General features: G+C 69.5%; 56 protein-coding genes (1 of these 56 only partly in view). 39 read left to right on the plus strand and 17 right to left on the minus strand.

Features of this window, described 5'->3' with window-relative positions; all coding sequences use genetic code 11:
* Positions 1–654: 654 nt before the first annotated feature.
* The 14 genes from secY (at position 655) to ACZ7OI_RS30930 (ending at position 9,129) form a co-directional block, all read left to right on the plus strand.
* Positions 655–1,962, plus strand: a complete 1,308-nt coding sequence (secY, locus tag ACZ7OI_RS30865) for a preprotein translocase subunit SecY (protein WP_470267641.1) — start codon at positions 655–657, stop codon at positions 1,960–1,962.
* The gene (locus tag ACZ7OI_RS30870) at positions 1,959–2,513 is read left to right on the plus strand and encodes an adenylate kinase (RefSeq protein WP_182894650.1); all 555 of its coding nucleotides are present in this window, start codon (positions 1,959–1,961) and stop codon (positions 2,511–2,513) included. The genes secY and ACZ7OI_RS30870 overlap by 4 nt, the downstream gene beginning before the upstream one ends.
* A 44-nt stretch (positions 2,514–2,557) precedes the next feature.
* Positions 2,558–3,334, plus strand: a complete 777-nt coding sequence (gene map, locus ACZ7OI_RS30875; RefSeq protein ID WP_470268038.1) for a type I methionyl aminopeptidase — start codon at positions 2,558–2,560, stop codon at positions 3,332–3,334.
* 254 nt (positions 3,335–3,588) lie between these two features.
* Positions 3,589–3,810, plus strand: coding sequence for a translation initiation factor IF-1 (gene infA, locus ACZ7OI_RS30880; protein ID WP_004558881.1), 222 nt, complete (start codon positions 3,589–3,591; stop codon positions 3,808–3,810).
* Positions 3,811–3,847: 37 nt separating this feature from the next.
* Entirely contained in the window at positions 3,848–3,961 is a 114-nt protein-coding gene (gene rpmJ / locus ACZ7OI_RS30885) for a 50S ribosomal protein L36 (protein ID WP_004558882.1), read from the plus strand.
* A 197-nt stretch (positions 3,962–4,158) separates the two neighbouring features.
* The gene (gene rpsM, locus ACZ7OI_RS30890) at positions 4,159–4,539 is read left to right on the plus strand and encodes a 30S ribosomal protein S13 (protein ID WP_009072337.1); all 381 of its coding nucleotides are present in this window, start codon (positions 4,159–4,161) and stop codon (positions 4,537–4,539) included.
* The gene (locus tag ACZ7OI_RS30895; protein WP_009072338.1) at positions 4,536–4,721 is read left to right on the plus strand and encodes a hypothetical protein; all 186 of its coding nucleotides are present in this window, start codon (positions 4,536–4,538) and stop codon (positions 4,719–4,721) included. Before rpsM ends, ACZ7OI_RS30895 begins: the two co-directional genes overlap by 4 nt.
* Positions 4,722–4,739: 18 nt before the next feature.
* Positions 4,740–5,144 (plus strand): 30S ribosomal protein S11, encoded by a 405-nt coding sequence (rpsK, locus tag ACZ7OI_RS30900; RefSeq protein WP_009072340.1) that lies wholly within the window; start codon positions 4,740–4,742, stop codon positions 5,142–5,144.
* Positions 5,145–5,167: 23 nt separating this feature from the next.
* Positions 5,168–5,773, plus strand: coding sequence for a 30S ribosomal protein S4 (rpsD, locus tag ACZ7OI_RS30905; protein WP_344270220.1), 606 nt, complete (start codon positions 5,168–5,170; stop codon positions 5,771–5,773).
* Between the two features lie 106 nt (positions 5,774–5,879).
* Positions 5,880–6,953, plus strand: a complete 1,074-nt coding sequence (locus ACZ7OI_RS30910) for a DNA-directed RNA polymerase subunit alpha (protein ID WP_009072342.1) — start codon at positions 5,880–5,882, stop codon at positions 6,951–6,953.
* A gap of 42 nt (positions 6,954–6,995) precedes the next feature.
* Positions 6,996–7,538 carry a 50S ribosomal protein L17 gene (gene rplQ / locus ACZ7OI_RS30915; protein WP_470267642.1) on the plus strand — a complete coding sequence of 181 codons (543 nt, stop codon included), beginning with the start codon at positions 6,996–6,998 and terminating at the stop codon, positions 7,536–7,538.
* A 72-nt stretch (positions 7,539–7,610) separates the two neighbouring features.
* Positions 7,611–8,447: a tRNA pseudouridine(38-40) synthase TruA gene (truA, locus tag ACZ7OI_RS30920; protein ID WP_470267643.1), complete on the plus strand. Its 837-nt coding sequence runs from the start codon at positions 7,611–7,613 to the stop codon at positions 8,445–8,447.
* Positions 8,448–8,506: 59 nt separating this feature from the next.
* Positions 8,507–8,710 carry a CopG family transcriptional regulator gene (locus ACZ7OI_RS30925; protein WP_116202466.1) on the plus strand — a complete coding sequence of 68 codons (204 nt, stop codon included), beginning with the start codon at positions 8,507–8,509 and terminating at the stop codon, positions 8,708–8,710.
* Positions 8,707–9,129: a type II toxin-antitoxin system death-on-curing family toxin gene (locus ACZ7OI_RS30930; RefSeq protein ID WP_470267644.1), complete on the plus strand. Its 423-nt coding sequence runs from the start codon at positions 8,707–8,709 to the stop codon at positions 9,127–9,129. Before ACZ7OI_RS30925 ends, ACZ7OI_RS30930 begins: the two co-directional genes overlap by 4 nt.
* A gap of 56 nt (positions 9,130–9,185) precedes the next feature.
* Here ACZ7OI_RS30930 and ACZ7OI_RS30935 read toward each other — a convergent pair whose 3' ends face one another.
* Together ACZ7OI_RS30935 and eccE are read right to left on the minus strand one after the other, a co-directional pair.
* Positions 9,186–9,905 carry a hypothetical protein gene (locus ACZ7OI_RS30935; RefSeq protein ID WP_406640580.1) on the minus strand — a complete coding sequence of 240 codons (720 nt, stop codon included), beginning with the start codon at positions 9,903–9,905 and terminating at the stop codon, positions 9,186–9,188.
* 91 nt (positions 9,906–9,996) lie between these two features.
* Positions 9,997–11,229, minus strand: a complete 1,233-nt coding sequence (gene eccE / locus ACZ7OI_RS30940; RefSeq protein WP_470267645.1) for a type VII secretion protein EccE — start codon at positions 11,227–11,229, stop codon at positions 9,997–9,999.
* Positions 11,230–12,060: 831 nt separating this feature from the next.
* Between eccE and eccB the strand changes: the two genes are divergently transcribed.
* The 3 genes from eccB to ACZ7OI_RS30955 all read left to right on the plus strand — a co-directional run bounded on the left by eccB (position 12,061) and on the right by ACZ7OI_RS30955 (position 15,153).
* The gene (eccB, locus tag ACZ7OI_RS30945; RefSeq protein WP_470267646.1) at positions 12,061–13,695 is read left to right on the plus strand and encodes a type VII secretion protein EccB; all 1,635 of its coding nucleotides are present in this window, start codon (positions 12,061–12,063) and stop codon (positions 13,693–13,695) included.
* Positions 13,696–13,786: 91 nt separating this feature from the next.
* A complete protein-coding gene (locus ACZ7OI_RS30950; RefSeq protein WP_470267647.1) occupies positions 13,787–14,095 on the plus strand; it encodes a hypothetical protein in 309 nt (102 codons plus the stop codon).
* Positions 14,092–15,153, plus strand: a complete 1,062-nt coding sequence (locus ACZ7OI_RS30955) for a WXG100 family type VII secretion target (RefSeq protein ID WP_470267648.1) — start codon at positions 14,092–14,094, stop codon at positions 15,151–15,153. The genes ACZ7OI_RS30950 and ACZ7OI_RS30955 overlap by 4 nt, the downstream gene beginning before the upstream one ends.
* A gap of 135 nt (positions 15,154–15,288) precedes the next feature.
* Here ACZ7OI_RS30955 and ACZ7OI_RS30960 read toward each other — a convergent pair whose 3' ends face one another.
* Positions 15,289–16,944 carry a S8 family serine peptidase gene (locus ACZ7OI_RS30960; RefSeq protein WP_470267649.1) on the minus strand — a complete coding sequence of 552 codons (1,656 nt, stop codon included), beginning with the start codon at positions 16,942–16,944 and terminating at the stop codon, positions 15,289–15,291.
* Between the two features lie 8 nt (positions 16,945–16,952).
* On the minus strand, positions 16,953–18,353 hold the full coding sequence (eccD, locus tag ACZ7OI_RS30965; RefSeq protein WP_470267650.1) for a type VII secretion integral membrane protein EccD: 1,401 nt from the start codon (positions 18,351–18,353) through the stop codon (positions 16,953–16,955).
* A gap of 328 nt (positions 18,354–18,681) precedes the next feature.
* On the opposite strand from eccD, the gene eccCa reads away from it, so the two are divergent.
* The 5 genes from eccCa (at position 18,682) to ACZ7OI_RS30990 (ending at position 26,042) form a co-directional block, all read left to right on the plus strand.
* On the plus strand, positions 18,682–22,701 hold the full coding sequence (gene eccCa, locus ACZ7OI_RS30970; protein WP_470267651.1) for a type VII secretion protein EccCa: 4,020 nt from the start codon (positions 18,682–18,684) through the stop codon (positions 22,699–22,701).
* Positions 22,702–22,744: 43 nt separating this feature from the next.
* Positions 22,745–24,757: a type VII secretion-associated protein gene (locus tag ACZ7OI_RS30975; RefSeq protein WP_470267652.1), complete on the plus strand. Its 2,013-nt coding sequence runs from the start codon at positions 22,745–22,747 to the stop codon at positions 24,755–24,757.
* Between the two features lie 10 nt (positions 24,758–24,767).
* Complete coding sequence (locus ACZ7OI_RS30980; RefSeq protein WP_470267653.1) at positions 24,768–25,127, plus strand: hypothetical protein; 360 nt, start codon at positions 24,768–24,770, stop codon at positions 25,125–25,127.
* Between the two features lie 241 nt (positions 25,128–25,368).
* On the plus strand, positions 25,369–25,689 hold the full coding sequence (locus ACZ7OI_RS30985) for a WXG100 family type VII secretion target (protein WP_116202477.1): 321 nt from the start codon (positions 25,369–25,371) through the stop codon (positions 25,687–25,689).
* Positions 25,690–25,751: 62 nt separating this feature from the next.
* Positions 25,752–26,042, plus strand: coding sequence for a WXG100 family type VII secretion target (locus ACZ7OI_RS30990; protein WP_116202478.1), 291 nt, complete (start codon positions 25,752–25,754; stop codon positions 26,040–26,042).
* A gap of 308 nt (positions 26,043–26,350) precedes the next feature.
* On the opposite strand, the gene ACZ7OI_RS30995 is transcribed toward ACZ7OI_RS30990, so the two are convergent.
* Together ACZ7OI_RS30995 and ACZ7OI_RS31000 are read right to left on the minus strand one after the other, a co-directional pair.
* A complete protein-coding gene (locus tag ACZ7OI_RS30995; protein ID WP_470267654.1) occupies positions 26,351–27,031 on the minus strand; it encodes a DUF4333 domain-containing protein in 681 nt (226 codons plus the stop codon).
* Between the two features lie 52 nt (positions 27,032–27,083).
* Entirely contained in the window at positions 27,084–27,989 is a 906-nt protein-coding gene (locus tag ACZ7OI_RS31000; RefSeq protein WP_470267655.1) for a hypothetical protein, read from the minus strand.
* Between the two features lie 252 nt (positions 27,990–28,241).
* On the opposite strand from ACZ7OI_RS31000, the gene rplM reads away from it, so the two are divergent.
* The 6 genes from rplM to ACZ7OI_RS31030 all read left to right on the plus strand — a co-directional run bounded on the left by rplM (position 28,242) and on the right by ACZ7OI_RS31030 (position 34,390).
* Entirely contained in the window at positions 28,242–28,694 is a 453-nt protein-coding gene (gene rplM, locus ACZ7OI_RS31005; RefSeq protein WP_009072361.1) for a 50S ribosomal protein L13, read from the plus strand.
* Positions 28,695–28,705: 11 nt separating this feature from the next.
* Positions 28,706–29,194, plus strand: a complete 489-nt coding sequence (rpsI, locus tag ACZ7OI_RS31010; RefSeq protein WP_037816243.1) for a 30S ribosomal protein S9 — start codon at positions 28,706–28,708, stop codon at positions 29,192–29,194.
* Positions 29,195–29,399: 205 nt separating this feature from the next.
* Positions 29,400–30,737, plus strand: coding sequence for a phosphoglucosamine mutase (gene glmM, locus ACZ7OI_RS31015; protein WP_470267656.1), 1,338 nt, complete (start codon positions 29,400–29,402; stop codon positions 30,735–30,737).
* Between the two features lie 128 nt (positions 30,738–30,865).
* A complete protein-coding gene (locus ACZ7OI_RS31020) occupies positions 30,866–31,180 on the plus strand; it encodes a hypothetical protein (protein WP_354748171.1) in 315 nt (104 codons plus the stop codon).
* Positions 31,180–33,921: a WXG100 family type VII secretion target gene (locus tag ACZ7OI_RS31025; RefSeq protein WP_470267657.1), complete on the plus strand. Its 2,742-nt coding sequence runs from the start codon at positions 31,180–31,182 to the stop codon at positions 33,919–33,921. The genes ACZ7OI_RS31020 and ACZ7OI_RS31025 overlap by 1 nt, the downstream gene beginning before the upstream one ends.
* Before the next feature lie 16 nt (positions 33,922–33,937).
* Positions 33,938–34,390 (plus strand): hypothetical protein, encoded by a 453-nt coding sequence (locus ACZ7OI_RS31030; protein WP_470267658.1) that lies wholly within the window; start codon positions 33,938–33,940, stop codon positions 34,388–34,390.
* Positions 34,391–34,404: 14 nt separating this feature from the next.
* Here the strand turns inward: ACZ7OI_RS31030 and ACZ7OI_RS31035 are convergent, their stop codons facing one another.
* Positions 34,405–35,241, minus strand: a complete 837-nt coding sequence (locus ACZ7OI_RS31035; RefSeq protein ID WP_470267659.1) for a dienelactone hydrolase family protein — start codon at positions 35,239–35,241, stop codon at positions 34,405–34,407.
* Positions 35,242–35,435: 194 nt separating this feature from the next.
* Here ACZ7OI_RS31035 and glmS point away from each other — a divergent pair, with 194 nt between their 5' ends.
* From glmS to tsaE, 8 genes are read left to right on the plus strand one after another with little or no spacing between them, the layout of a single operon-like run.
* Positions 35,436–37,298 carry a glutamine--fructose-6-phosphate transaminase (isomerizing) gene (gene glmS / locus ACZ7OI_RS31040; RefSeq protein WP_470267660.1) on the plus strand — a complete coding sequence of 621 codons (1,863 nt, stop codon included), beginning with the start codon at positions 35,436–35,438 and terminating at the stop codon, positions 37,296–37,298.
* Positions 37,299–37,310: 12 nt separating this feature from the next.
* Complete coding sequence (locus ACZ7OI_RS31045; protein ID WP_470267661.1) at positions 37,311–38,753, plus strand: NAD(P)H-hydrate dehydratase; 1,443 nt, start codon at positions 37,311–37,313, stop codon at positions 38,751–38,753.
* A 50-nt stretch (positions 38,754–38,803) separates the two neighbouring features.
* Entirely contained in the window at positions 38,804–39,628 is an 825-nt protein-coding gene (locus ACZ7OI_RS31050; RefSeq protein WP_470267662.1) for a DeoR/GlpR family DNA-binding transcription regulator, read from the plus strand.
* A complete protein-coding gene (gene xylB, locus ACZ7OI_RS31055; protein WP_470267663.1) occupies positions 39,618–41,051 on the plus strand; it encodes a xylulokinase in 1,434 nt (477 codons plus the stop codon). Before ACZ7OI_RS31050 ends, xylB begins: the two co-directional genes overlap by 11 nt.
* 3 nt (positions 41,052–41,054) lie before the next feature.
* Entirely contained in the window at positions 41,055–42,155 is a 1,101-nt protein-coding gene (locus tag ACZ7OI_RS31060) for an ABC transporter ATP-binding protein (protein ID WP_470267664.1), read from the plus strand.
* A gap of 29 nt (positions 42,156–42,184) precedes the next feature.
* The gene (alr, locus tag ACZ7OI_RS31065) at positions 42,185–43,306 is read left to right on the plus strand and encodes an alanine racemase (protein ID WP_470267665.1); all 1,122 of its coding nucleotides are present in this window, start codon (positions 42,185–42,187) and stop codon (positions 43,304–43,306) included.
* Positions 43,303–44,391 (plus strand): alpha/beta fold hydrolase, encoded by a 1,089-nt coding sequence (locus ACZ7OI_RS31070; RefSeq protein WP_470267666.1) that lies wholly within the window; start codon positions 43,303–43,305, stop codon positions 44,389–44,391. The genes alr and ACZ7OI_RS31070 overlap by 4 nt, the downstream gene beginning before the upstream one ends.
* The gene (gene tsaE / locus ACZ7OI_RS31075) at positions 44,388–44,843 is read left to right on the plus strand and encodes a tRNA (adenosine(37)-N6)-threonylcarbamoyltransferase complex ATPase subunit type 1 TsaE (protein ID WP_470267667.1); all 456 of its coding nucleotides are present in this window, start codon (positions 44,388–44,390) and stop codon (positions 44,841–44,843) included. Before ACZ7OI_RS31070 ends, tsaE begins: the two co-directional genes overlap by 4 nt.
* Before the next feature lie 55 nt (positions 44,844–44,898).
* On the opposite strand, the gene ACZ7OI_RS31080 is transcribed toward tsaE, so the two are convergent.
* The 8 genes from ACZ7OI_RS31080 to ACZ7OI_RS31115 all read right to left on the minus strand — a co-directional run bounded on the left by ACZ7OI_RS31080 (position 44,899) and on the right by ACZ7OI_RS31115 (position 53,438).
* Positions 44,899–46,302: an MFS transporter gene (locus ACZ7OI_RS31080; protein ID WP_470267668.1), complete on the minus strand. Its 1,404-nt coding sequence runs from the start codon at positions 46,300–46,302 to the stop codon at positions 44,899–44,901.
* Between the two features lie 392 nt (positions 46,303–46,694).
* On the minus strand, positions 46,695–48,011 hold the full coding sequence (locus tag ACZ7OI_RS31085) for a carboxyl transferase domain-containing protein (protein ID WP_470267669.1): 1,317 nt from the start codon (positions 48,009–48,011) through the stop codon (positions 46,695–46,697).
* Positions 48,008–49,429, minus strand: a complete 1,422-nt coding sequence (locus ACZ7OI_RS31090) for an acyl-CoA synthetase (protein WP_470268039.1) — start codon at positions 49,427–49,429, stop codon at positions 48,008–48,010. The genes ACZ7OI_RS31085 and ACZ7OI_RS31090 overlap by 4 nt, the downstream gene beginning before the upstream one ends.
* 108 nt (positions 49,430–49,537) lie before the next feature.
* Complete coding sequence (locus ACZ7OI_RS31095) at positions 49,538–50,284, minus strand: ESX secretion-associated protein EspG (protein ID WP_470267670.1); 747 nt, start codon at positions 50,282–50,284, stop codon at positions 49,538–49,540.
* Positions 50,285–50,287: 3 nt separating this feature from the next.
* A complete protein-coding gene (locus ACZ7OI_RS31100) occupies positions 50,288–51,589 on the minus strand; it encodes a WXG100 family type VII secretion target (RefSeq protein WP_470267671.1) in 1,302 nt (433 codons plus the stop codon).
* Positions 51,589–52,185, minus strand: coding sequence for a DUF3558 domain-containing protein (locus ACZ7OI_RS31105; RefSeq protein ID WP_470267672.1), 597 nt, complete (start codon positions 52,183–52,185; stop codon positions 51,589–51,591). The genes ACZ7OI_RS31100 and ACZ7OI_RS31105 overlap by 1 nt, the downstream gene beginning before the upstream one ends.
* A 4-nt stretch (positions 52,186–52,189) precedes the next feature.
* Positions 52,190–52,681 (minus strand): hypothetical protein, encoded by a 492-nt coding sequence (locus ACZ7OI_RS31110; protein WP_470267673.1) that lies wholly within the window; start codon positions 52,679–52,681, stop codon positions 52,190–52,192.
* 103 nt (positions 52,682–52,784) lie between these two features.
* Positions 52,785–53,438: a DUF3558 domain-containing protein gene (locus tag ACZ7OI_RS31115; RefSeq protein WP_470267674.1), complete on the minus strand. Its 654-nt coding sequence runs from the start codon at positions 53,436–53,438 to the stop codon at positions 52,785–52,787.
* Between ACZ7OI_RS31115 and tsaB the strand changes: the two genes are divergently transcribed.
* The 3 genes from tsaB to tsaD are packed head-to-tail and all read left to right on the plus strand — an operon-like array spanning position 53,416 to position 55,606.
* Positions 53,416–54,081, plus strand: coding sequence for a tRNA (adenosine(37)-N6)-threonylcarbamoyltransferase complex dimerization subunit type 1 TsaB (tsaB, locus tag ACZ7OI_RS31120; protein ID WP_470267675.1), 666 nt, complete (start codon positions 53,416–53,418; stop codon positions 54,079–54,081). The genes ACZ7OI_RS31115 and tsaB overlap by 23 nt on opposite strands.
* A complete protein-coding gene (gene rimI / locus ACZ7OI_RS31125; RefSeq protein ID WP_470267676.1) occupies positions 54,078–54,560 on the plus strand; it encodes a ribosomal protein S18-alanine N-acetyltransferase in 483 nt (160 codons plus the stop codon). Before tsaB ends, rimI begins: the two co-directional genes overlap by 4 nt.
* Positions 54,560–55,606 (plus strand): tRNA (adenosine(37)-N6)-threonylcarbamoyltransferase complex transferase subunit TsaD, encoded by a 1,047-nt coding sequence (tsaD, locus tag ACZ7OI_RS31130; RefSeq protein ID WP_470267677.1) that lies wholly within the window; start codon positions 54,560–54,562, stop codon positions 55,604–55,606. The genes rimI and tsaD overlap by 1 nt, the downstream gene beginning before the upstream one ends.
* On the opposite strand, the gene wecB is transcribed toward tsaD, so the two are convergent.
* Both wecB and ACZ7OI_RS31140 read right to left on the minus strand, forming a co-directional pair.
* Positions 55,587–56,750 carry a non-hydrolyzing UDP-N-acetylglucosamine 2-epimerase gene (wecB, locus tag ACZ7OI_RS31135; RefSeq protein WP_470268040.1) on the minus strand — a complete coding sequence of 388 codons (1,164 nt, stop codon included), beginning with the start codon at positions 56,748–56,750 and terminating at the stop codon, positions 55,587–55,589. The two genes, tsaD and wecB, sit on opposite strands and share 20 nt — an antisense overlap.
* A gap of 69 nt (positions 56,751–56,819) precedes the next feature.
* A protein-coding gene (locus tag ACZ7OI_RS31140) for an LPXTG cell wall anchor domain-containing protein (protein ID WP_344270349.1) crosses the window boundary here: on the minus strand, positions 56,820–56,883 show its 3' end. The gene runs 116 nt beyond the window's last position; the window shows 64 of its 180 coding nt (coding positions 117–180); the start codon falls outside the window, past its right edge; it ends in the stop codon at positions 56,820–56,822.

A 56,883-nucleotide genomic window follows, 5' to 3' on the forward strand; every position in this document is an offset into this window, starting at 1 on the left:
GTGCTTGTCAAGGCGGGAAAGATGCCTTGACAAGCACCCCCGAACCGCAGGGAGGCTTCGTATCGGGGTGCGGGGGAGGGGCTGGGTGCCTCGATCGTTGGGGGCGTGGGTGCGGTCGGGGTGGCTCGCTCGTTGGGTGCGGCGGGTGCGGTTGGGTGGCTCGCTCGTTGGGTGCGTGGGTGCGGTTGGGTGGCTCGCTTGTTGGGTGCGGCGGGTGGTCTGTGAAGGGCTCCTTGAGGGAATCTGGTTCCGTGAGGGACTCCTTGAGGGAATGCCGGTCTGCGAGGGGAACCCTGGGGGAATCAGGGGCTGTAAAGGTGGCCCTCACGGAGCCGCTCGTCGGTGGCGTGGCGGTGTGCTTTCCGTGCTGTTGAGCCAAAGACCGCCGAATGGCGCGGGCCGAACAGGTGATCATCTCTGCTCCGGGCGGCCCTACCTGCGGCTCTTCGTCGGCGGGCTGGCTCGCGCTGAGACGTAAAACGCACACGCGCTGCGGGCGGCCCATGCGAAGCTGTTAGAGTCGGCGGCACGCTTCCGGGCCTGTTTGCCCTGAAGCGTTCCTGGCTTGCCAGTGAGTCAGACATCCCGCCGGTCTCGTACCGGCCAAGCCGATCGTCGGTTGGGACGACCGACGACGCCGAGGAGGTCCCCCGCGTGCTCAGCGCATTCCGCTCGGCTCTCGCGACGCCGGATCTACGCAAGAAGATCCTGTTCACGCTAGCCATCGTCGCGGTCTACCGGATCGGTGCAACCATCCCGGCTCCGGGGGTCTCGTTCGCCGCCGTGCAGGCCTGTACCGCACAGGCCGATCAGCAGGGCGTGTACCAGCTGCTCAACCTCTTCAGCGGCGGTGCGCTGCTGCAGCTGTCGCTGTTCGCGACGGGCATCATGCCCTACATCACCGCGAGCATCATTATTCAGCTGCTCACCGTGGTCATCCCTCGGTTCGAGGAGCTGAAGAAGGAAGGCCAGTCCGGCCAGAACAAGCTGACCCAGTACACCCGGTACCTCACGATTGCGCTGGCGATCCTGCAGGCCACCGGCGTGGTCGCGCTGGCTGACCGCGGCACCCTGTTCCAGGGCTGCTCGCAGCCGATCATCCCGGACAACAGCGTCTACTCGCTGACGCTGATCGTCGTCACCATGACCGCGGGCACCGCGGTGATGATGTGGCTGGGCGAGCTGATCACCGAGCGCGGCGTCGGCAACGGCATGTCGGTGCTGATCTTCCTGAACATCGCGGCCCGCATCCCGGCCGAGGGCGCCAACATCATCAGCAACGGCGGCGGCGTCGCGCTGGTCGTGGTCCTCGCGTTCGGCCTGGTGATCATCGCCAGCGTCATCTTCGTCGAGCAGGGCCAGCGCCGGATCCCGGTGCAGTACGCCAAGCGCATGGTCGGCCGCCGGATGTACGGCGGCACCTCGACCTACCTGCCGATCAAGGTGAACCAGGCCGGCGTCATCCCGGTCATTTTCGCCTCGTCGCTGCTGTACCTGCCGCAGCTGCTCAGCCAGCTGATCGGCAATCCGCAGAGCAACTCGGGCTGGCAGTCCTTCATTCAGAACTACCTGGTCAACCAGAGCAGCTGGGTGCACATCCTGCTCTACTTCCTGTTGATCATCTTCTTCACCTACTTCTACATCACGATCACGTTCAACGTGGACGAGCGTGCGGAAGAGATGAAGAAGTTCGGCGGCTTCATCCCGGGCATCCGGCCCGGCCGTCCCACCGCCGAGTACCTCAGCTTCGTGCTGGGCCGGATCACGCTCCCCGGCTCGCTGTACCTGGGCATCATCGCGATCCTTCCGAACTTCTTCCTGTCCCTCACCGGCAGCGGGAACAACCAGAACTTCCCGTTCGGTGGCACGGCTGTGCTGATCATGGTCGGGGTTGGCCTCGACACCGTGAAGCAGATCGAAAGCCAGCTGATGCAGCGCAACTACGAAGGGTTCTTGAAGTGACGCGACTGGTTCTCGTCGGCCCGCCCGGCGCGGGCAAAGGCACGCAGGCGGTGGCTCTGTCCGAGCAGCTGCGGATCCCGCACATCTCGACGGGCGACCTGTTCCGGGCGCACGTGGGCCAGGAGACCCCGCTCGGCCAGGAGGCCAAGCGGTACCTGGACTCGGGCGAACTGGTGCCGGACTCGGTGACCAACGAGATGGTCCGCGAGCGGCTGGCCGAACCGGACGCCAAGGCGGGCTTCCTGCTCGACGGGTTCCCCCGCAACACCAAGCAGGCCGAGGTCCTCGGCGAGATGCTGAGCGAGGCCGACACCAAGCTCGACGCGGTCATCCAGCTCGACGTGGCCGAGGACGTCGTCGTCGGCCGCCTCATGTCGCGCGGCCGCTCGGACGACACCGAAGACGTGATCCGCCGCCGCCAGCAGGTGTACGTGTCGGAGACCGCGCCGCTGCTGGAGTACTACGCCGACATCCTGGTGAAGGTCGACGGCGTCGGCGAGGTGCAGGAGATCTCGGACCGCGTGCTGAAAGCGCTGCGCGACCGCACGTGAATCTCGGAGGATTGCGTGTTCTGCAAGTGCTCCGCCGCGGGCGCATGATCGAGGTCAAGACGCGCGGCGAGCTGGAGGCCATGCGGGCGGCCGGACTTGTCGTCGCCCGCACCCTCGCCGCCGTGCGCGAACTGGCGCGGCCCGGGGTCAGCACGGCCGAGCTCGACGAACTGGCCGAGCAGACCATCCGCGACGCCGGCGCGGTGCCCTCGTTCAAGGGCTACCACGGGTTCCCGGCGTCGATCTGCGCGTCGGTGAACGAGCAGATCGTGCACGGCATCCCGTCGGACAAGCAGGTGCTCGCCGAGGGCGACCTGATCTCGGTCGACTGTGGCGCGATCCTCGAAGGCTGGCACGGCGACTCCGCGGTCACGCTGGAGATCGGCGAGGTCAGCGAAAAGGACCACAAGCTGTCCGCGGCCACCGAGCGCGCGATGTGGGCGGGCATCGAAGCCGTCCGCGCGGGTTCCCGGCTCACCGACATCTCGTTCGCCGTGCAGACCGCCGCGCGCCAGGCGGGCGAGGACGACGGCCGCGAGTACGGCGAGATCCTCGAGTACGGCGGCCACGGCATCGGCCGCGAGATGCACATGGAGCCGTTCCTGCCGAACGTCGGCAAACCCGGCAAGGGCCCCCGGCTCAAGCCCGGCATGGCGCTCGCGGTCGAGCCCATGCTGACCGGCGGCAGCGGCGAAACCCTCGAACTGGAAGACGGCTGGACGGTCGTCACCATCGACGGTTCGCGCGCCGCGCACTGGGAGCACACTGTCGCCATCACCGAAGACGGTCCCTGGGTGCTCACCCTGCCCGAGGACTCGTGAGCGTTTAGCCCGGTTAGAACCGGCTTCGCCACTCACAAGGGTCGACCTGCCACCCCGGTCGCCGGGCCATCGCACGGGTTGCGTACACTGTCAAGTCGGCGCGCTCATGCGCCGGTTCCAACATGCTCGTGAATTCTCGCGAACCACATGGACCCGGTGCCGAGTGTGGCCGAGCACCACCCAGTAAGCAAGGACTCGAGCTCAAAGCCGATCACGCTGTGCACATCAAGCGTGCATCAGGGATTGCGGAGGACATGGCTAAGAAAGACGGGGCCATCGAGGTCGAAGGCCGCGTGGTCGAGCCGCTCCCCAACGCGATGTTCCGCGTCGAGTTGGAGAACGGCCACAAGGTCCTGGCACACATCAGCGGCAAGATGCGGCAGCACTACATCCGCATTCTGCCGGAGGACAGGGTTGTCGTGGAGCTGTCGCCCTACGACCTCTCCCGTGGTCGCATCGTCTACCGCTACAAGTGATCACGCCAGAGCTGAGCAGAGCAGGAAGCAGGAAGACGTGAAGGTCCAGCCGAGCGTCAAGAAGATCTGCGACAAGTGCAAGGTGATCCGCCGCCACGGCCGGATCATGGTGATCTGCGAGAACCTGCGTCACAAGCAGCGTCAGGGCTGAGAACCGCACTGCAGCAGGCCGCTTGACGGCTACCCAACCTCCCCGTGCCTGCCGGACCGTGAAAGCGGTCCGGCGCACCCCCGGACTTCAGGCCGGGGCCGGGACACCCGCGGCGCAAGCCACGGGCACGACAGGCGAGTCGGTTCCGGAACCGGACGGGGAGCAGACCTGAAGACAAACTCGATAAAGGAGCACCAGTGGCACGACTCGCTGGCGTCGACCTCCCCCGCGAGAAGCGGTTGGAGATCGCGCTGACTTACATCTACGGGATCGGCCGTACCCGCTCGAAGCAGATGATCGCTGCTGCCGAGCTGAACGCCGACACCCGCGTCAAGGACCTCAGCGACGAGGATCTCGTCAAGCTGAAGGACTACATCGACGAAAACTTCAAGGTCGAGGGTGACCTTCGCCGTGAGGTGAACGCCGACATCCGGCGCAAGATCGAGATCGGGACCTACCAGGGTCTGCGCTGGCGTCGCGGTCTGCCGGTGCGCGGTCAGCGCACCAAGACCAACGCCCGCACCCGCAAGGGCCCGAAGAAGACGGTCGCCGGCAAGAAGAAGGCTGGCAAGAAGTGAGCACCCAGGGCAAGAAGGTCGTTCGCATGGGCGGTTCCGTCCGTCGCTCCACGGCTTGTGTCTCGCCCAAGGCGCTCTACGCCCGCCCGATGGCGCTGCGCAACCTCTACACCGACGCCGGATCCATCATCCGGCGCGGGCAGCAGGAAGCGGTCGCCGCTCACCAAGAGAACGCGCGTTAACAGGAGAACCCTCAGAACATGCCACCCAAGAGCCGCACTGCGGGGGCCAAGAAGGTCCGCCGCAAGGAAAAGAAGAATGTTGCGCACGGTCACGCGCACATCAAGAGCACCTTCAACAACACCATCGTCTCGATCACGGACCCGACCGGCGCCGTGATCGCGTGGGCGTCGAGCGGCCACGTGGGCTTCAAGGGCTCGCGCAAGTCGACTCCGTTCGCCGCGCAGATGGCCGCCGAGAACGCCGCCCGCAAGGCTGCCGAGCACGGCATGAAGAAGGTCGACGTTTTCGTTAAGGGCCCGGGTTCGGGCCGCGAGACGGCGATCCGCTCGCTGCAGGCGGCCGGCCTCGAGGTCGGCACCATCCAGGACGTGACCCCGCAGCCTCACAACGGCTGCCGCCCGCCCAAGCGGCGCCGGGTCTGAGGAACGGGGAGGAGTACTAAGAAATGGCTCGTTACACCGGCCCCGCGACGCGTATTTCGCGTCGCCTCAAGGTTGACCTCATCGGCGGCGACCAGGCGTTTGAGCGTCGCCCCTACCCGCCGGGCCAGCACGGCCGCGGGCGCATCAAGGAGTCCGAGTACCTCCTGCAGTCGCAGGAGAAGCAGAAGGCTCGCTACACCTACGGCGTTCTCGAGCGCCAGTTCGTCCGGTACTACAAGGAAGCCGTCCGGCGTCCTGGCAAGACCGGTGAGAACCTGCTGCAGATCCTCGAGTCCCGGCTGGACAACGTGATCTACCGCGCCGGCATCGCCCGCACCCGCCGTCAGGCGCGGCAGCTGGTGAGCCACGGCCACTTCCTGGTCAACGGCGTCAAGGTCAACGTGCCGTCCTACCAGGTCACCAAGTGGGACATCATCGACGTCAAGCCGAAGTCGGCCGGCACGCTTCCGTTCGTGGTCGCGAAGGAGTCCTTCGGCGACCGCCCGGTCCCGGCGTGGCTGCAGGTCGTTCCGTCGAACCTCCGCGTGCTGGTCCACCAGCTGCCGGAGCGCGCGCAGATCGACGTTCCGGTTCAGGAACAGCTGATCGTCGAGCTTTACTCGAAGTAACCGGTCTCTGCGACTGGTTACGGGGCGGCGGCGCCAAGGGTGCGCCGCCGTCACGCCATCCCTTCGACGTCATATGGCGGGCGTCGTCTGGAAAGGAAACTAAGAAATGCTGATTTCCCAGCGGCCGGCTCTCGGCGAAGAGACGGTCAACGAGACCCGCTCCCGGTTCACCATCGAACCGCTGGAGCCCGGCTTCGGCTACACGCTCGGCAACTCGCTGCGTCGTACGCTGCTGTCGTCCATCCCGGGCGCGGCCGTGACGAGTATCCGCATCGACGGCGTGCTGCACGAATTCACCACCGTTCCCGGGGTGAAGGAAGACGTCACCGACATCATCCTGAACCTGAAGGAACTGGTCGTGTCCTCGGAAGAGGACGAGCCGGTCACCATGTACCTGCGCAAGCAGGGCCCGGGTGAGGTCACGGCTGCCGACATCGTGCCGCCCGCGGGCGTCACCGTGCACAACCCGGATCTGCACATCGCGTCGCTGAACGGCAAGGGCAAGCTCGAGATCGAGCTCGTCGTCGAGCGCGGCCGCGGTTACGTTCCGGCCCTGCAGAACAAGCAGGCGGGCGCGGAGATCGGCCGGATCCCGGTCGACTCGATCTACTCGCCGGTGCTGAAGGTGACCTACAAGGTCGAGGCCACCCGTGTCGAGCAGCGCACCGACTTCGACAAGCTGATCCTGGACGTCGAGACCAAGCCGTCGATCACCGCGCGCGACGCGGTGGCCTCGGCGGGCAAGACGCTGGTGGAGCTGTTCGGTCTCGCCCGCGAGCTGAACGTCGACGCCGAGGGCATCGAGATCGGCCCGTCGCCGCAGGAGGCGGACACCATCGCCGCCTACGCGATGCCGATCGAGGACCTGGACCTCACCGTCCGGTCGTACAACTGCCTGAAGCGCGAAGGCATCCACACCGTTGGCGAGCTGGTCTCGCGCAGCGAGGCGGACCTTCTCGACATCCGGAACTTCGGCGCCAAGTCGATCGACGAGGTCAAGCTGAAGCTCGTCGGCCTCGGCCTCGCGCTGAAGGACAGCCCGCCCGGGTTCGACCCGTCCGCGGCTGCCACCAGCTACGACGGCGAAGGCTGGTCGGAAGGGGTCGCCGGCATCGGCGGCGGGATTTCGGACGACGGCCACGACGATGGCCAGGACTACGCAGAGACCGAGCAGCTCTGAGGCCTCGTGCCCGGACGCTGTGAGCTGAACTAGGAGAAAGTCATGCCCACCCCTACCAAGGGAGCCCGGCTCGGCGGGTCTGCCGCGCACGAGCGGCTGATCCTGGCCAACCTGGCCACTCAGCTGTTCGAGCACGGCAAGATCACGACGACCGAGGCCAAGGCCAAGCGGGTCCGCCCGCTGGCCGAGAAGCTGATCACCAAGGCGAAGCGGGGCGACCTGCACAACCGTCGCCTGGTGCAGAAGGTCGTCCGGGACAAGGACGTCGTGCACAAGCTGTTCGCCGAGATCGGCCCGCACTTCGCGGAGCGCGCCGGCGGTTACACCCGCATCACCAAGACGATGCCGCGCAAGGGCGACAACGCCGCCATGGCCGTCATCGAACTGGTCGCGGAGAAGACCGTGACCTCTGAGGCCGAGCGGGCCCGCGGCACCAAGTTCGCCAAGGACGAGGTCGCCGCCGCTCCGGTCGCCGAGGAAGCCGCTGAGGCTACCGCCGCGACCGAAGAGGCTCCGGCTGCCGAAGAGGCCCCGGCCGCGGACGAAGCCGCTGCTTCGGACGACGCCGACGCCAAGAAGGACTGAGTCCTGCCGACACTGTCTACATCGGACGAGCCCGCCGCTCCCCACGGGGAGGGCGGGCTCGTTCGTCTGCGCTTGGACGTCAGTTACGACGGCACGGATTTCTCCGGCTGGGCCCGGCAGCCCGGCCGGCGCACCGTGCAGGCTGAGCTGGAGCAGGCGTTGCACCGCCAGCCGCCGGGGGAGTCGGTGCCGAAGTCCGTGGTCGTCGCGGGCCGCACGGACGCCGGAGTGCACGCGACGGGTCAGGTCGTGCACGTCGACGTCGTCCCGTTCGAGCCCGGTGCGCCGGGCCGGATTCCGGTGGACGAAAAGGGAATCCCGGACCTGACGCGGATGCGCGGCCGCTGGAACAAGCTTTTGCCCGCCGACGCCCGGGTACTCGAGGCCCGCGTGGCTCCGGATGGGTTCGATGCGCGGTTCTCGGCTATTCGCCGGCATTATCGGTATCGGGTCTCAGATGCCCCGTGGGGCGTCGATCCCTTGCGGCGCACCGACACTCTGGCCTGGGGCCGTCCACTGTCGACAGAGCGGATGAACGCCGCTGCCCAGTCGTTGTTGGGGCTGCAGGATTTCGCCGCGTACTGCAAGCAGCGCGAGGGCGGCACGACGATCCGCGAGCTGCAGCGTCTGGAGTGGACCCGGATCGACGAGCACCTGCTGGAAGTCCGGGTCAGCGCGGACGCGTTCTGCCATTCGATGGTCCGGAGCCTGGTCGGGGTGTTGCTGCTCGTGGGGGACGGGCGGCGCGGAACCGAGTGGCCGGGCGAGGTTTTGGCGAGCGGGGCGCGGGACAGCGCGGTCGCTCCGGCGCACGGATTGACGTTGACGGCGGTGGATTACCCGCCGGACGAGCTGCTGGCCGCGCGGGCGGAGCAGACGCGGAACGTGCGGTCGTCGACCGAGCTTTAGGCCGGGTCGACGGTAAAAGAGCAGGTCACTGATGATACCAAAGTGGTATCATCAACCTCATGGCGATGACCTTGCGGTTGAACGACGAGTTGGAGCGTGCGCTCGCGTTGCTTGCCGAGGCGGACGGGGTGAGCAAGCACGAAGCGGTGGTGCGGGCGATCGCGGACGCCGCGGCCCGCCGGGTCCGGGACGACCGGGTTCGCGACCTTTCCAGCGAAGGCCGTGCCCGCTACGCCTCCCTGCTTGATCGCCTGGCGCAGTGATCGACTACCTGACGCTCGACGATCTGCTCACGCTGGCGGGCGATCTCGGGGTGCCCCGGATGCGCGATCTGGGCTTGCTCGACGCGGCGGCGCACCGGCCGCAGTCCTCGCTGATGGGGCAGGACGCCTATCCGGATCTGCACGAGAAAGCCGCGGTGCTGCTGGAATCCATCGTCCGGAATCACCCGCTGATCGACGGGAACAAGCGGCTGGGCTGGATGTCGGTGTACGTCTTCTACGGGCTGAACGGTTTCGACCTGGACGCGCCGGAGGACGAGGCGTACGACCTGGTGATCGCGACCGCGACGGGGACTTTGCCGTATCAGTCGGTTGCTGACCGGCTGGCGGAATGGGTGAGCGCCATCGACCTCCCGCCGAATGTGAAGGTCTGGACCGAGGCCGAGCATCGCAAACTGTGAAAAGGCCTCCTTGCCGAAGTTCCGGCAAGGAGGCCTTTTCGATGTTCTGACGGTTCTCAGTCGCCGCGGCGAACCGGGCCGAGCAGTTGCTGTTCCTTCTGCGTCGTGACCAGCCGCAGCGGACGCCACAGGTTCGTGCCCAGCGCGACGACCTGGTCGTCCTTCAGCGTGGTCAGCTGGCGCATCATCTGCGGCGGCAGACGCCAGATGCGGGCGGCCAATTCGGCCTGTCCGGCGGGCAGTCGCTGCATCAGCACGAGATCCGCCGCGTTCGCCGTGGTGCCTGCCTGCGGGTGCAGGTACGGCAGCACGTACACCGTGGTCTGCCACGGCGACCGGGGCGGGAACAGGTCCTGCGGGGTCGGGCCGCCGTCGGTCACCACGAGCAGCGGGGCGTCCTCGGACGGGCGCGGCAGTTCGACCGGCGAAAGCCGGCGGATCTGCACCAGCGGCGACGGGCGCCCGTCGCGGCTTCCGGCGGCCTGCTGCAGCACCTGCCACGCCGCAGGACGTCCGGTGGCCACGACCACCCAGGCACCCGTCGCCATGGCGCGCATCGCGACCTGGCGGGCCAGGTAGAGGCCGCCGACGAGCACGATGCGGGTCGGCTGCGAGCGCAGCGCGGACACCGTCAGCGGTTCGCCCTTGAGACCGGAGCCGAGTACGACGCCGCCGCGGTCGCCGGACGGACTGATCGCGTCCAGCATCGCCGGGTCGACCGTGAATTCCGGGGCGACGCCGGCGTTTTGCCCAGCGTCCCGAACCCGAGCGCTCATGCCGCTCATGCCGCCGCCTCCTTGAGGAGTTTCACGCTGATTGCCCGCGAGGCGACGGCATGAATGACGATGATTCGCTTGCGAGCGGCGCTCATGCCGTCCCTCCGATCGGCAGCGTCGCGGAGAACGCCGAGACCTGCATGCCCTTCAACGGGGTCAGGTCGACGTCCAGCCGCTCCGCGATGCTCTGCAGCCGCTGGTCGGCCGCGTCCAGCTCACGCGGGTTGCGGGCGCTCAGCCGCACCACGCCGCGCAGGCCGATGCGGCCCTCGTCGGCGGACGGCGAGATCGCCATGGCGACCGTCGCGGACAGCGCGCGTACGCTGGTGAGCCCGTTGAGGCTGCCGCTGATCTTGCCCTTGGGCCAGCCGGTGATCGCGTAGCTGGAGTGCCCGATGCCGGCCGCGGTGACGCCGGTCCAGCTCTCCTGCAGGCTGACCTTCTCGTTCGAACCGGCGACCGCGGTGAGCTCGGCCGCCGAGATGCTGGCGCGCAGCAACTCGTCCGGGTCGAGCGGCCGGGTCGGCACGCCCTGGGATTCCAGCGCGTTGCGCACCCGCGACAGCGCACCGATCATCGCGCGGTGCGCGCCGACGACGCCGCCGCCGCGTTCCCGGATCGCCTCCGGGCAGCGCCGCGGGTCGAGCCGGACCGCGATCCACGTGGTCCGCCGGGCGGCCGCGGGCAGCGGGCCGAGCACCTCGAGGTAGGAGCTGAGCGCCGGGGCGTCCGCGGGCATCGCGGCCGAACCCGGGTAGCTGTGCCAGATCATCTGGATGGAGTCCAGCAGCACGCCGCGGTCTTCCAGGCACGGCGCGAGCGCGGACAGCGGAAGGCTGGGCGCGCCGCCTGCCTGGGAGATCATCGCCGGCATCGGCTCGACGAGCAGGACCGCGGTCCAGGTGCCGTCGTTCCAGGCGATGCCGACTTCCTGCCGTTCGTGGTCGACGGCGTGCGCCACCACGAGGTCCGGCACGGCCAGCCGCAGCAGGCTGACGCGCGCGTCCTCCGGGCCGGTGACGGCGCTTTCCTCGGCGAGTTCCTCGATGCTGGTCGGCGGCGGAGGGGTCGCCACGCGGCCGTGCGAGCGGAACCGGTACCGCAGCGTCAGCGAAAGCCACTGGGTGAACCAGCGTCCGCCGACGCGCAGGAACGCGAGGATCAGTCCGAGCGCCGCGACGCCGATCGCGACGTACTTGAGCTGCATGTTGATCGCGAGCAGCACGAGGCCGATCGCGACGCCGACTTCCAGCACGACGAGGTTGACCACGGGTAGCGGGCCGAGCGAGATGCCGCCGGAGCGCCGTCGCGAGGGCGGGGCCATCCGGAGCGCGGTCGCGGCGCCGCCGGTCGGTGCGGGTTCGCTGCTTTCGGGGCCGCCGCCCGGTCCGCCGGGACCGCCAGGGCCACCCGGGCCGCCGGGACCACCTGGGCCACCGGGTCCGCCGCCGCCGGGACCACCCGGTCCGCCGGGTCCGCCGCCGCCAGGGCCGCCCGGTCCGCCGGGGCCACCGCCGCCGGGTCCACCGGGTCCGCCCGGTCCGCCGGGACCGCCAGGTCCGCCCGGACGGGGACCGCCAGGACGTCCAGTGCGCGGGCCGGTAGGCCCACCGGGTCCGCCTGGCCCACCAGGACCTCCGGGATTGGGTCCGCCGGGACCGCCGGGCTTAGGACCGCCCGGGCCTCCGGGACCACCGGGGCCGCCAGGCTTGGGTCCGCCGGGCCCAGGCGCGCCGGGGCCGCCGGGCTTGGGAACTCCGGGCCCGGGAGTGACCGGCCCGCCAGGCCGTCCGGGACCGCCAGGTCCTCCGGGACCGCCAGGACCAGGACCACCGGGCCCGCCGGGAACGGGAGTGCGAGGGGGCATGCCGGGACCGCCGGGAGCCGCACCGGGTCCGCCGGTTCTGCCGGGCCGCTGCGGCGGACCCGGGGGACGTCCCCCGGGAGGCGGTGGCGGTCCCTGCGGACCAGGCGGACGTGGAGGCGTGCTGACGGACATCCGCGCGTTCTCTTCCCCTCGTGAGTGCTGCGTACCCGGAAAGCCGGTCCCGGGATGCCTGACCCTAACCGGAGTTGGTAGAAACCCCACACCAGACGGTCCCCGTACGGCTATCCTGCGGAACCGTACCGCGACGGGGAGGACTGTAGGTCGAGAATGCCATCAACACCCACGACTAAGTCTCAGGTTCAGGCATACAAGTTCGTCCTGCGCAGGATGCAGTCCGCGCTGGTCCGCCGCGACGCGGTGATGTTGCACGACCCGATGCGCTCGCACGGGCGCGCGACCGCGGTCGGCGTGATCCTCGGCGTGCTGGGCGCCGTCGTTTTCGTGCTGTGGGGCCTGTTGAGCCCCGCGCCCGCGGTGCCGTCGTCGGACAACATCGTGATCGGCGAGCAGTCCGGCACCGTGTACGTCGTCACCGGGAATCCGGCACGGCTGATCCCCACGTTCAACCTCGCGTCGGCGCGGCTGATCCTGATGGCGCAGAAGCAGCAGAGCACCCAGGGACAGCCGGGCGGCGGCCAAGGCGGCCAGCAGCAGGCGGCCGAGGTGAAGAACCCGACTGTCGTCTCCGATGAACAGTTGAAGAACATGCCGCGCGAGAAGCTCACCGGCATTCCGGACGGGCCGCAGCTGCTGCCGTCGGCGGACCAGCGGATCACCCCCAACTGGGCGGTCTGCGACGAGGTCGTGCTCGACACGTCGCTGCCGCAGCCGGACTCCGTCAACAAGACGAACACGGACGTGATCGCCGGCATCGACAAGCTGGGCGGCGAACTGCAGGAGAACCAGGCGCTGCTCGGCGACGCGGGCAACGGCAAGACCTACCTCATCTACCGGCTGCCCGCGACGCAGAGCCGGCAGAACGCGAACACCGTGCGCGCCGAGGTGCCGTCCGGCTCCAACGACCCGGTGCGGTCCGCGCTGCATTTGCCGACGAAGTCGCGCAAGGTGTCGCAGGCTTTGCTGAACGCGATCCCCGAGGTCACCAAGCTGACCCCGCCGCTCGTTGCCGACGAGGGTTCGACGCCGTCGAGCAGCTTCGACGGCCTGACCGTCGGCAACGTCTTCTCGACCCAGCCGACCGGCGGGGCGCAGGAGTTCTGGCTCATCGCGAAGAACGGCATCCAGAAGGTGTCGCCCGCGGTCGCGGACATCGTCCGCACGGCGAAGAGCGGCGGCACGGCCACCACGCCGACGCTGGGCCTCGACAAGATCAACAACGTCAAGGTGCTGCAGCAGGGCGACGCCGGCTACGTGAAGGTCGACAACTACCCGCAGGTCGTCCCGACCGTTCTCGACGCCACGCAGGGTTCGCCGGTGGCGTGCCTCGGCTGGACGCTCAACGCCGACCACAGCCAGGCGCACACCTCGGTCTACATCAACAAGCAGATCCCGGTGGAGAAGAACGCCGACGGCACCTCGAAGATCATCAGCGTCGGCAACACCGGCCCGAACGGCGTGCCGATCACCGGCTTCTACATGCCGACCGGGTACGGCGCGGTGGTGCAGTCGGCCACCGAATCGAGCGCGACGTTCAACAAGGGCCCGATCCAGCTGATCTCCGACCGCGGCATCCGCTACGGCGTGCCGGACGCGGCGACCGCGGAGGAGCTGGGGCTGAACAACCGGCTGCCGGCGCCGGAGTCGATCATCGGCCTGCTGCCGACCGGGGCGTCGCTGAACGTGCAGAACGTGATGAAGCAGTTCGATTCGGTGCCGATCGACCCGAACGCGGGCTCGTACAAACCGCAGGCGGCCGGACAGCAGCAACCCGCTGGGAACTGACGGCGGGTCCCGTCCGTCACACTCGGACACGCACCGGGTGAGCGGAGGGACGAACGTGGCAGCGCCGGGAAGCAGTCCGGGAACAAGCGCCGTGCGGATCGACGGCGCGGTCGTCGGCGGCTACGCGGCGAAAGTCGCGCGGGCGGCCGACGAACTGGAGACCGCCGCGGGCGAGGTGGGCGCGGGAGCGACCACCGCCGAGGCGTACGGCGAGGTGGCCGCGCGCCTCGGCGTGCCGGAGTCGTACGCACAGGCTTCGCAGGCGTTGCGCGGCCAGCTCACCGCCGGGGTCGCCGCGCTGAGGTCGGTCACCGCGGCGCTGGAACAGCTCACCACGGGCCACGCGGAGAGGGACGCCGACGCGGCTGAGCGGATCGAGCGCGCCGGGAGGATCTCGTGACGGAGCCGTCTTTGGCGTACGTGACCGAGCTCGCCCGCGAGCTGGGCGTGACGGATCCGGTCGCCGCCTACTACCAGCCGCTCACCGGCCGCTGGGAGGAACTGGACGCGGAGGCCGAGAGCCTGCGCGCCGCGGCCCGCACGGCGGCCCGGGTGTCCACGGATCTCGCGGAGGACCTCGGCCGGATCGACGCGTCGTGGTCCGGCCCCGACGCGGACGCGTTTGTCGCCTATCTGGGCGAAATTCGCGCCGCGAGCGAGGGAGCGGAGGACGCGCTCGACGCCCTCGCCGGTTCGCTCGACCAGCTCACCGAATCGCTGCGCAAGATCGCGGGCGCGGCGGAGGAGGTGCTGGTCGACGCTGCCGACCTGCTGTCCGAATCGGCGATGCTGCCCAGCGGCGGCGCTTCCCGGGCGCGTTCGCAGATGCGGGAGACCGAGCAGTCGCTGAAGTCCTTGCACGAGGCGGCGGAGGACGTGCTGCGCGAGTTCGGCCGGCTGTGCTCCGGGGTGGACGCTCCGGCGGGGAGCCCGTCGAGCATCGAGCTGCGGCACCACTATCCGGCGGAACAGTTCCGGCTGCACGACGCTGACGGGCCCGCGAGCGCTCCGGCGAATGTTGCGTCCGGGACCAGTCCGTCGGCCGACGCCGGAGAGTCCACAGTGGCCTCCTCGGCCTCTTCCGCGTCCTCTTCGGACGATTCGGTGAGCCCGTCCGCCGCGGAGACTTCCCACCACGGCAAGGAAACCGCCGCCGATCCACGGCTGGAGCAAGGCCAGGCGGGCCTCCCGCCCGTCGAACCGGTCGCCCCGGCTCCGCAGGGCGCGGCGGCGAATCAGGGCTCGGGCACGTCGATGATGCCGATGATGGGCTTCGCCGGAATGGGCGGCGGGGGCGGTGGCGGAGGAAGCTCGCAGCACAAGCCGAGGCAGCGCACGGCGGCGAAGACGTCCGAGATCTTCGGCGAGCCCGCGCAGGTGACTCCGCCGGTGATCGGCCAGGACCCGCCCGCGCGGCGGCCGGAGAAGGACGGGAAGCCGCCGAAACCCGGAAAATGACCAGGAAGGCCGCCGCCGCGACAATCGCGGCGAGCGGCCTTTTCCGTGCCCGAGACCGGGCACCCTCCCTTGCGGCTCAACCAAAAAGGCCGCTCCTCGCGACAATCGCGGCGAGCGGCCTCTTCGGTGCCTGAGTTATCGCGGAGGCGGTGCGCCGGACCGGTTCCGCCGGATCGTGTGCACCACGAACAAAGTGATCAGCAGCGCCGCCACCCCGCCGCCGGTGCCGGCGAGCGCGACGATCATCGGCGTCGAGCTGATGCCGTCGGCAGGCGGCAGCTTGGCCTCCTGCACCACCGGCTTCGGCAGCGCGAGGTTTCCGGTGTCGCCCGGCAGGTTCGCGGTGAGCGCGGCGACCGGGTCGATCACGCCGTAGCCGAGGAAGTTGTCCCGCCCGCCCGGAGCCGCCGGGTGCTGCGCGGTCGCCTTGAGCCGCTTGACCACGTCGCGCGCGTTCATGTGCGGGTACATCGAGCGGACCAGCGCGGCGACGCCCGCCACGTACGGCGCGGCGAAGCTGGTGCCCTGGATCGGCGACGGGTTGCCGTTCGCGATGGTCAGGTTCGCCAGTCCGGACGAGTGCTCCGCCGGGTCGAGCGACACGATCTTGGTGCCCGGCGCGGCGACGCCGACCCACGGGCCGTGCACGCTGAACGGTGCGACGCCGCCGTCTTCCTGGATGGCTCCGACGGACAGCACGTCGTCGGAGAACCACGGCGGCGTCACGACCGACTTCGGCTTGTTCGGGTCGGCCTGGTCGTTCTGCGGGCAGTTTTCCGAGACGTTGCCCGCGGCCGCGACGACCACGATGTCGCGCTCAGCCGCGTAGTGCACCGCGGCTTGAACCTTGCGCTCGCCGTCCTGGATGTCGCCGGGCGCGGTACCGGCGCGGCAGTGGTCGACCGACATGTTGATCACGCCGATCCCGCCGCGGTCGGCGATGCCGCGAATGATTTGCGCGAGCGTGTTCAGCGTGCCCGCGGTGCCCTCTTTCTGCAGTTGCCGGTTGTCGCCCTTGTTGTCCTGCTGCGGCGCCGTGCCGCTTCCGCTGCCGGTGCCGCCGCCCGAGGACGGGGGAAGCTGGTTGTTGCTGCTGCTCGGCGGGGGCTTCTGGTTGTCGCCGCTCGCCGGCGGCTGGCCGGTCCCGCCGGACGGGGGAGACGAGGGCTGCTGCGGGCTGTCGTCCTTGGCGTAGTTCTCGCTCAGCTGCCGGTAGGACACGATGTGCGCGTCCGGGGCCACGCCGATGAAGCCGACGTTCGGGTCCTGCGGGTTGCCCGCGATGATCCCGGCGACCTCGGTGCCGTGGCCGTCGCAGTCCTGCAGGCCCGGGTCCGCGCCGTTGTCCGGGTTCGCGACGTAGTCCCCGCCGCTTTCCACCCGGCCCTGGAACCACGGGTGCGGCGTGACGCCGGTGTCGATGACGGCGATCTTCTGCTTGCCGCCGACCGATCCGGTCGCCGCGCGGACGATCTCCTGCGCCTTCGGCAACTGCAGGTAGTCCTGGCCCCACGGGCGGCCTTTGATCTCGACGTTTTGCCCGAGACTGCGCTGGACACAGTCGTTTTTCTTTTTGTACGTGGTGTCCGGGCGGCCGGAGTCGGCGGGCGGCGCGTCGCCGGGACCCAGCGGCGGCGGAGTGGCCCAGGTGCCCGCGGGCGCGTCCGCCGTCTGTGCGGACGCCGGAGCGGCGGCGAACGGGGACAGCAGCCCGAGTCCGGCCGCGAACAGCGCCACTCCGGCGCGGCCGGGGAGGCCGAGCCTGCGGGGGAAGGAACGCCGGGAGCCCATCGCGCGGCTCACTTGAGGTTGAGGTGGCGCAGCGTGGAGTAGAGGTCCATCACGCCGAGGGCGAGCGGCAGCACCACGGCGATGCAGATCGCCTCGATGATCTCCACCGTGCGCCGCAGCGGCGGCGAGAAGCGCTGGTCCGGGAAGACCACGCCGACCACGAGGGCGGCCGCGGCGATCAGGATCAGCGCGCCGAAGACGTACAGCAGCCGCTGCTCGGCGGTGGCGGAGAAGAACAGCCAGCCGAGCAGGATGCCCGCCGCGGCGACCATGCCGGTGGTGAGCAGCGCGATGGCCTGCGCGCCGTTGGCGTAGGCACGGGCGCGCAGCAGCAGGACAAGCGTGGCGACGACGCCGAGGATGACGCCGAAGACGTTCGGGGCGGTGGCCGCGAGGATCGCCGCGCCGGCCGTGGTGGCTCCGCAGCCGATCATCAGGCCGGTCATGTAGTCGTGCGCGACCGCGGTGCGCTGCTCGATCGCCTTGTAGTCCGGGAAGCCGGTGTCTTCCTTCAGTTCTTCCGCGGTGCTCGGCACGTACGGCAGCGGGAGCTTGGCGAGCCAGATGGTGGCGCGCGGCAGGAACGAGATGCAGCCCAGCGCGACGGCGACCGTGCCCGCCGCGACCGCCGAGGTGTCAGCGCTGGTCACGAGCGTCGCGACGAGGAAAGCGAGCGAGCCGAACACGCCCGCGGTGGCGGTGGCGATGAACACCCGGATACCCGCGCCGACGACCAGAATGCAGACCGCCGAGACGATCAGCACCAGCACCGCGCCGAGCAAAAGGTTTGCCCGGACGGACAGTCCCGGCACGATGTAGAACCCGCTCACGAAAGCCAGCGGAAGGCCGCCCGCGGAGGCGATCAGCACGCCGGTGGCCTCGGCCTGGTAGGCCTTGGCGAGCGTGGCGCCGACCGCGACGCAGGCGATCGCGCCGAGGCCGCCCGCGATCGCCGGGCCGAGTGCGGAACCGCCGTAGAGGGAACCGCTGAAGAACAGGGCGAGCGCGGAGAAGAACAGGGCGAGCCCGCCGGCGACGTGGCCGAACCGGCGCGCGGTCTCCTTCGTCCACGGGCGGAAGGTGTCCGGGTCGGACTCCGCGATGGCGTCGACCACGTCGTCGTACATCGGCGGCGGCGGGTTCTCGTTCCGCTTGCGCAGTTGCAGCAGCTCGCCGTCGACCACGCCGAGGGACGCGAGCGTCCGGCTCGGGTCGAGCGGCGCGTCGCCGAGCTTGGCCAGCGCCCACCCGCCGTGCCGGGCCCCGCCGTCCGGAGTGACCTCCTTGGCCATCTCCAGAAGCATGGGCAGCAGGTCGGCCACCGCCACGTCGGCCGGAAGCGCGACGTCGATGCGTGTCGTCGGTGCGACCACCGTGACCCTGCTGAATACCGTCGTGCCCGTTGCCACTAGATCCCCCGCTCTGAAAGACAGCTCCCGGGGGAACTTATACCGAACCTGGTGACAGGTTTCAGCGCGTGTCCGCAAATCGTCGGCGAAAATACCCGTACAGGCCCGGTTAGGCCAGACCGACCAGCGGGTTCCTCCGCCTGGTCCGTTTACTGTCGGTGGTGGTCCTTACACTCGGGCGCACTGGGAGGACGGGCCCCGCCGGGGGCCCGCGGAGGGGGTGCGAGATGCCGATCCGGGAGTTGGCCGGATTTCCGGGGCGACGTTCGATAGGTTGTCCCGCGCACCCGGGTGCAGGCGTCGAGCAGGAATAGAGGGGTCCTTCGAGATGAGCACGCTGCAGTTCAAGAAGTCGCCGCGGCTGGCCGCGCCGCGCCCGCCCGGCGGCGAGGTGCATCTCGAGCCGCCGCCCGAGGTGCCCCGCACGATCCCGGGAAGCATTGTCGCCAAGGCGATTCCGGGCGTGATGATCTTCGCGTCGCTCGGGATGATGGTTTTCATGTTCACGGCGGGCGGCGCGAAAAACCCGACCACGATCATGATGAGCGGCATGATGCTGATGGGCACCGTCGGCATGCTCGCCGGAGGCGGCGGCAAGGGCGGCGGCCAGAAGAAGGCCGAGATGGACGAGGACCGCAAGGACTACCTGCGGTATCTCGGCCAGATGCGCGACCGCGCCCGCGAGGCGATGGTCGACCAGCGCGCCGCCCTCGAATGGGTGCACCCGGATCCGCAGTCGCTGTGGTCGCTCGCGGCCAGCCGCCGGATGTGGGAGCGCAGGCAGAACGACCAGGACTTCCTGCACCTGCGTGTCGGCCGCAGCTCGCACCGCCTCGCCACCCGGCTGGTCCCGCCCCAGACCGGCCCGGTGGACGAACTGGAACCGATCGCCACCCTCGCACTGCGCCGGTTCGTGCGCGCGCATTCGATCGTGCCGGACCTGCCCACCCAGATCACCCTCCGCGGGTTCGCGGCGGTCAGCATGCAGGGCGAGCGAAGCCGCACCCGCGCGCTGACCCGCGCGATGCTGGCCCAGCTGGTCGCCTTCCACAGCCCGGACGACGTGATGATCGCGGTCGCCACCGCGGGCCGGGCGAAGGAGGAGTGGGAGTGGGCGAAGTGGCTCCCGCACACCCAGCACCCGACGCTGTCCGACGGCATCGGCCAGCTGCGCATGATGGCAGGCTCGCTCAAGCAGATCGAAGACTGGCTGGACGAGGAGCTGCGCGACCGGCAGCGGTTCTCCCGCAACGCGACGCCCGCCCCGGACCAGCCGCACGTCGTGATCATCGTGGACGACGCCGAGGTCACCCGCGAGGAGCAGATCATCCTCGAGGAGGGCCTGGTCGGCGTCACCCTGGTCGACCTTTCCGATTCGGTCGGCAACCTCGCCGCCCGGCGCGGCCTGCGGCTCGTGGTCGAGGAAGACCGGCTCGGCGCGCGCAGCGCGGGCGGGGTCGAGTGGTTCGGCCGCCCGGACAGTCTCAGCGTGGTGGAGGTCGAGGCGCTCGCCCGGCTCCTCGCGCCTTACCGCGTCGGCGGGGGCGGCGGGCAGGACGTCAGCGAGGAAGAGCCGCTGCTGTCCAACCCCTCGCTGCTGGAATTGCTCAGCATCCCCGGCGACCCGATGACGTTCGACGTCCAGCAGGCGTGGCGGCCCCGGCCGATCCGCGACCGCTACCGCGTCCCGTTCGGCGTCGGCGAGTACGGCCAGCCGGTGGAGCTGGACATCAAGGAAGCCGCGGCGGAGGGCATGGGCCCGCACGGCCTGTGCATCGGCGCGACGGGTTCCGGTAAGTCGGAGTTCCTCCGCACGCTGGTGCTGGGCATGCTGGCCACGCACTCGTCGAGCACGTTGAACTTCGTCCTCGTCGACTTCAAGGGTGGCGCGACGTTCCTGGGGCTGGACAAGGCCCCGCACGTGTCCGCGGTCATCACCAACCTCGCGGACGAGGTCACGCTGGTCGACCGCATGAAGGACGCGCTGGCCGGCGAGATGAACCGCCGCCAGGAAGCGCTGAAGAACGGCGGCAACTTCAAGAACGTCTGGGAGTACGAGAAGGCCCGCGAAAACGGCGCCGACCTCGACCCGCTGCCCGCGCTGTTCATCGTCTGCGACGAGTTCTCCGAACTGCTGGCCGCGAAGCCGGACTTCATCGACCTGTTCGTCGCCATCGGCCGGCTGGGCCGGTCGCTGCAGATGCACATGCTGCTCGCGTCGCAGCGGCTGGAAGAGGGCAAGCTGCGCGGTCTCGACTCGCACCTGTCCTACCGGATCGGCCTCAAGACGTTCTCCGCGGCGGAATCCCGCGCGGCGATCGGCGTGCCGGACGCGTTCGAGCTGCCGTCGGTCCCTGGTGGCGGCTACCTGAAGTACGACACCTCGACCCTGGTGCGGTTCAAGGCTTCCTACGTCTCGGGCCCGTACCGGCCCGCGGGCATCAAGGCGGCCGGTCCGGCCGCCACGGTGGTGCGCGCCGACAAACGGCCGCAGCTGTTCGTGCCGGACTTCGTGGAGCTGCCGAAGGAACCCGAGCCGGAACCGGTTGTCGAGGAAGAAGAAGCGCCGAAGAAGCAGGAGTCCGAAGAGGCGGTCGAGCCCAGCGAGCTGGACGTCATCGTCAGCCGCCTGATCGGGCAGGGCCCGCCGGCGCACGAGGTGTGGCTGCCGCCGCTGAACGAGCCGAACTCGCTCGACACGATGCTGCCGAACCTCAACCCCACCGACGACCGCGGCCTGTCCCCGGTCGGGTTCTTCGGCAACGGCAGGCTGCAGGTGCCGATGGGCATCGTCGACCGGCCGTACGAGCAGCGGCGCGACTTCCTGTGGGCGGACTTCGCCGGTGCGCAGGGCCACGGCGTCATCGCGGGCGGCCCGCAGTCGGGCAAGTCGACCATGCTCCGGACGCTGATCATGTCGATGGCGCTCACCCACACCCCCGAGGAAGCGCAGTTCTACTGCCTCGACCTCGGTGGCGGTACCCTCGCCGGCCTCGCGGACCTTCCGCACGTCGGCGGGGTCGCGGTGGCCCGGCGCGAGCCGGACAAGGCCCGCCGGATCGTGGCCGAGCTGACCACGCTGCTGACCGAGCGCGAAGGCCGGTTCGGGGCGCTGGGCGTCGACTCGATGACGGAGTTCCGCAACCGGAAGCGCCGCGGGGAGATCACGCCGGAGCAGGACCCGTTCGGCGACGCGTTCCTGATCGTGGACAACTGGCGGGCGCTGCGCGACGACTTCGAGGAGCTGGAGACGTCGATCACGCGGCTGGCGACGCAGGGTCTCGCCTACGGCGTGCACGTCATCATCTCGGCCAACCGGTGGGCCGACCTCCGGCCGGCGATCAAGGACATGCTCGGCACGCGGTTCGAGCTGCGCCTCGGTGACCCGACTGAGTCCGAAATGGACCGCCGGATCGCGGTCAACGTGCCTGCCGGGCGGCCGGGACGCGGGCTCACCCGCGACAAGCTGCACCTGCTCACCGGTCTGCCGCGGATCGACGGGTCGAGCGACCCGGAGACGGTCGCGGCGGGCGTCGCGGACGCGGTCGCGAAGATCCGCGGGGCGTGGCGCGGCCGGGTGGCTCCGCAGGTGCGCCTGCTGCCGGAGATGATCACCTACGAAGAGGTCCTGCAGATCGACCAGAAGCGGGACACGAAGCTGGTCCCGATCGGCGTCAACGAGGAAGACCTGCAGCCGATCTATCTGGACTTCGACGCGGATCCGCACTTCTTCGCGTTCGCCGACGGCGAGTCCGGCAAGACGAACCTGCTGCGGCAGATCGCGCGCGGCATCACCGAGCGCTACACGCCGCAGGAGGCGGTGATCCTGCTGGTCGACTACCGGCGCACGATGCTCGGGTTCCTCGAGGGCGATTCGCTGCTCGGCTACGCCGTGTCGTCGGCGCAGCTGGACAGCATGGTCCAGGACGTGCACGGGTCGATGACGCGGCGGCTGCCGGGTCCGGACGTCACCCAGGAACAGCTGAAGACCCGGTCCTGGTGGACCGGTCCGGAGCTGTTCGTGATCGTCGACGACTACGACCTGGTGGCGACGCAGTCCACGAACCCGCTCAAGCCGCTGTCGGAGTTCCTCGCCCAGGCGAAGGACGTCGGCCTGCACTTGATCGTGGTCCGGCGCACCGGTGGTGCGTCGCGGGCGGCGTACGACCCGGTCATCGGCAAGCTCAAGGAGCTGGCGGCCACCGGCATGGTGATGAACGGTTCCCGCGACGAGGGCGTGCTGATCGGCAACATCCGGCCGAGCGCCATGCCGCCGGGCCGGGGCAACATGCTGAGCCGCAAGAACGGGAAGCAGCTCGTGCAGGTGTCGTGGATCCAGCCGGACTGACCGGCCGGGGAGGAGCCGGCGCGCTTGACCGAAGGGGTGCCCGGTGACGGTGCGGGTCGCGATCGACTTCGGGACCTCGAGCACCTGTGTCGTCGTGTCGGTCAACGGCCGCGAACCGCAGGTCGTGGTGATCGACGGGCAGCCGCTGATGTCCTCGGCGGTGTACGCGGCGTCCGACGGCACCCTGTTCGTCGGCCAGGAGGCCGAGCGGCAGGCTGCCGTCGACCCGGCGCGGTACGAGCCGAATCCGAAGCGGCGGATCGACGAGGGCGATCTGCTGCTCGGCGATTCGGTGCTGCGGGTCATCGACGTCGTGCACGCGGTGCTGGACCGGGCGGTCGCCGAGGCGCGGCGCGTCGCGGGCGACGCCGAGGTGGATCTGCTGGTGCTCACCCACCCGGCGGACTGGGGCGCGATCCGCACCCGGCTGCTGCGGCAGGCCGCGGGCAGGCTGGCGCGCGAGGTGGCGCTGGTGCCGGAGCCGGTCGCCGCGGCGGTGTACCACGCGGCCACCTTCGCTCCGGAAGCTTCGCCGGGCGGTCGGACGGTCGAGTTCTCCGGCCGTCCTGGCGACGCGTTGGCCGTGCTTGATCTTGGCGGCGGCACGGTCGACGTCAGCGTCGTCCAGCGGTCGCCGGAGGCCGCGCGCGCGGCCCGGGCGCCGGGCGCGCCGCCGCAGCGGGGCGGGTTCCAGGTGCTGGCCACGCGAGGCGACCCGAGTTTCGGCGGGGCCGACATCGACCAGGCGTTGCTGGAGCACGTCGGGTCGCTGGTGTCCGGCACGGATCCGCAGGCGTGGCGGCAGCTGGTCGAGGGCCGCGAGCTGGCCGAGCGCCGCCGTCGCCGGGTGCTGCGCCAGGACGTCCGCGGCGCGAAAGAGACGTTGTCCCGGCACACGTACACCGATGTGCCGTTGCCGCCGCCGTTCGCGGACGCGCACGTGACGCGAGCGGACCTGGAACGGCTGATCGGGGCTCCGCTCGGCCGGGTGGTCGAGCTGACCAGCGGCGCGATCGCCGACTCCGGCCTGCGCCCGAAGCAGCTCGCGGCGATCTTCCTCGTCGGCGGTTCGAGCCGGATCCCGATGATCTCCCGGCTGGTGCACGAGCGCACCGGCGTGGTGCCGACGAGCCTGGACCAGCCGGAGACGGTCGTCGCGCGCGGCGCGCTCCGGGCGGTGCTGCTGGAACCGGACCGCACCGGCGTGCTGCCCGGTTCGTCGATCCCGGGGCAACCCGACCACCGCACCGAGATCGTCCGCGGGGACGCGCCGACCCGGCGCAGCCTGCCGCCGGTGCCGAACGCGCTGAACGCGCCGCCGCGAAACGTTCCGGCGCCGCCGCGCGGGTTCTCGCCCGCCGATCCGGCCAGGGCGCCGCAAAGCGCGCCGTTCGGAGCCGTGGCGCCCCCGAGTCCACCGCGGACTGGACCGGGCAAGAACGCGTTGGGGCAGAACGGTTCCGGGAACGGAATATTCTCCGCTCCCGGGGCGGAGGGCGGTTCCGGAGGCAAGGCGAAGAAACGCCGCCGGTGGTTGCTGATCACCGCGGCGGTGGCGGTCGTGGCGCTGATCGCGGGCGGAGTCGTGTATTTCGTCAGCAGCGGGGACAACTCCGATCAGGGTCGTTCCTTCTCCCAATACGACTTCAGCCTCGTCGCGCCGAACGACTGGATCCAAACCACCGACGAGGTCGCGGACCGGCAGGTGATCCTGCACCCGCAGGACGCCGAGCGGGGCAACGATCTCGTGCTCGCGCAGGAGTTCGTCATGGACTACGACGCGACGGCGGACCGGCAGAAACTCGTCAGCGCTTTGCAGTCCGGGGTCACCGGAAACGCGAACTACACTGCGTTCCGCCCTGATCTGACCTACGGTGGCCGGAGCGTGATCGGCTACGTCGAGAGCAAACCGGAACGGATTACCGTCCGCTGGTATGTGCTCGTGCAGGGCCGGATCCGGGTGCACGTCGGCTGCCAGTACCAATCGCCGGCGGTGCAGCAGCGCGTCGACGCCGCGTGCGAGCAGGTGGTGCGCACGTTGAAGATCACCAGCTGAAGGAGCACTCGTGGCCTCCGAACCGGAATCCGCGCCGGCGGCATTCACCCGAGCAGGCCAGGACGCAGTCACTTTTTCGCGCCGCGTCGCGGGCACCGCGCTCGCGCGCAGCGAACGGCGCCGCGGCGAAAACCGGGAACTGCTGAAGGAGTTCGGCAGGCGGCGGCTTTCCGGAGCCGCGGAGCCCGCGCCGTCCGCGTTGCGCGGGGCCGCCCGCCGGTTCCGCGCGGCCCGCGGATTGCCGATGCCCGCGGAACCCGCCGCTGCCGAGCCGGTTCCCGTTCGTCCCGAGATTTCGCCCGAACAGACACGGACGAGTGAAGAGGACGAGGACTTTTCGCAGTCGCGAATCATGAGCCGGGACTCTTGAAATATTCCGGGAACCGGCTGTGCGTGTGCTAACCACGCTGGTGGACAAGGTTTTTTCGGGAGCACGCGGAGGCCGTTCACCCGGCCGTTGCCGGGCGGTTCCCTGATCCGGCGTTCACGCAAGCAACTACTTGAGAAGAAGTCGCGACAAGTGTGAACCGAACTGGCAATGTCTTCGTCGTAGGTGCAGTGCCGGAAACACCAGCCGGCGCGCACAACCACTCACGAAGGGGGTAGTTCCCATGGCTGGCGGCTTCACTGGGGATCCGAAGGAATTCACTCAGGCCGAGGGGCGCGTTGTCGACGCGACCGGCCGGATGAACAAGAACCTGGGCGACCTGCGCTCCAACATCGAAGCGACCCGCGCGGGCTGGGAAGGCGACGCGCAGCGTGCCTTCGACAACGTCATGCGCCGCTTCGACGACTGCGGTCGTGGCCTGAACGACGCTCTGCACCGCATCGGCACCCTGCTTCAGGAAGGTGGCTCGATGTACGCCAAGAGCGAGGCGGCGCAGCACGAGCACATCAACTCGCTCAACAAGGGCTTCGGCGTTCTTGGCTGATCGGGATCTTTCCCGTTCGGATTCGACTTCATCTTCATTCATTCTTCTGACAGGAGCTTGACATGCCTGACGGCCGCATTGTTGTAGACCCGGGTACGATCCACCGCGCCGCGGAGGACTGCACCGCCACCGGTAGCGAGCTGAAGAGCCTCTTCGACAACCTGAAGAGCGACCTCAACCCGCTGACCCACAGCTGGAGCGGTGAAGCGAAGGACCAGTACATCCAGGCCCAGAACGAGTGGGACCAGAAGTTCGACGAGTTCACCCAGCTTCTGGCGCAGATCGCCGCCGTGCTGCCGCAGATCGCGGACGGCTACCAGGCGACGGACCGCTCGGTGCAGAACCTGTTCTGAGCCACGCTCCGAAACCACGGCGGGCCAGGCACCTTCGGGTGCAGGCCCGCCGTTTTCGTGTGCGGGGAAAGATTTTCGCGGTTAGTGCGGGGCGTCGGCGGGATATTCTGGCTGGTCGTTGAGCACCTTGGCGCGGTGGCCGGCGCCACGGCGATCGCGCCGCCGATCGGGAACGGTTTCTTCGACCGCGGCTTTCTGGCTTGGCCGAGGGGAACCCGCGGTGCTCGGACGGCTTGAGCCAGCCGCCGTAAGGATGGTCCCGGCTGGCCTCGACCGCTGTTTCGTGTGCGGGAAAAGAATTCCGCTGCTCAGTGCGGAGCGCCGACGGAGTATTCCGGCTTGTCGTTGAGCACCCGCACGGTCACCTTCTTCGGCTGCCCGCCGACCTGCACCGTGCAGTCGAACGTGGCGCCGTTCTCGATCGTCTGCCCCGACGGGCACGCGACGTTCTTGACGTCCGGCTCGCCGTAGTTCTCGTTGAGCACCTTGGAAACGCCGTCCTGCAACGACTTCTGGTCAAGAGTGTCGCCGGAGAACACCCCGGTCGCCCACGAGATCCCGGCCGCGGCGGCCAGCACCACGACGACCGCGCCGCCGATCAGGAACGGTTTCTTCGACCGCGGTTTTCCTGGCTTGGCCGAGGAAAACGCGCCGAGACCGCCGTACTCGGACGGCTGGAACCCGCCGCCGTAAGGGTTTCCAGAGGGCTGCTGTCCCGGCTGGCCTTGCTGCTGAACCGGAGTCGGCTGGCTGTGCGCTTGACCGGGACCGCCGTACGGCTGGCCCTGCTGGCCGTACGGCTGGGCCGGATAACCCTGCTGCGGATACTGCGGAAACTGTTGCTGCGCCGGAGGTTGCGCCCACTGGCCGCCCTGCCGGCCGGAGCTGTCCACTTCGGACGGGTAGCCCGGCTGCTGCTGCGGAGCGTTCGTCCCCGGCTGCCACCACTGCGGCTGCCCCGGCGGCTGCTGGTCGGGAGGCTGGGTCATCGGAGGTCACCTCGGGGTTCGATGGGCGCGGCGGTCGGCGTGCGGGCGTGCATCAGCGTCCCTGCAGTTCGCCGAGCCGGCGGTAGAAGTCCTGTTTGGCCGCGTCGTCCGCGAGCACGGTGACCTGTGAGGCGTCCGGGATCGTCGGCAGGTCCGAGGCGGTGGCCTCGCCGGTGAACTTGAAGTCGTAGCGCAGTTCGACCTTGTGCCCGTCGCCCTCGAACTTGGCCGCCATCGTGAACTCGGCGAGCGAACCGTCCGGCTTCAGCGTGATCGTGCTCGGCACCACGGCTTTGCGCAGTTCCGGGCCGACCTCGTTGACCACCTTGTCCGGGAGCAGTTCGACGCGCCGGTCGAGGAAGATCGAGAACGGCACGTTCACGGTCAGCTGCTCAGTGCCGTCCGCGGAGCTCTTCGCGCCGCGCAGCGCTTTCTTGTCCGCCTTGTACGAGCTGTCGACCGAGTCGCCCATCTTGCACGCGATCTGCACCCCGCCCCACGCGCACGGCTGCACGAGCCCGGCCTCCGGCTTGGGCATCGACACCCACGGCGTCGGCGCGAGCGATTTGTAGGCCGGTCCGAGGTAGAGGTACTCGACGGTGCCGTCGGCCGGAGTGAACGAGTCGAGGAACTCGTTGGGGTTCTTCTGCGACCGGTTGTGCACGATGCGGCTCTCCGGGCTGCCGGTGCGCGCGGAGGTGACGATGTTGTGCAGGTACTTGTCGTCGAACTTGAAGTACCGGTCCGCGGAGTTGGTCACATTGCGCGGGTCGACGATCGTGTCCCCGAGCTTCGCCATGGCCTTCTCGAACTTCGCGCCGACGTACGCGGCGGCCTGGTCGCCGTCGGGCAGCGCGGTGCCGGCGCGGGCCTGCCCGCACGCGGTCGCGAGCGCCAGCACGGCGGCGACGGCTCCCGCCGTCCGTACGGCTGCGATCGTCCTCGCTCGTGTCTTCAACTGCCGTCCCCAGATGCTCGTCGTGCTCGCGCGGCCGCGCGTTCGAATCGTCTCATCCTGGTACGACCCGCGCGGCGGCGTGGTGGTTCCGGGAAGCGGTCAGGTACGCTGTGACCGGCCGACGAGGCGCCTTCGCACCCCCGCTGCACAAGAGGCGGGACCACAGGGGTATCTTCATATGTCGTTGTGCGTTGCGGCGCGTCAGCGCTCGGCCCGCACATTACCCACACGCAATGACGACGAGGTAGACCCTTGCCCACGTACAGCCCCAAGCCCGGCGACGTCACTCGTGCCTGGCACGTGATCGACGCCGAGGATGTCGTGCTCGGACGGCTCGCGACCGAGGTCGCCACGCTGCTGCGCGGCAAGCACAAGCCGACCTACGCCCCGCACGTGGACACCGGTGACTTCGTCATCATCGTCAACGCCGAGAAGGTCGCTCTCACCGGTAACAAGCGCGAGCAGAAGTTCGCGTACCGGCACAGCGGTTACCCCGGCGGCCTGCGGAAGCGCTCCTTCGGCGAGCTGCTCGACACCAAGCCTGAGCACCTCGTTGAGAAGGTGGTCAAAGGCATGCTGCCGAAGAACAAGCTCGGCCGCGCCATGGCCAAGAAGCTGAAGGTGTACGCCGGCCCGCAGCACCCGCACGCCGCGCAGCAGCCGCAGGCGCGCGAGATCACCAAGATCGCGCAGGTCGCGCAGTGAGTGAGGAACAGTTGACCAGCACCGAGACCGAGGTCGTCGCTTCGACCGAGACCCCCGCCGAGGCAGTGGCGACCAGCGAGTCCGCCGCCGCCCCGCGCCCGTCGCGTGCCGCCGGTGGCAACGCGCAGACGGTCGGCCGCCGCAAGGAGGCCGTGGTCCGCGTCCGCGTCGTGCCGGGTACCGGTGAGTTCAAGCTCAACGGCAAGTCCCTTGAGCAGTACTTCCCGAACAAGGTGCACCAGCAGCTCATCAAGGAGCCGCTCGTCACCGTCGAGAAGCCGGACTCCTTCGACATCTTCGCCAACCTCAAGGGCGGCGGGATCTCGGGCCAGGCGGGCGCGCTGCGTCTCGCCATCGCCCGTGCGCTGGTCGAGGTCGACGCCGACGACCGCCCGGCACTGAAGAAGGCCGGCTTCCTGACCCGTGACGCGCGCGCCACGGAGCGGAAGAAGTACGGCCTCAAGAAGGCCCGTAAGGCCCCGCAGTACTCCAAGCGCTGATTTTCGCGCTCTGGCGCAACCCTGGAAGCGCCCATCCGTCCATCGGATGGGCGCTTCCGGCGTTTTCCGGGCCTGGTGATGCGTTCTTCGCCACTGGCACGACTCTCTTGGGGTAGGGCAGGGGATCGCCCTTGCCGGGCCCGGCGCTAGGTTTGTCGAGGCCCGGCGCGCCCCGAGGCCGGTGAATCAAGACAAGGAGGTCGAGATGGCTCGACTGTTCGGCACCGACGGGGTACGCGGTCTGGCCAATGCCGACCTGTCCCCGGAACTGGCCCTGTCGGTCGCGGCGAGCGCCGCCCGAGTGCTGGCGGCGCACGACCGTTCGCACCGCCCGGTGGCCGTGGTCGGCCGCGACCCGCGCGCCAGCGGCGAGATGCTGGAGGCCGCCGTGGTGGCGGGCCTCGCGTCGGCCGGTGCGGACGTCCTGCGGCTCGGCGTGCTCCCGACCCCCGCTGTCGCGTACCTCGTGGGCGCGCTCGACGCGGACCTCGGCGTGATGATCTCCGCCTCGCACAACCCCATGCCGGACAACGGCATCAAGCTTTTCGCCGCAGGCGGGCACAAACTGCCGGACAGCATCGAGGACGAGATCGAATCCGGCCTCGACGCGACCGGCGTCACCCGCCCGACCGGCGACGGCGTCGGCCGGGTCACCGACGTCCCGGACGCGCTCGACAAGTACATCGAGCACCTGCTCGCCGCGACGCCGCATCCGCTGGCCGGCCTGAAGGTCGTGGTGGATTGCGCGAACGGCGCGTCGTCCGCGGCCGCGCCCGAGGCGTACCGCCGGGCCGGAGCCGAGGTCGTCGCCCTGCACGCGGAGCCGGACGGCCTCAACATCAACGACAGCTGTGGCTCAAACCACCCCGATCTGCTGCGCGCGGCGGTCGTCGAACACGGTGCCGACCTCGGCATCGGCCACGACGGAGACGCGGACCGCTGCGTGGCCGTCGACGCCGCCGGCGAACTGGTGGACGGCGACCAGATCATGGCGGTCCTGGCGCTGGCGCTGGCCGAAGAAGGCGCGCTGGTGAAGGACACCCTGGTCGCGACCGTGATGAGCAACCTCGGCCTGCACCTGGCGATGAAGGCACACGGCATCACGGTCGTCACGACTGCGGTGGGTGACCGCTACGTGCTGGAGGAACTGCGCGCGTCGGGCCTGGCCCTCGGCGGCGAACAGTCCGGCCACGTAGTCCTCCCCGCCCACGCCACCACCGGCGACGGCCTGCTCACGGCGATGCGCCTGATGGCCCGGATGGCCGCGACGGGCAAGCCGCTGGCAGAACTGGCCGCGGTGATGAACCGGCTCCCGCAGGTGCTGGTCAACGTCCCGGTGGCGGACAAGGCGGCGGTGGCTGGGTCGGCTGAGGTCCGCGACGCCGTAGGCGAGGTCGAAGCCGAACTCGGCGAGGAGGGGCGCGTCCTGCTGCGCCCGTCCGGAACCGAACAGCTGGTGCGGGTGATGGTGGAAGCCCCGGCTCACGACACGGCTCAGGCCGCGGCGGATCGGCTGGCCGGGGTCGTGTCCGCGGTCTCCTGACCGAACTGCCCGAATCGCTGCGCTCCTCGTCACTCTCCGGGTACATTCCGTAGACGAGTGTCCGGCACCGCCGACGGCTTCCGTGCGTCCAAGGTCCGGAAGCACTGGGCAGTCGAGGAGGGGCGAGCGTGGGGAACCGACAGAATGTCGATCCGCAGATGCTGGAGACGGCGGGCGGATTCGTGCGGGACGCGGCGAAGGACCGGCTGCAGACGACGCTGCCCGCGTTGAAGCAGCTGCAGATCACCGAAGCGGACTTCGGGCGGAAGCACCACGGCTCGTTCCAGCTGTACAAGACCGGCATCGAGGCGGTCGGCAAATGCGTCGACAGCTACGTGAAGGCGTCTGAGGACTTCGGGAACAACCTCGGGTCGGCGAGCAAGAAGTACACGTCCAACGAGGCGAGCAGCTCGGACTCCATCACTAAGAGCGGCAAGCGCTGATGGCCGAGCGCAGCGGGAACTTCCCGACCTTCCAAGAGTTCCAGCAGTTGATGAACGACCCCAGCATCGACAGCAACACCAAACGGGGTCTGGCGCTTCGCTACTTCGACTACGTCGAGGACGAAGACGACGACGGCGAAGCGCAGAGTTACGGCTTCCAGAGCGACGAAGACCGCAATCATTGGCGCGACTACTACAAGGACAAGCTGTCCATCTCCGAAGGAGACATGGACTGGGAGTGGTCGAGCAAAGGCGACGTCTACGACTGGTACGGCAAGGCTAAAGACCAAGCCGACAAAGGCGCGAAGGCGGCACAGGACAAGCAGCAGCAGGCGGTCGACGGCGACAAGCAGAAGCTGAAAGACCAGGGGGCCAAGAACACCGACACCGACCCGGGCGTCGCGAACTCGAACGAGATCCTCGATCTCGGTGTCTCGGGCTTGCAGCCGTTCCGGAACCTTCTGCCGCTCTACAACCGCGCCCGCGGTCTCGTCGCGCAGAACCTTCCGGAGCATCCGTTCCAGCCGCACGTCGGCGATCCGTTCGACGAGCAGCGGGACATCCCGTTCGACAAATTCAAGGCCGCCGCCAAGGAATTGACCGACGTCAACGCGTCCATTGTGGACGCCGCGGCCGACCAGGACAATCGGATGGCGACAGTGTTCGCCAACTGGTCGGGCAACGCGCGGGATTCGGCTCAGCAGTCCTGGAAAGGGATCACCGACGGCACCAAGGCCGTCGAGCAGACCCTGAAGGACGGGGCGGGCCTGATCGACCGCAGCATCGCCTCGATCGCGAAGCTGATCCGGGCGAAATGCCAGTGGCTGCAGGATTACTACATCACCGAGTACCCCAACAAGGGCGACTTCTCGCCCGGCGACATCGACCGGTTGATCCGGGTCGCCGAGATGGGCCGCAACGCGAGCGACGACGACTTCAAGCATTTCGTTCGGCTGATGCCGAAGGACATGCAGGACAAGATGAACGAGGACAGCTGCGACCTCAACGACGACACCAAGGACGCCGGGCAGGAGTGGGCCAAGAAGTGGCTCGCCGGGTTCTGCGGCTTCATGGACAAGCACGTCACCAACTGGCAGCAGGTCTGCGAGCACACGCGCACCAGCGTCGACCAGGTGTGGAACGAGCTGGGCGCTTCGCTGGGCAAGGCCCGCGAGGATCTCTTCACCACGTCGTCGAAGCCCGCTGACCAGGGCGGCGGGAAGCAGCAGTCGGACGGGGGCGGCCAGCAGACCACGCCGTCGTCCTCCGGCGGCGGTGGCAAGGACTCGGGAATGCCGAGCACCGGCGGCTCCGGGCCGACCCCGGCCGCGGCGCAGACACCCAAGATGCCGGAAACGCCGCAGACTCAGCCGCAGCCGGCCGAGAACCTCAACCCGGTCACCCACCAGCCGCTCGAGGTCGATCCGAAGACCGGGCAGCCGTACCCGATCGACCCGAAGACGGGCGCGGCGCTCAAGCCCGAAGAACCCGAGACGATGACCGTCGAGCACGACGGGCACAAGATCTCCATGTCCGAACCCGGCAAGGACGGGCACATGGGGATCAGCGTCGACGACGGAACGGGCAAGCAGAAGACCTACGACCTCGACTTCGGCGACCAGACGAAGCCCGGCGCGACCCAGCCGCCGGGGACTCCGGTGCCAGGCCAGCAGCATCCGGACCCGGCGACCGGGCCCGGCCAGCAGAGCCACGACGGCGCGCAAGGGACCGGCCAAGGGCACGACGGTGCGCAAGGGACCGGCCAGGGGCACGACGGAACTCCGGGTCAGGACGCCGCGAAGAACCAGGACGGCGCGCAGAAGTACCAGCCGGGTCCGGACGGCAAGATCCACATCCAGGACGGCAAGCTGTCGATCGTGGCCGAACGGCCGTCTGGAGCCGATGGCCCGACGGTCGTGACCATCGACGACGGCTCCGGGCACCCGACGAAGTACACCCTCGGCGACGACGGTGCGCTGAACCCGAGCGGCCACCACGCCGGAGGTGGAGCCGCGGTCGGCGGGCAGGCCACGCCGGGCGGGCCGACGCCTCCCGGGACGCAGGTGCCGGACGCAGCGGCAGCAGCGGGCCAGCCGGTCGCCGCTGCCGCCAGCCAAGGCGTACCGGATCAGGTCGCCGCGCAGGGCCACCAGGTCGTTTCCGAGCTGCCCGCCGCGCAGAGCCACCAGGCGGTGCCTGACCAGCTCGCTGCGCAGAGCCACCAAGCGGTGCCTGACCAGCCTGCCGCGCCAAGCCACCAGGCCGTTCCTGACCAGCCAGGCGCGCAGGAGCACCGGATCGTCCCGGGCCAGCCGCCCTCGCACGAACTGCCCGCGACATACGAGCCGGCACCCGCCGCGGCGGCGTCGGGACCGGACGAGTCGACGAGCGCCCAGTCCGTGCTCGACCCGTTCTCCTCCGACCCCGGGATCGGCACTGCTCCGCACGTCGGCCTCGGCGACACCGGCGACCCGATGGCGGCCTCGGCGGGCGATGCCCCGCCGACTGACACCTCGCAGCTCGGCACCGCGCCCGTGCATCACGAGGCGAGCGGCTCCGGCACCCCGGCGATGATGGGCGGCGGAATGATGGGCGGCCTGGGCAGTGCGCCGGGCGGCGGCGGAGGAGAGCAGGAACGTTCGTCGAGCGCGTACCGTGTCGACGGCGGTCTTTTCGGTTCGCAGTCCAACTCGAACCGGATCAGCGGTTCGTTGCTCGACGACGATCAGCCTGGCCGTTAGGACGGGGGAGGACGCGGTGAGCAGCGAAGACCTGGGGGCGGGGTTCCGCCACAAGATGGCCCAGATCGAACGCGAGGCGGAGGAACGGCTCGCGTTGATCGGCAGCCGGGTCCGGAAAGACCTCAAGGAAAGCAAAGAGGCCAGCGACAAGCAGCTGCGCACGGTCGGCCAGGTGATCGTCCGCGTGCAGGAGAGCGCTCGCCGCGCGGCGAAGGCCGGCGGCTGGGTGATGGAGTCGACCGTCGGCGAGAAGCCCAAGGGCGAGGTCAGCTTCGGCTTCGAAGACGACGAGGCAGAGAAGGAACGTCGCGCCGGCTACGTGCCCGCCGAGCCCGCTCCGGAACAGCCGAGCACGCCTTCGCCAGCTCCTGCTCCGGCACCGCCCGCCGCTCCGGCGTCGGGGCGGCATCGACGCGGCGTGCACCACGACGAGGACGACTACACCAACACCGACTGGCTGGCTACCTGAGCCGAACCGGCTGATCAGGCAGCCGGTTCCTCGTCCTCCGGAACCTCGATCGGCGCGCGCTTCACATCTGCGTCCAGCAGCGGCAGGTACTTGTCCGTACCCGTCAAATGCGTCAGGAAGAACGCCGTGAACAGCGCCTTCGTCAGCTGCTGAGTCGCGCGCTGCGGTTTGCCCTGCAGCAGCAGCTGGCTCCAGTGCCGCCCCTCCGTCACCGCCAGGTGCGACGACTTCGCCAGCGTCCGCAGCTGGACCGGGCCGCCCCAAGCTTGCGCGATGGCGTCCGCGTGGCCCACCGCCGGGGCCACCAGATCGCCGTCGACGGCCAGGTGCAGGCCGGGGGCGCTGATCACCTTCGCGGCGTCCGTCGCGGGCGGGAAAGTCTGTGCTGCGGCCACGGTCGCCACCGCGCGGACCTTCGGGCGGGCTTCGTCGCCTGCTCCGGCGGACTGGGCGGCTGCCAGGACCGCCGAGCCGCCGCCGGTGGAGTGGCCTGCGAGGCCAAGCTTCTGCGGGTCGACGCTGATGCCGTCCGGGCCCAGGCGGACCGTGGCGATGACGTCGAGCGTCGTCAGCAGGTCGCCGGCCAGCAGGCGGTGCGACGGGAGCGGGCCGAGCTGGGTCGCGGGGGCCGCGGCTACTACGCCCCAGCTCGCGAGATGGTGCAGGAGCTGCCGGTAGCGGGTGGCCGGCTGCATCCAGCCGTGCCCGAACGCGACGGCGGGCAGGCCAAGGCCTTGGCGCGGGGTGAACACGACGCCGGGCAGTCCGACCAGGGCGAGGTTGCCGCGCAAAACCTCGTGGGGTCCCGGGTGGGACAGCTCCGTGAGCAGCTGCTTGGGCTTGCTGGCCATGCGCGTGACCTTACTGCCCGTGCCCCGCACCGGCCCGGTGCGCCACCCCGATCGGTTTAGGGGTCCGCCGCCACACTGAGCGAAGACCCGGTCAACGGTTGTCCGCGCGGTCGCTCGCCCAGCTCAGCGGCACTGAAAAGCCCGCTCTAGGGACCGGAGTAGGGGACTGGACTTGTCTCGTTACGCTAGTTCGCGTGTGTGGAATCGTGGGATACGTCGGACACCGCCCGGCTCTGGACGTCGTGCTCGGTGGGCTCCGCCGCATGGAATACCGGGGCTACGACTCGGCTGGCGTGGCGGTGCTGGACGGCGCCGGCGCGCTGACAGTCGAGCGCAAGGCCGGCCGTCTGGCCAACCTGGAAGCCCGGCTCGACGAGGTCGGCCGCGACGCGTTCGCGGGCACCGCGGGCATGGGCCACACCCGCTGGGCCACGCACGGGGCCCCGATCGACCGGAACTCGCACCCGCACCGGGACACCACCGGTCGCGTCGCGGTGGTGCACAACGGCATCATCGAGAACTTCGCCGCGTTGCGCGCCGAACTCGAGGCCGCGGGCATCGAGATGGCCAGCGACACCGACACCGAGACCGCCGCGCACCTGGTTTCCCTCGCCTACACCGAGGGCGACACCAAGGGCGACCTGCCGGCCAGCGTCGCCGCGGTGTGCCGTCGGCTGGAGGGCGCGTTCACGCTCGTCGTGACGCACGCCGACGAGCCGGACACGATCGTCGCCGCGCGCCGGTCGTCGCCGCTGGTGGTCGGGGTCGGCGAGGGCGAGCATTTCGTCGCTTCCGACGTCGCCGCGTTCATCGAGCACACCCGCGAGGCCGTCGAGCTGGGCCAGGACCAGCTGGTCGTCATCACCCGCGACGGTTACGAGGTCACCGACTTCCACGGCGACGCCGCGCAGGCCAAGCCGTTCACCGTCGACTGGGACCTGTCAGCCGCCGAAAAGGGCGGCCACGAGTACTTCATGCTCAAGGAGATCGAGGAGCAGCCGGAGGCGCTGGCGAACACGCTGCGCGGCCACTTCGAGGCCGGCCGGATCATCCTCGACGAGCAGCGCATCTCCGACCAGGACCTGCGCGACGTCGACAAGGTTTTCGTCATCGCCTGCGGTTCGGCGTATCACTCCGGCCTCGTCGCGAAGTACGCCATCGAGCACTGGTGCCGGCTGCCGGTCGAGGTGGAGCTGGCGTCGGAGTTCCGCTACCGCGACCCGGTTCTCGACCGCGACACGCTCGTCGTCGCCGTCTCCCAGTCCGGCGAGACCGCGGACACCCTCGAAGCCGTGCGGCACGCGCGCGAGCAGAAGGCCCGCGTCCTCGCGGTCTGCAACACCAACGGCGCGCAGATCCCGCGCGAGTCCGACGCGGTGCTGTACACGCACGCCGGGCCGGAGATCGGGGTCGCTTCGACCAAGGCGTTCCTCGCGCAGATCGCCGCGAACTACCTCGTCGGCCTCGCGCTGGCGCAGGCTCGCGGCACGAAGTACCCGGACGAGGTCGCCCGCGAGTTCGCCGAGCTGGAAGCCATGCCGGCCGCGGTGCAGAAGGTGCTGTCCACTGTGGACCAGACGCGCGAGATCGCGCGGCGCATCTCCGACTCGCGCGCGGTGCTGTTCCTCGGCCGCCACGTCGGGTTCCCGGTGGCGCTGGAAGGCGCGCTGAAGCTGAAGGAACTCGCGTACATGCACGCCGAGGGCTTCGCGGCGGGCGAGCTGAAGCACGGTCCGATCGCGCTGATCGAAGAGGGCCTGCCGGTCGTCGTCGTGATGCCGTCGCCGAAGGGCCGGGCGGTGCTGCACTCGAAGCTGGTGTCGAACATCAGCGAGATCCAGGCGCGGGGCGCGCGCACGATCGTGATCGCCGAGGAGGGCGACGAGACCGTGCGCCCGTTCGCCGACGAACTCATCGAGGTGCCCGCGGTGCCGACGCTGCTGCAGCCGTTGGTTTCGACCGTTCCGCTGCAGGTGCTGGCCGCGGAGATCGCGAGTTCGCGCGGGTACGACATCGACAAGCCGCGTAACCTGGCGAAGTCCGTCACTGTCGAGTAGCCGGGGGCCGCCGTGCAAGGAATCTGGACTACGGAACGGATTCGCGCGGCGGAGGACCTGCTGCTCGCGCGCACTCCGGACGGCGAGCTGATGCGCCGGGCCTCCTTCGGCCTCGCCGCCGAGGTGGCCGGGTTGCTGGCCGAAAGCACCGGAGGCGTCTCCGGTCGACGAGTCGTCTTGCTCGTCGGTTCGGGCAACAACGGCGGCGATGCCTTGTGGGCTGGCGCTTTCCTGCGTCGGCGCGGGGTCGCGGTGGCTGCGGTATTGCTGAAGCCGGAGAAGGCGCACCCGGCCGGATTGGCTGCACTACGGCGATCTGGCGGTCGGGTAGTGTCCATTGCGGATAGTCCACAGTGGATCGAAAAGGCGGACGCCGTCGTGGACGGCATCGTCGGTATTTCCGCCCGCGGCTCGCTGCGTCCGGACGCAGCTGAGCTGGTCGCGCAGATAGAAGCGCCCGTAGTGGCGGTGGATTTGCCGAGCGGCGTCGACCCGGACACCGGCGCGGTCGACGGCCCGCATGTCACCGCCGCGCGCACGGTCACGTTCGGCGCGCTGAAACCCGTGCACGTGCTGGCCCCGGAGGAATGCGGCGAAGTCGTGCTGGTGGACATCGGCCTGCGGCCTTGGCTGGACGAGCCGGATCTGCAACGCCTGGATCTGGCCGACGTCGCCGAGGCGTGGCCGATTCCCGGGCCGGAGGACGACAAATACACCCAAGGCGTCGTCGGCATCGCGGCCGGATCGGCGACCTATCCAGGCGCGGCGGTGCTGGCGTCCGGCTCGGCGGTCCGCGCGACCGCGGGCATGGTCCGCTACGCCGGGCACGCGGCGGACGTCGTGCGCTCGCGCTGGCCGGAGATCGTCGCGACCGGCTCGATCACCGACGCGGGCCGGGTGCAGGCGTGGGTGGTCGGACCGGGCATCGGCACCGGCGGGGAAGGCCGGGAGATCCTGCGGCACATCCTCGGCCAGGGCGTCCCAGTGTGCGCGGACGCCGACGCCACCACGCTCATCGCGCACAGCCCCGAAGTCCTCGACGCCCGCGACCCGGACACTCCGCTCGTGCTCACCCCGCACGTCGGCGAGTACGAACGCTTGATGGGCCGCCGTCCAGGCGCGGATCGGGTCGCGGCGGCGCGGGAGGCGGCGAAGAAGTACGACGCCGTCGTGCTGTTGAAAGGCCACTGCACGGTCGTCGCCGCTCCGGACGGCCGCGTCGCGGTCAACACCCCGCGAGGTTCGTGGCTAGCCACCGCTGGCTCCGGCGACGTGCTGACCGGCCTGGTCGGCTCGCTGCTCGCCGCCGGACTCGACCCGTGGCTGGCCGCCGCAGCCGCCGCGCAGGTGCATTCGCTGGCGGGCGCGCTCGCCGCCGAGGACGTGCCGACGTCGGCGTCCGGTCTGGTCGATGCCATCCCCGCCGCTCTCCGGTTGGTCCGCGCGACCGCATAGTTATCGAGTTACGTGTTAACTCGGCTCGCAATATCTGGTAAGAACGAGATGTGAGTCGAGACACGCCAGGACGGCCGAAGACGCGCCCGTCCGACGCCGCGGTGGAGCAGCGCCGCCAGGAGATCCTCGACTACGTCATTGACCAGGGCGAAGTCCGGATCGACGACCTCACCGCGCGGTTCGGCGTCAGCCTCATGACGATGCATCGCGACCTCGACGAACTCGCCGACAAGCGGCTGCTGCGGAAGCTGCGCGGCAAGGTCGAGGCGTACCCGGCGCTCACCATGGAGACCGCCAGCCGGTTCACGCTGCACTCGGCCGAGAAGGAAGCGCTCGCCGATCTCGCGATCCAGCAGGTCGAGCCCGGCCAGGCCGTGTTCGTGGACGACTCCACCACGCTGTTCCCGCTGGTCGAGCGGCTCGCGCAGATCGAGCGCCTCACCGTGATCACCAACTCGCTGCAGGCCGCGCGGCTGCTGGGCACCGGCGTCGACGTGGTCCTCGCCGGCGGGCGTTACGACCCCGAGTACGACTCCTGCTCCGGCCCCGACGTGCTCGCGCTGCTCGAACGGATTCGCGTGGACATCGCATTCGTCTCGGTGAGCGCGGTCGCGGTCGGCAGGCTGTTCCACCCGGTCCGCGACTACGCCGAGCTGAAGAAGGCCGTGCTGCGCGCCGCGAACCGCAACGTGCTGGTGCTCGACCACTCGAAGTTCGGCCGCACCGCGACGTACGCGCACGGCACCGTCGGCGATTACGACCTCCTGATCACCAGCGAAGCCACTCCGACCGAGGAGATCGAGGCCGCGCTGAACGAAGGCACGGCGGTCGAGGCCGCGGAGTACGTCGAGGAGGGACAGCCCTATGACAGCTGAGCTGGTGGCCGGGGTCGATTCGTCGACCCAGTCGACCAAGGTCGTGGTCTGCGACGCGCGCACGGGCGAGGTCGTGCGCACCGGTCGCGCACCGCACCCGGACGGCACCGAGGTCGACCCCGCAGCGTGGGCGCAAGCGTTTGCGGACGCCACTCGCGACGTTCTCGACGACGTCAAGGCCATCGGCGTCGGCGGTCAGCAGCACGGCATGGTCACGCTCGACGAAGCCGGCGAGGTAGTCCGTCCGGCGTTGCTGTGGAACGACACCCGCTCCGCGCAGGCGGCCAAGGACCTGACCGACGAGCTCGGCGGACCCGGCGTGTGGGCGAAGTCGGTCGGGCTGGTGCCGGTCGCCAGCTTCACCGTGACCAAGCTCCGCTGGCTCGCCGAGCACGAACCGGAGAACGCCGACCGCGTCGCGCGCGTCCTGCTGCCGCACGACTGGCTCACCTGGCGGCTGCTCGGCCGTCCGGAAACCGCCGTGACGGACCGCGGCGACGCCTCGGGTACCGGCTATTTCTCCCCGACAGACAACACTTATCGCCCCGACGTCCTCGCGCACGCGTTCGGCGGCCGCACCCCGGATTTGCCCACGGTGCTTGGTCCGTCCGATGTCGCCGGGCACACCAGCGACGGCATGCTCGTCTCCGCGGGCACCGGCGACAACATGGCCGCCGCGCTCGCCCTCGAATTGGCTCCGGGCGACGCGGTGATCTCGATCGGCACCAGCGGCACGGTTTTCGGCGTCACCGAGACCGGCGCGGCTGACGCGAGCGGTCTGGTCGCCGGATTCGCCGACGCCACCGGCCGGTTCCTCCCGCTGACCGCCGCCCTCAACGCCGCCCGCGTACTCACCGCGGGCGCGGCGATGCTCGGGGTCGAGCTGGCCGAATTCGACCGGCTCGCGCTGGCCGCCGAACCGGGCGCGGGCGGGCTCACGCTGCTGCCGTACCTCGACGGCGAGCGCACCCCGAACCTTCCCGGCGCGACCGGTTCGCTGCACGGTCTGACCAGGGCGAACATGACGCCGGAGAACGTCGCGCGGGCGACCGTCGAGGGCATGATCTGCGGCTTGGCCGCCGGGCTCGACGCGGTGCGCGCGCAGGGCATGGCCGTGAAGCGCGTGCTGCTCATCGGCGGCGGCGCGCAGTCCGCCGCGGTGCGGGCGATCGCGCCGATCGTGCTCGGCCTGCCCGTGGTGATTCCCGAGGTCGGCGAGTACGTCGCGCTGGGCGCCGCTCGACAGGCCGCGTGGGCGCTCGCGGGTGCCGCCGAGCCGCCCGCGTGGACCGGAACCAAGAACCAGCTCGTTTTGGACGAGCCGACCGGGGCGCAGCGCGCCGCGGGCATCGAAATCCAGCAACGCCACCTCGAGGCGCGCGAGGCCGCGCACGGGGTTTCCGCGAAATTGGGAGAGGACTGACCGATGGCCAGCATCACCTACGACAAGGCGACCCGGCGCTACTCCGGGACCGAGCGTCCCGCCGTCGACGCGCTGGACCTGGAGATCGCCGACGGCGAGTTCCTGGTGCTGGTCGGACCGTCGGGCTCGGGCAAGTCCACCGCGCTGCGGATGCTCGCGGGCCTGGAGGACATCGACGACGGCGCGGTCTGGATCGGCGACCGCGACGTCACGCAGCTGCCGCCGCGTTCGCGCGACATCGCGATGGTGTTCCAGAACTACGCGCTGTACCCGCACATGACGGTCGCGCAGAACATGGGCTTCGCGCTGAAGATCGCCGGGCGGCCGGCGTCGGAGATCAAGCAGAAGGTGCTCGACGCGGCGAAGCTGCTGGACATCGAGCAGTACCTGGACCGCAAGCCGAAGGCGCTGTCCGGCGGTCAGCGTCAGCGCGTCGCGATGGGCCGCGCGATCGTGCGTGAGCCGCAGGTGTTCCTCATGGACGAGCCGCTGTCGAACCTCGACGCGAAGCTGCGTGTCTCGACCCGTACGCAGATCGCCGCGCTTCAGCGCCGGCTCGGCGTCACCACCGTGTACGTGACCCACGACCAGGTCGAGGCCATGACGATGGGTGACCGCGTGGCGGTGCTGTCGGACGGCCTGCTGCAGCAGTGCGACACCCCGCGCGCGCTGTACGACCGGCCCGCAAACGTTTTCGTCGCTGGCTTCATCGGTTCGCCGGCGATGAACCTGGTCGCCGCGAAGCTCACCGCGGACGGTGCCGAGGTCGGCGGCGTGCAGGTGCCGCTCAAGCCCGAGGTCCGGTCCGCGGCCGACGGCGACACGGTCACCATCGGTTTCCGTCCGGAGTCGCTGGAGGTCACCACCGACGCCGACGGCGCCCTGCCGATCAAGGTCGAGCTGGTCGAAGAGCTGGGCTCGGACGCTTACGTCTACGGCAAGCTCGGCGCGGGCGTCGAGGAGAGCGCGGAGGGCTCGTCACGCAACGTGGTCGCGCGCGTCGACCCGCGGACGCCGCCCCGCATGGGCGACACCCTGCACCTGCGGATCCGTCCGGACGAGCTGCACGTGTTCTCCGGCACGTCCGGGCAGCGTCTCTCCTGAGCCGATGACGTGGGAAACTGGCAGTCGTTATGACTGCCAGTTCTCCGCACGCCGAGACCGTGGTCGATCTCGGCGCAGTGCGCCACAACGTTTCCTTGCTGGCCGCCCGGGCACCCGGTGCGGCCGTGATGTGCGTGGTCAAAGGCGACGCGTACGGCCACGGCGCGGTTCCGGTAGGCCGCGCCGCAGTCGAAGCCGGGGCCACCTGGCTCGGCACCTGCTCGCTGCAGGAAGGCCTCGACCTGCGGGCCGCCGGACTGTCGGTGCGGCTGTTCAGCTGGCTGGACGTGCCGGAGCTGGATTTCACGCCCGGCATCGAGGCGGACATCGACCTCGGCGTCAGCTCCCTCGGTGAGCTGGCCCGGGTCGACGCCGCGGCGGAGCGCGCTGGAAAACGCGCCCGGGTACACCTCAAAATCGACACCGGTCTGTCGCGCAACGGCTGTCCGCCCGCCGACTGGCCCGCGCTGGTCGAGGCGGCGGCCAAGGCGCGCGGCGTCGAGGTAGTGGCCATCTGGTCGCACCTGGCCTGCGCCGACGAGCTGGGACACGCGTCGATCGACGCGCAGGCGAAGCTGTTCTCCGAGGCGTACGACGCGGCCCGCGCGGCCGGCCTCGACCCGATCCGGCACCTGGCCAACTCTGCGGCCACGCTCACCCGGCCCGACCTGCACTTCGATCTGGTCCGCCCGGGCATCGCGATGTACGGCCTCAACCCAGTGCCCACCGACGACGACCTGCGCCCGGCGATGACGTTCCGCTCCACTGTGGTCCTCACGAAGCCGCTGGCGGCCGGGGAATCCGTCTCCTACGGCCACACCTGGACCGCGCAGGAGGACACCACGCTCGCGCTCGTGCCCGCCGGATACGCCGACGGGGTGCCGCGCACGCTGTCCGGCCGGATGGACGTCTGGCTGGGCGGGCGTCGGCGTCCGGTCGTCGGGCGGATCTGCATGGACCAGCTCGTGGTGAACGTCGGCAACGAGGACGTGCCTCGCGTCGGCGACGAGGTCGTGCTGTTCGGGCCGGGCGGCTCCGGAGAGCCGACGGCGCGCGAATGGGCGGACAAGCTCGGCACGATCGACTACGAGATCGTCACCTCGATGTATCGGCCGCGCGTACAGCGCCGCTACGTGGGGGAGCGGGCGTGACTCCTTCGACGCGGCTGTGGGCGATCGTCGGCGGAGTCGGAGCAGTGGTGACGGGCGCGGCTGCGGCAGTTGTCGCGACGCAGCAACGCAAACCGACCGAAGACCCCTTCGCCGACGAACCGTTAGGCGAGCTGAAGCCGGACCGTACGTCCACTGTCGCCGCTGAAGACGGCACACCGCTGTCGGTCGAGGAAATCGACCCTGAGGACGGCGAAAAGCCGGAGCTGACTCTCGTCGGCGTACACGGCTTCGCGCTTTCGCGGCTCTCGTGGCACTTCCAACGCCGCGACGTCGCTTCGCTGCGACTGCCGCGCGTACGACAGGTCTACTTCGACCATCGCGGCCACGGTCTGTCCGGAGAAGCGTCCACCGAGACGTCGACCATCGAACAGCTCGCGCACGACCTCGACAGCGTGCTGCGCGCGATGGTGCCCGAAGGACCGATCGTCCTCATGGGACATTCCATGGGCGGCATGGTGATCATGGAGCTGGCCGCGCAACGGCCAGACCTCTTCGAGGACCGCGTATGCGGCGTCGCCTTCATCGCGACCGCTGCGGGCGAAGTCGGCGCGCGCGGGTTGCCGAGGCCGTTGCTGTCCAAGTACAACCCGCTCACGCGCGGCGTCGGCGAGCTGGCCGGATGGCAACCCGGGTTGGTGGAGTTCGTGCGCGCGGCGGGCGGTCAGCTGACCCGGCAGGCAGTGCGACGTCTCGCGTTCGGCAGCCGCGACGTCTCGCCGCGCCTGGTCGACTTCATGCTGGAAATGCTGGCTGTGACGCCGGTACGCGGGCTGATCAACTTCGTCGACACCCTCGGCAGCCACAATCGCTACGCTGTACTGGCCGGGCTGAAACACGCACAGGTACTGGTCATCGGCGGCGACTCGGACCGTTTCACGCCGTTCGCGCACGCCGAGCGGATCGCCGCCGAGCTGCCGGACGCCGAGCTGGTGCGCGTGCGCGGAGCCGGGCACATGGTGCAGCTCGAACAGCCCGAGCTGGTGAACAGCCATCTCATCGACCTGCTGCAGCGCTGTGGTGGCAGCGCCGCGCCGAACCGGCGAAACTGGTGGTGGACAAGGTGATTCTGGAAACCCCCGAGGACACGATGGCCTTCGGGCGGACGCTGGGCGCGGCACTGCGCGCGGGCGATCTGGTGCTGCTGGACGGTCCGCTCGGGGCCGGGAAGACGACGCTGACCCGCGGGATCGCGGACGGCCTCGGCGTCGGCGGGCGGGTCAGTTCGCCGACGTTCGTGCTGGCGCGAGTGCACGCCGCAGGGGCAGCCGGGGTCCCGTTGATCCACGTGGACGCGTACCGGCTCGGCGGCGATCTGTCCCAGTTGGACGACCTCGATCTGGACACTGACCTGGAATCGTCCGCGGTCGTGGTCGAGTGGGGCGAGGGCAGTGCGGAGCGGCTGTCGGAAGACCACCTGGTGGTCCGGCTGACCCGCCATGACGACGACACCCGGACCGTGGTGCTGGAACCGCACGGATCTTGGACCGACCGGGTCGACGAGCTGAAAGCGGCCTGAACGCCGTGAAGGGCCCCTTGAGAGATCAAGGGGCCCTTCACGACTTGTTAGGCGATTACCGCCCGGCCGTGGCTTCCTCGCTGGTGGACAGCGAAGGAGCCGAGCCAGGCAACGGCTTCCGCGCGGTCTCCTTCAGCTTCAGCAGCGTGATCACGCCGACCACCCCGGCGATCATCAGGTAGTACCCGGGCCACTTGAGATCCCCGGTCGCCAGCACCAGCGCGCTCATCACCAGCGACACCGTCCCGGCGAACGCCGACACGAAGATGTTGAACGAAATCGACAACCCGCCGTACCGGACCTCGGTCGGGAACAGCGCGGGCAGCGTGGACGGGCAGGTCGAGGAGAAGCAGATCAGCAGCAGTCCCATCAGGACAAGGCCGAGCAGCACCGAGATCAGCGACCCGCTCTTGAGCAGCAGCACCATCGGAAGGCCGAGCACGATCAGCCCGCCCGCGCCGACCCACAGGATCGGCTTGCGACCGTACTTGTCGCTGAGCTTGCCGAGGAACGGGATCAGCAGCACGCCCAGCCACAGCACGCCGATCTGCAGCCACTCCGCCGCAGTGGCCGAGATGGCCTGCCCGCCGTTCGCGGACATCGTGCGGTCGTCCTTGAGGTAGGTCGGCATGTAGCTGGTGAGCATGTAGTTGGTGACGTTCCAGGTCACCACGAGCCCGCCGGCCAGCAGCATCGTCGGCCAGTACTTCGCGAAGATCGTGCGGACCACGTGCTTGGACTCGGCGTCCTCGCGCTTGCCGGATTCGTCGAGCAGCTGCTGGAACGCGGGCGTCTCCTCGAGCTTCGTCCGCAGGTAGACGCCGACGATGCCGAGCGGCAGCGCCACCATGAACGGGATCCGCCAGCCCCAGGTGTCCATGAAGGCCGGGGTCGACACCAGCGGCAGCACCGACGAGACGGTCGCGCCCAGCGCGTACCCGATGAAGGTGCCGAACTCCAGGAAGCTGCCGAAGTAGCCGCGGCGGCGGTCCGGGCTGTACTCGGCGATGAACGTCATCGCGCCCGCGTATTCGCCGCCGGTCGAGAAGCCCTGCAGGACCCGTGCGCAGACCAGCAGGATCGGCGCGGCCAGCCCGATCGAGGAGTACGACGGGATCAGTCCGATGAGGAAGGTGCCGGTCGCCATCAGGATCACGGTCACCGCGAGGACCTTGGTCCGGCCGATCTTGTCGCCGAGCGGGCCGAAGAACAGGCCGCCGAGCGGACGCACCAGGAACGCCACCGCGAAGGTCGCGAAGGTCGCGAGCTGGGCCAGCGCGGGATTGCCGGGCGGGAAGAACTGCGCCTCGATGGTGGTGGAGAGGTAGCCGTAGACCCCGAAATCGAACCACTCGGTGATGTTGCCGACCGCGGCCGCGCCGACCGCCCGGCGCATTGTCGCGTCGTCCGTGACGGTGGCGCCGCCCGACGGCCCCCTCCCGTCTGCTGCCTCTGTCACATCGCTCCCTTCGCGTTTTCAGGACTCACTGCGCAGAGCCCCTGACATCACCTACCGCGAGCGGTCCAAAGCCTAACGTGACACGTCTCACTCCCGCTCGGGGGTAGCGGAGGTAACGCAGACCGGGGACCATGCGTTATAGCAGGTAGATACCTGTAAAAACCCCCATCAACTCGCACGCGTCGGCCAGCGGATCACCCGGATTCGCCGACGGCTTTGTGACGCGCGCACCCCGTGAGGAGGAGCCGCAATGACGGCAGTATTCGTGGCCATCGCAAGCTGTGCAACCGCGGGAGTCGCTGTAGCGGCCACCCTCGCGTCCTACGCGCAGCGCAAGTGGCGGGTCCGCGCCGTCGAGGCGTGACCCGTCAGGACTCTAGGGCTCCAGCGCTCTAGGGTTCGACAATTCCGACTGCCAGGCCGAGGCCGACCAGATCCTGCGGACGCAATCGCAGCTGGTCGGCCACGGCCGGCACATCGGTCATCGGGCGCTTCAGGATCGCCGCCGCCGCTTCCGGAGAAGTGACCGAGAAGTAGGCGTCCGGGGCGATCCAGGTAGTGCCCGGTGCGGCAAAAGCCAGCGCGCCACCGGAACCGCCTTCGCCGATCACCAGCGTGGTGACCGGCACCTCGGCGGTGGCGATCGCCTCGAAGAGTTCCGCGATCGCTGGTCCGACGCCGCCTTCTTCCGCTTCCGCGTCGTTTGCCGCGCCGGGAGTGTCCACAAGCGTCAGCACCGGAATCCCTAGCCGGGACGCCAGCCGGACGAGTCGTGCTGCAGTGCGAAAGCCTGCCGGACGCGTCGCGGTGCCGCACTGTGCTGCGTACGCGATCGCGCGTCCTTCTCGCCAGCCGAAGCCACATTGGACGCCTTCGTCGACGTGACCAGCACGGTCGCCTTGAATGTTCTCTCGCCAGTCGAAGTACGCGTCGAGGTACTCGGGTGCGCGCGCTCGCGAAGAAGCGCGCGCCGTCCGTACGGCTTCCCAGCCGGTTTCGGGCAGTGCGGCGTCGCGACGGGCGTTAGGCGGCGGCGCGGGTTCTGTCGACGGCGAAGCCAACAGCTGTAGCCATCGCGCGAGCACGTCACCCAGCTCGGCTGTCTCAACGAGACGGTCGACCTGACCCCATTCCAGCTTCGCTTCGACGGTGTACGCCTCCGCGGGCGACGTCGCAGGCCGTACGCGAGAGCCCGCGAAGCCCACTTGCGCGTCTGGCAGTCCCAACACGACGTCGGAACCGGCACCGAGCGTCGCCCAGCCGCCGCCGGTGGACGGGTTGCGCAAAACGGAAATCTGCGGGACACCAGCCGCGCGCGCGTCCGCAGACGCGCGCGCGATTCGTTGGAGCTGGGAAAGCGCGCGCATGCCGTGCTGCATCCGGCTGCCGCCAGTCGCGACCAGCGAAACCACCGGCAGTCCACGCTCTTTCGCGTGCGCGAAGGCGGCTTCGACACGGTCACCGGTCTGCTGTCCGATCGAACCGCCGAGGAACCCGAACTCCCAGGCGATCAGCACCGTCGGCACGTCGCCGATCCGGGCCTCTCCGACGACCACAGATTCGTTCTCGCCGGTGCGCGCGGCGGCTGCCGCCCTGGCCTCCGGATACCCCGGCCAGCCGAGCGGATCGTCCGCCGGAGCGTCGGGGAGGGACAGGTCGGTGAACCCGGCGGAGATGGCGGCAAGCAGCTCGCGCGCGGTGGTGTTCATCCCAGCGCTCGCTTCATGACCTTGCCCATGTCGTTGCGCGGCAACGCATCCAGGTACCGCACGACGCGCGGCCGCTTGTGCGGAGCGAGCAGTTTCGACACGTGGTCGGCGAGTTCTTCGAGCGCCGGGCGTTCGCCGTCCGGCACGACCCAGGCGACGATGCGCTCGCCGAGGTCGTCGTCCGGTTCGCCGGTCACCGCCGCCTCGGCGACCTTCGGGTGTTCCAGCAGCGCGTTCTCGATCTCGCCCGCGCCGATCTTGTAGCCGCCGCTCTTGATCAGGTCGGTGGCCTTGCGGCCGACGATCCGGACGTAGCCGTCGGGGTCGCGCGTGGCCATGTCGCCGGTGCGGAACCAGCCGCCGTCGAGCGCGGCGGCCGTCGCGTCCGGCCGGTTGAGGTATTCGGTGAACAGATTCGGCCCGCGGACCTGGATCTCGCCGACCGCGTCGGGCTCGCTGATCTCGGCGCCTGCCTCGTCGACCAGCCGCAGGTCGACCCCGGCGAGCGGGACGCCCACCGAGCCCGGCTTGCGCTCGCCGTCGGCGCGGACGCTGGTGTTCATCAGGGTCTCGGTCATGCCGTAGCGCTCCACGACCTGCTGTCCGGTCGCGGCGGTGATCCGCTGGTGGTCGTGCACCGGCAGCGCGGCCGAGCCGGAGACCAGCAGCCGCGCGGACTTGAGCGCGTCGGCGAGGCCTTCGTCGGTCGCGACCGCTTCGGCGATCCGGTGGTACATCGTCGGGACGCCGAACAGCATCGTCGCGCCGTTCGCGAGTTCTTCCGTGACGCCTTCGAGGGAAAACCGTCCCAGGTGACGCACCGTTCCGCCGCGACGCAGCGGGCCGAGGATGCCCAGGATCAAGCCGTGCACGTGGAACAACGGGAGGCCATGGACGAGCACGTCGTCGGCGGTCCACTGCCAAGCGTCCTCAAGCGCGTCGAGCGTGGTCGCGATCGCCCGGCGGGGCAGCACAACGCCTTTGGGCGGGCCGGTCGTGCCGGAGGTGTAGACGATGAACGCGGGAGCTTCGGAGTCCGGTTCGCCGGCCGGCGGTTTCCCGTTGCCCTCCAGCGGAATGTCGCGACGCGGCAGGCCGAGCGCGGCGGGCAGTTCGACGCCGGGTTCGGCGAGCACCAGCGCGGGCTCGCTGTCGGCGAGGATGTGCCCGAGTTCGCGTTCGCCGATCTTGGGGTTGAGCGGTACCACCGGAACCCCGGCGAGCAGCGCGGCGACCACCGCGACGCTGGTGTGCAGCGTCGGCGCCGCCCAGACCGCGACCCGGCGGTCTCGGGGCAGCTCGGCGGCCAGCGCCCCGGCGACCGCGCCGAGTTCGGCGTAGGTGAGTTTTCGGTCGCCGAAGCGCAGTGCTTCCTTGCTGGATCCGGCGGCGACTGCGGGGAACAGCGGATCGGGCACTTCGCGGACCTCCTGCGTCACCGGCACCTGGAACCGCACCGTACCGCCTTGTGGCGGTCGCCACCTGCGACGCGATTCACAGCTCCTGATTGTCAGGGGTACCCAGGCTCAGGCGAGATTATCGAGCAGCGCGCGCACCCGTTGGACCATCGTTTCGTGCCGGGCCGGTGCGACGTTCACGTATCGCTCGCCGCCGTCGGTTTCGGAGAACGAGAACAGGTAGCGGCCGTGCTCGGTGTCGTAATACGTGCAGATGTCGCGCCCGCTGATCCGCCGCCCGCCAAGCCCGTCGCGGACCGCTGCGGTGATCTGCCCGCCACCGACGCGGGGCAACGCCGCGACGTCGAGCAAATGCCGCACGTCCTGCCTGGCTGGCCCGCCGTCGATCGCCAGATTCAACGCCGATTCCGGCACCGACACCGCCTGCCCTTCCGCGGGCCGGACGCGCGGCAGCTCCCGGATCAAGTCCTCCGCCAGCGCCTCCGGCCGAGCCGGGCGCAACACGACCGTGCTGGTCGAGGGCATGTGGCAGGCGAGCACCGCGTCTTTGTTCAATGCCGCGACGACCAGCCGATACCGCCGATCCCGTCCGCTCTCGACGGTCGCCGACAACTCACTGGCACCCCGGCACAACACGGTCATGGTCCGGACGAACGTCTCGTCCGGACCGCCGCGACCCCAGACGCCCTGGTCCGCCATGGCGTTCACCGCGGCTTCGCGATACGCGTGCGCCTCCTCGGGGTCGCGCCAGATCGGTTCAGGCGAGAGCGCCGCCGGGAGCGAAACCCCAGCCAGCTCCGCCGCGACGGGAAGGCAATCGGCAGGGAGCACCACCTCGCGGGCGAGCACGAGCATCCGTCAGAGCCCGATCACCGGCGGAACCGCCTTGGGAAGGTCCCCGATGAGCGCCGCGTCCGGGTCTTGTTCGACCAGGTAGTCGGCGGTCTCGTGGACGAGGTCGTCTTCCCCCTCGCCCTTCTGCCCGCGGCCCATCGCACCCGCACCCATGCCCGACGCCCCCGCGCGACCGTTGGCTCCGGCTGCTGCTCCGCCTCGCCCGGCGGCCTCGGCGTTGCTGAAGGGCCCGGTGCCGGTACCCGCTCCTCGGCCGACGTTGTTGCCCGCGTTGCCGTTTCCGCCCGCGCTGCCGCCTCGGCCGCTCACGTCGCCGCCGCCGGTTCCCGGCAACCCCGGGGTGTACAGACTGCTGCTGCCACCGCCGTTGAGGTTGGGGTTGCTGCTGTTGTACGACCAGGAGTTGGGGTTGCTGGTGGTGTTGGGGTTGTTGGTGCTCGTCAGGTCCGGCGGAACGTAGCTGGACGTCCGGGTGTCGTCCGGCGGGTTGCCGTGCGGCGGAACGTGGCGGCCCGGCTCCGGCGGATTACCGGTCGGCGGCGTGTAGGGACCCGGATCCCACCGGTGGGTCTCCGAAGGAGGCGTCACTCCCGGCGGCCCAGTGCGATCGTTGGTGTGGTCGCGGTGGCTGGTGTTGCCGCCGGTGCTGCTGGTGTTGTCGCCTCCGACGTAGCCGCCCTCGGAGTACGTGCCAGCGGTGCCGCCGGTGCCGCCCGGGGTGTAGTGAGTGGGCAGATGCGCGGTGCCGGTGCCGCCGGGCTGGGTGACGGTGAAGTCACCGCCGGCGGAGGGCATGGCGAGTTGACCGTATTGGGACGGGTCTGCCCAGCGGCTCGAATTGTCCGTCGACTGCTGGTGGTAAGCGTCGTAGCTTTCGGTGACCGCCTGAGCTTTCCGGTTCCATTCGTCAATCTCGTCCTGCCGGTTCGAGAGGAACGAGAGAGGGGTTCCGGAAACCCAGTCGCCTGCCGGTTTGTTGCCGACGTCGCCGACTGACTGGACTTTGGACTGCAGGGTGTTGAAGGACTCGCCCTGGCCTTGGTACAGGTCCTGGGCTTGCTGCAAGTGCTGGCCGCTGACTTGGCTGGCCTGGACCAACGGCCCGGCCCCGGTATACGCCTGACCGGCGGCGTCTCCTTGCCAGTATTCGCTCATCGAGCCCTGCAGCTGGCGCATTTCGTTGGCGATGTCTTGGTGCAATTGCGAAAGCTGGCTGCTCGTGCCCCCGCCGGCGAACATGCCGCCGGAGCCGCTTCCGTTCTTGACCAGATCGACAATTTGCTGAGGAGTGTAAGCCGTTCCCATCACGCACCCGCCTTGATCGTGGCTAAAGCCGCTCCGGCTGCTTTGAGCGCGACCGAACACGGGTCGCCGTAGGACGGCGACTGTTTGAAGAGGATGACTGAACTGGTGAATGCCTCGTCGGCGCGAACGCCGACAGCTACCTGACAGCCGCCGTCCGAACGGTTGTCGAGGACGTTGGTGAATACCGCCGGGTAGCCGTCGATCGAAGGGGCCTGCTCGAAGTAGCCGGTGCTGCTCCGGTTTTGGTAGACGGTCGCGAGTCCGCCCTGCCCAGGGAGGAGCCCGATGGCCAGGGAGCTGTTTTCGCTGTCGTTCCAGTTGCAGACCGGGGCGACGTTGCCCGCGACTTTGCGGTTGCGGACCGCGTTGAACGTTTGCGTCGCCTGAGCCTGGCTGAGAACCGAGCAGGGATCCTGCTCGTATTTCGCGACGTCGAGCGGGTTCGCCACCTTGGGTACGTCTGACGCGGCGTTGCTGGACGAGGCGGGTGGGTTCGACGACGCCGGAGCAGGCTGGCCGCCGTTCGGCGAGGAACACGCGGTAAGGGCGAGGAGCAGGACGCCGGCAGCGCTCGCAGCAGTGGCGATCGGTTTCACCGGGTCATCCTTGCTTACGAAGGCTGGCCGTGTTGGCGTGATCTTGACCTTCGTACTTCGCGATGGCGTTCTTCAGCTGATCGGCGTAGCTCTGGGCGTACTTGAGCTGTTGCTGGAGGCTGGCCAGGTAGGCCGCGGCGTGCCGGTCGGCAGCTTGTTTTTGCAGGCCGCTGGCGTCGTCATTGGCTGGTTTCTGCACAGTTTGGAGCTGAGTGGCCAGCTGGGTCGCGTCGCTGAGCTTGTCCGCGATCTCCTGCCACTTAGGCTGCAGCTTCCGCATCGCGTCGACGTCCATGTTGAACCCGCCGCCCGCCGCGGCTGCGTTCACCTTCGCGTCCTCGGCCGCGCGCTGCTGGTAGACGTGCACGCCGTTGGAGTTCATCGCTTCGCCGAACTGCTTGTCCTGGCGGTCGCGTTTGGCCTGCTCTTCCGGGTCGACGTACCCCGCGCGCCCGTCCACCGGCTGGCTGTTGCCGGACGACTCCCCGTTGCCCACGATGACGCTCCCCCTCGCTCCCGGCGGCGACTGCCGATGCTCTGACTGAGCTTAATCGGTCGAGGTTCCGCGTGTGGACAAAATCCCCCAAGCCGGGCAGGGGTCAGGAGTTCGCCCTGAGGGTGGCGACGACCGCCTGAGCTGCTTTGAGTGCGACCGAACACGGGTCGGCGTAGGACGGGGACCGGGGGAGGAGGACGACTGAACTGGTGAACACCTCTTCGGGCTGGACACCCACCGCCACTTGGCAGCCGCCTTCCGACCGGTTGTCGACGACGTTGGTGAAAACCGCCGGGTATCCGTTGATCGAGGGGGCCGGTTCGAAGTAGCCGGCGCCGCTCCGGTTTTGGCCGAGGGCGGAGAGGCCGCCTTGTGCCGGGACGAAGCCGATGGTCAGGGAGCTGTTCTTGCTGTCGTTCCAGATGCAGGCCGGGATGGTGGAGCCTGCGGTTCTGCGGTTGCGTACCGCGTCGAAGACCTCCGCGGCCTCCGGGAGCAGAGCACAAGGGTCTTGTTCGTATTTCCGCACGTTGAGCGGCGGTGGCACCTGAGGAACCTCGGGCGCAGAAGACTCCGTCACTGGAGCTGGAGCGGCCGAACAGCCAGCCAAAAGCAGCATTCCGCCGAGCAAGGCCGTGAGAGGCAGCTTCATCACGGAACGTATCTTCCCCGACCCGCCAAACCCGCCCGCCCGCTCCCCGGTCTCCTTCGGACCAGAGCTATCCTGGGAAATCGTGCTGGTATTGGCGATCGACACGGCTACTCCGGCGGTGACTGCGGGCATCGTCGCCGTCGACGAGGCTGAGCTCGTCACTCGGGCGGACCGGATCACGGTGGATCCTCGGGCGCACGGCGAGCTGATCGCCCCGCATGCGCTCGCGGCTGCGGAAGAGGCTGGGGTCACGCTCCGCGAACTCGACGCGATCGTGTGCGGCGTCGGGCCTGGGCCCTTCACCGGACTGCGAGCTGGCATGGCCACGGCAGCTGCGTACGCGCACGCGCTCGGCATCCCGGCGTACCCGGTGTGCAGTCTCGACGCGATCGCCGCGGACGTGGTGCGTACGGAGAAGCCCTTCCTCGTCTTCACGGACGCGCGGCGTCGCGAGGTCTACTGGGCTGCGTACGACGCTTCGGGCGCGCGCACTGACGGTCCTCACGTACAGCGGCCTGCGGACATCGAAACCGACATTCGCGTCGCGGCGGGCGACGGTGCGTTGCAGTACGCAGCGGCGGTGGGTGTGGTGCCGATCGAGCCGCGGTTTCCGTCGCCGGCCGGGTTGGTGCGCGTGGCGCGTACGGCGCTTCTCGAGCGCGCGGAGCCGGAGCCGTTGACACCGCTGTATCTGCGCCGTCCGGACGCTGTTGAGCCTGCGGCGCGCAAGAGGGTGACCGCGCTGTGAAGCTCGACCAGTTGCGTCGCGCTGACGTCGCGAGGTGCGCGGAGATCGAGGAGATCCTCTTTCCCGGCGACGATCCGTGGAGTGCGCGCGCCTTCCATTCTGAGCTTGACCAGGGGCATTACTACCTGGCCGCGCGGTCGGATGACGGGAAGACCCTGCTCGGGTACGCGGGCCTCGCGGTGGTCGGGCGACGCGGTGACTACGAAGCGAGCGTGCACACGATCGGCGTCGTGCCGGAGGCGCAGGGGCAGGGCATCGGCAAGGCGCTGCTGCGTGCCTTGCTGACGCGCGCTGACGAGCTGCACGCTGCGGTCTTCCTCGAAGTGCGGACGGACAACGACCCCGCCGTGAAGCTGTATGAGGCGCACGGTTTTCAAAAACTTGGCATCCGGAAGCGGTATTACCAGCCTTCCGGTGCTGACGCGTTCACCATGGCCCGCCCCGCGCAGGCCCCGGCACGAGACGAGGTGGCCGGCTGATGGCGCGCGTCATCATGGGCATCGAAAGCTCCTGCGACGAGACTGGAGTCGGCCTCGTCCGGCTGCACGACGACGGCACGGTCGAGCTGCTCGCCGACGAGGTCGCGTCCAGTGTGGACCAGCACGCTCGCTTCGGCGGGGTCGTGCCCGAGGTTGCCAGCCGCGCGCATCTCGAGGCGATGGTGCCGACGGCGGAGCGCGCGTTCGCCACTGCCGGGCTGAAACTGTCCGATGTGGACGCGATCGCGGTGACGGCCGGGCCGGGGCTCGCTGGTGCGTTGCTGGTGGGCGTGTCGGCGGCGAAAGCGTATGCGACCGCGCTGGATGTGCCGCTGTACGGCGTGAATCACCTTGCCGGGCACATCGCGGTGGACACGTTGCAGCACGGCCCGTTGCCGACGCCGGTGCTGGCGTTGCTGGTTTCCGGCGGCCACACGCAACTATTGCGAGTGGACGACATCGCGTCGAGCATCACCGAGCTCGGGTCCACTGTGGATGACGCGGCGGGCGAGGCGTACGACAAGGTCGCGCGTGTGCTGGACCTGCCGTACCCGGGCGGGCCGCCGATCGACAAGGCGGCCAAGCAGGGTAATCCGAAGGCGATCGCGTTCCCGCGCGGGATGACCGGTCCGCGCGACGCGAAGTTCGACTTTTCCTTCTCTGGCTTGAAAACGGCCGTGGCGCGCTGGGTGGAGAACGCCGAGCGCGCTGGTGACGCCGTGCCGGTGAACGACGTCGCTGCGTCGTTTCAGGAGGCGGTCGCGGACGTCCTCACCGCGAAGGCGATCCGTGCCGCGCGCGAACAGAACATCGGCACCTTGGTGATTTCCGGTGGTGTAGCGGCGAATTCGCGGCTTTCGGAGCTGGCGGCGGAGCGCTGCGCGGAGGCGGGGATCGAGCTGCGCGTGCCGCGGCCGCGGTTGTGCACGGACAACGGCGCGATGATCGCCGCGTTGGGCGCGCACGTGGTGGCGGCCGGCCGGGCAGTGGCACCGTTGGACTTCTCGGCGAACCCGGGCCTGCCGGTCAACATTGTGTCCCTTTAGGACTCACGAGAGCGGCAGCACCAACAGGCACCCCCAGCAGCGCCTCAATCGCCGAAGCTGACCGGGCCGCAGCGGAACCGTTCCCATAAGGATTCGCTGACGCGGCAGCGCTGATCTCCCCGCGAAGGATGCGCGAAGCGGTCTCGGTGATCAGCTCCGTATCGGTGCCGACCAGCCAAGCGCAACCGGCTTCGACGGCTTCCGGGCGTTCCGTCGTGTCGCGCAGCACCAGCACTGGCGTACCGAACGTCGGCGCTTCCTCCTGGATCCCACCGGAATCCGTCAGCACGAGCGACGCCAGCCGCAGCGCGCGCACGAGATCCGGGTATTCCAACGGCTCGGTGACGGTCACCCGCGCGACCCCGCCCAGGACTTCCTGGACCTGCTCCCGCACGGCCGGATTCGGATGCACCGGGAACAGCACCTGCACGCGCGGATGGGCGTCGACGATCTGACGCACCGCGGTCAGCGTGCGCGTCAACGGCTCGCCCCACGACTCGCGGCGGTGCGACGTGACCAGCACCAACTGCTCGCCCGCTTCGGCGATTCCCATCTCCAGCAAGGCAAGCGCCGGATCACGGGCGGGCAAATCACGCGCCGCCACCGCGAGCACCGCGTCGACGACGGTGTTGCCAGTGCGGGTGATCCGCTCCGACGGCACACCCTCGGCCAGCAACGCCGCGCCCGCAGCCGCGGTCGGAACCAGGTGCAGCGCTGCGATCCGCGAGATCATCTGCCGCGTTCCCTCCTCGGGGAACGGCGACGCCAGGTCGTGCGTGCGCAGTCCGGCTTCGAGGTGCACCACCGGGATTCCGAGCCAGAACGCGGCGAGCGCGCCGGCCAGACCGGTAGTCGTGTCGCCTTGCACGACGACCGCCGACGGTTGGTACCGGCGCAGCGCGGCGTCGAGCGCGGGCAGCAGGCCGGAGACTAGTTCCGCCTGTGTGCCGGACACTCGCGGCGGCACGTCGAGCCACGCGTCGATCGTCACCTCGAACGGGGCCAGCGCCTGCTCGACCATGCCCTGGTGCTGTCCGCTGTGCACGACGAGCGGCCGCAGCCCGGGGAGGGCGTCGAGGGCCAGCGCGAGCGGCGCGAGTTTCACCGCCTCCGGCCGAGTCCCGGCCAGCAGCATCACGTCCAACGTTTTCACCCTTTCGAGTGTCCCGGAAATCCGGGCTGCCGGCGGGATCACGCCGGCAGCCCGGATTCTTCAGCCGTCCAGGCGGGAGAACCGCCGATTCCGGCGGCGGACGGCGATCAGCGCGGCGATCCCG

This window comes from Amycolatopsis sp. NPDC114503 (assembly GCF_055633655.1).

Bases quoted from the DNA above. Each gene is read 5' to 3' on its own strand.
- ACZ7OI_RS31035 (WP_470267659.1), bottom strand. From the start codon at position 35,241: ATGGCCAGCAAGCCCAAGCAGCTGCTCACGGAGCTGTCCCACCCGGGA.
- ACZ7OI_RS31100 (WP_470267671.1), bottom strand. From the start codon at position 51,589: ATGGGAACGGCTTACACTCCTCAGCAAATTGTCGATCTGGTCAAGAAC.
- alr (WP_470267665.1), top strand. From the start codon at position 42,185: ATGACTGCCAGTTCTCCGCACGCCGAGACCGTGGTCGATCTCGGCGCA.
- rplQ (WP_470267642.1), top strand. From the start codon at position 6,996: ATGCCCACCCCTACCAAGGGAGCCCGGCTCGGCGGGTCTGCCGCGCAC.
- ACZ7OI_RS30995 (WP_470267654.1), bottom strand. From the start codon at position 27,031: ATGACCCAGCCTCCCGACCAGCAGCCGCCGGGGCAGCCGCAGTGGTGG.
- ACZ7OI_RS31095 (WP_470267670.1), bottom strand. From the start codon at position 50,284: ATGCTCGTGCTCGCCCGCGAGGTGGTGCTCCCTGCCGATTGCCTTCCC.
- xylB (WP_470267663.1), top strand. From the start codon at position 39,618: ATGACAGCTGAGCTGGTGGCCGGGGTCGATTCGTCGACCCAGTCGACC.
- eccB (WP_470267646.1), top strand. From the start codon at position 12,061: ATGCCATCAACACCCACGACTAAGTCTCAGGTTCAGGCATACAAGTTC.
- eccCa (WP_470267651.1), top strand. From the start codon at position 18,682: ATGAGCACGCTGCAGTTCAAGAAGTCGCCGCGGCTGGCCGCGCCGCGC.
- ACZ7OI_RS31085 (WP_470267669.1), bottom strand. From the start codon at position 48,011: ATGAACACCACCGCGCGCGAGCTGCTTGCCGCCATCTCCGCCGGGTTC.
- eccE (WP_470267645.1), bottom strand. From the start codon at position 11,229: ATGGCCCCGCCCTCGCGACGGCGCTCCGGCGGCATCTCGCTCGGCCCG.
- ACZ7OI_RS30925 (WP_116202466.1), top strand. From the start codon at position 8,507: ATGGCGATGACCTTGCGGTTGAACGACGAGTTGGAGCGTGCGCTCGCG.
- rpsD (WP_344270220.1), top strand. From the start codon at position 5,168: ATGGCTCGTTACACCGGCCCCGCGACGCGTATTTCGCGTCGCCTCAAG.
- infA (WP_004558881.1), top strand. From the start codon at position 3,589: ATGGCTAAGAAAGACGGGGCCATCGAGGTCGAAGGCCGCGTGGTCGAG.
- ACZ7OI_RS30935 (WP_406640580.1), bottom strand. From the start codon at position 9,905: ATGAGCGCTCGGGTTCGGGACGCTGGGCAAAACGCCGGCGTCGCCCCG.
- ACZ7OI_RS30990 (WP_116202478.1), top strand. From the start codon at position 25,752: ATGCCTGACGGCCGCATTGTTGTAGACCCGGGTACGATCCACCGCGCC.
- tsaD (WP_470267677.1), top strand. From the start codon at position 54,560: ATGGCGCGCGTCATCATGGGCATCGAAAGCTCCTGCGACGAGACTGGA.
- ACZ7OI_RS30985 (WP_116202477.1), top strand. From the start codon at position 25,369: ATGGCTGGCGGCTTCACTGGGGATCCGAAGGAATTCACTCAGGCCGAG.
- ACZ7OI_RS30910 (WP_009072342.1), top strand. From the start codon at position 5,880: ATGCTGATTTCCCAGCGGCCGGCTCTCGGCGAAGAGACGGTCAACGAG.
- ACZ7OI_RS30960 (WP_470267649.1), bottom strand. From the start codon at position 16,944: ATGGGCTCCCGGCGTTCCTTCCCCCGCAGGCTCGGCCTCCCCGGCCGC.
- map (WP_470268038.1), top strand. From the start codon at position 2,558: ATGATCGAGGTCAAGACGCGCGGCGAGCTGGAGGCCATGCGGGCGGCC.
- glmM (WP_470267656.1), top strand. From the start codon at position 29,400: ATGGCTCGACTGTTCGGCACCGACGGGGTACGCGGTCTGGCCAATGCC.
- ACZ7OI_RS31025 (WP_470267657.1), top strand. From the start codon at position 31,180: ATGGCCGAGCGCAGCGGGAACTTCCCGACCTTCCAAGAGTTCCAGCAG.
- ACZ7OI_RS31060 (WP_470267664.1), top strand. From the start codon at position 41,055: ATGGCCAGCATCACCTACGACAAGGCGACCCGGCGCTACTCCGGGACC.
- rpsK (WP_009072340.1), top strand. From the start codon at position 4,740: ATGCCACCCAAGAGCCGCACTGCGGGGGCCAAGAAGGTCCGCCGCAAG.